This is a genomic window from Mangrovimonas sp. ST2L15, from assembly GCF_001280515.1.
Lineage (GTDB): Bacteria > Bacteroidota > Bacteroidia > Flavobacteriales > Flavobacteriaceae > Mangrovimonas > Mangrovimonas futianensis.
In genome coordinates, this window is the sequence record NZ_LBIQ01000028.1 from 173,015 (window position 1) to 230,685 (window position 57,671).

Consider the following 57,671-nt stretch of genomic DNA (forward strand, 5'->3'; position numbering starts at 1 on the left):
GATCCTGTTTCAGCTTTTGGAGGTATTTTAATCAGTAATTCTGAAATTGATCAAGAGACTGCTGAAGAAATCAATTCTCTTTTTTGCGAAGTAGTTATTGCTCCTTCTTTCTCTGAGGAAGCCCTTGACATCCTAAAAAGCAAAAAGAACCGTATATTATTAATCTTAAATGATATTGAATTACCACAAACAACCGTTAGAAGTTGTTTAAATGGTGTTCTAGTTCAAGATAGAGATAACATTACGGATTCTTTGGAAGATTTAACCGAAGTAACAAATAACAAACCTTCAAAAACAGAATTGGAAGATTTAATTTTCGCATCAAAGATTTGCAAACACACCAAATCAAACACTATTGTTTTAGCCAAAAACAAGCAGTTATGCGCTAGCGGAACTGGACAAACCAGTCGTGTTGATGCTTTAAATCAAGCCATTCACAAAGCCCAATCTTTTAATTTTGAATTAAAAGGGTCGGTTATGGCAAGCGATGCTTTTTTCCCGTTCCCTGATTGTGTTGAAATAGCAGATAACGCTGGTATTACTGCAGTCATTCAACCTGGAGGCTCTATCAAAGATCAATTAAGTATCGATTATTGTAATGAAAACAATGTCGCGATGGTATTTACTGGAACCCGTCATTTTAAACATTAATTTTATTACATTTACAAGATTTGATTTTTAAACCTCAAAAACTACAATAAGCGAATGGGATTTTTTGACTTCCTAACTGAGGAAATTGCTATAGATTTAGGTACTGCTAACACACTGATTATCCATAATGACAAGGTAGTTGTCGATAGCCCATCTATTGTTGCTCGAGATAGGGTTTCTGGAAAAATTATTGCTGCCGGAAAAGAGGCCAGTATGATGCAAGGAAAAACCCATGAAAACATCAAAACTATCAGGCCGCTGAAGGATGGTGTTATTGCAGATTTTGAGGCTTCAGAGCAAATGATAAGTATGTTCATCAAGAACATTCCTGCTCTAAAGAAAAAATTGTTCACACCGGCACTTCGCATGGTCATTTGTATTCCTTCTGGTATTACTGAGGTGGAAATGAGAGCTGTAAAAGAAAGCGCCGAACGCGTTAATGGCAAAGAGGTTTATTTGATTCACGAACCTATGGCAGCTGCTATAGGTATAGGTGTTGACATCATGCAGCCTAAAGGAAACATGATTGTAGATATTGGAGGGGGAACAACCGAAATAGCCGTTATTGCATTAGGAGGAATCGTTTGTGATAAATCAGTAAAAATTGCTGGTGATGTTTTCACCAATGACATCATCTACTACATGCGTACCCAACATAACTTGTATGTGGGAGAGCGTACGGCAGAAAAGATTAAAATCCAAATTGGAGCCGCAACTGAAGATCTTGAACTACCGCCAGAAGAAATGAGTGTTCAAGGTAGAGATTTACTAACTGGTAAACCAAAACAGGTACAAATTTCGTATAGAGAAATAGCCAAGGCTTTAGACAAGTCTATTTTGAGGATTGAGGATGCCGTTATGGAAACACTTTCCCAAACACCTCCAGAGTTGGCTGCCGATATCTATAATACCGGAATCTACCTTGCTGGTGGAGGATCTATGCTAAGAGGACTAGACAAACGTCTTTCCCAAAAAACAGATTTACCCGTTTACATTGCGGAAGATCCGTTAAGAGCAGTAGTAAGAGGAACAGGTATCACTTTAAAAAATTTACCGAAATACAAAAGCGTCTTGATAAAATAGCATAGGGCATGCAACAAATCATAAACTTCATTCTAAGAAACAAAGTTTTTTTGTTGTATCTCACGCTGCTATTTGTTTCTTTGGTTTTTACAATTCAATCTCATTCCTATCACAAAAGCAAGTTTGTAAATTCTGCCAACTTTATTTCTGGTGGTATTTATAATTCAGCTAATAATATTGATGAATATTTTCATCTAAAGAATCAAAACATTCTGCTTCAAGAAGAAAATAATTATTTGAAATCCATCCTTTATAATTCTTCAGACTCCCTTTCTAAAGCATTTAACGATACTACAAGGTACGGAGGTAATTACAGATTCATTCCTGCAGTTGTTATTAAGAATAGTTATTCGGCCACTGACAACGTACTACTGGTGAATAGAGGTAAAAAAGATAGTCTGAAAGAGGATTTGGGTGTCATCACATCAAAAGGCATCTTAGGAATCATTGACAAAACAAGCAAAAATTATGCGACAGTTTTATCAATTTTGAACACCAACAGTCGGATAAGTGCCAAATTAAAAAATACCAATCATTTTGGTTCTTTACAATGGAATACAAAGAGCCCAAACGTAGTTCAATTAAAGGAAATCCCAAAAATAGCTCCTTTGAAAGAAGGCGATACCATTTTAACTTCTGGATTATCAGCTATTTTTCCTAAAAATATCCCCATTGGCTCCATACAATCCTATGAATTGGATGAAGCTGAGAATTTTTACAACATAGAGGTCAAACTCTTTAATGACATGACCAATATTGAACATGTTTACGTCATTGAAAATCGTGATAAAGAAGAAATTGATAGCTTGTTAAATAACCGAAATGAATAGTTCAATTTTAGGACATATCGCGAGATTTATATTGCTGGTTTTACTTCAAGTATTGGTTTTAAATCACATCAATTTTTTGGGACATATTAATCCCTATTTATATGTATTATTCATTCTACTATACCCGATAAACGGAAATAGGAGTGTTTTTCTTTTAGTAAGTTTTCTATTAGGTATTACTATAGATATGTTTTCAGATTCTGGAGGAGTTCATGCGGCTGCTTGTATAACCGCCGCTATTTTGAGACCTGTTGCCTTAAAATCATCTTTTGGAACTTCATACGACTACCAAACGGTTAAATTTAAAAGTATAGATTTTGGCTCTATGCTCGTCTATATGAGTTTGGTTGTCTTTCTGCATCATTTTATTTTATTCTTTCTGGAAGTATTTAACATTTCCAGTATAATTTTAATCCTGAAAAAAGCGTTTTTCTCTAGTATTTTTACTATTATTTTGTGCGTTGGATTCAACATCATTTTTAGGAAAAGAAATTAATGAGACAATTTTTACTGTTTTTTTTGATTGTTGCCACTGGAATCACCTTTGTTTCTAGACTATTCTATTTACAGGTGCTCAATTCATCTACTCATAATTTATATGAGGACAACGCCATTAGAAAGGTTTTTGATTACCCAAAACGCGGATTTGTATATGATAGAAACGGCGAATTATTGGTAGCTAATCAGCCTTCTTATGATGTCATGATTATTCCAAGGGAAGTAAAACCATTGGATACTTTAGAGTTTTGTTCGCTTTTAAAAATTACTAAGGAACAATTTATAAAAACTTACGATAAAGCCTACCATTATTCTCCCAGGTTGCCTTCTGTATTTGTAGCCCATCTATCAAAAGAAGATTATGCAGTTCTTCAGGAGAAAATGAGAAAGTTTGAAGGGTTTTATATTCAAAAGAGACTCCTTAGAGATTACCAAACAAGCATTGGCGCCAATGTATTGGGGTTTATTGCAGAAGTAAATCCTGGTCAGATTGAGAAAAACCCATATTATAAAATGGGGGATTTAATAGGAAAACAAGGAGTCGAACTCTCCTATGAAGAAGAATTAAGGGGAGTTAAAGGCATCAAGTTCATTCAAAAGGACCGTTTCAATAGAGATATTGGTCCTTACAAGGACGGTAAATTTGATACCCTGCCAAAACAAGGTAAAGATATCACAATTACCATAGACGCTGCTTTACAAGAATATGGAGAAATATTAATGCAAAACAAACATGGTGGAATTGTGGCCATTGAACCTTCTACTGGTGAAATCTTAACCTTAATTTCTGCCCCCACCTACAACCCCAATCTTTTGGTGGGAAGGAAGCGCTCGAGAAATTATACCCAGCTATATAATGACACCATTAATAGACCTTTAATTGATAGAAGTCTCCAAAGAATGCATGAACCAGGCTCGCCCTTTAAAACTCTGATTGCCTTAGCCGCACTTCAAGAGCATGCTATCGTTCCAGAAGGAACAGTAACCTGTACAGGAGCATATCACTATGGAGGTCGAAGACCAATGGGATGTCACTGCGGTGGTGGATCTAGAGATTTAACCAGGGGAATTGCCAAATCCTGTAATTCCTATTTTGCCAATGCCTTTAGAAAAACCATTGGAAAGTACAACGATGCTAGTCATGCGATGGATGTTTGGAGCGATCATATAAAGAGCTTTGGTTTAGGAAATTTTCTGGGATATGATCTTCCTATTGGCCAACCAGGTAATATTCCAAACGGAGCCTATTATGACAAATGGTACCCCGACTTTAAATGGGGAGCAACCACCATTATTTCAAACTCTATTGGTCAAGGTGAGGTATTGGTAACCCCAATACAATTGGCCAATATGACAGCTGCTATCGCAAATAGAGGCTTTTATTATACGCCACATATCATCAAGGATATAGAAAACCAAGAAATAGACCCCAAGTATAAGGAAATTCATCACACTACCATCGACAAAAAATATTTTGAACCCGTTATACAAGGCCTTAATGATGTTTATAACTATGGCACAGCATCCTTTTTAAAAGTTCCGGGAATTGAAATTTGTGGAAAAACTGGTACTGCCGAAAATTTTGCAAAAGTAGAGGGAGAAAGAGTGCAATTAACCGACCATGGTATTTTTATTGCTTTTGCACCAAAAGATGATCCCAAAATAGCTATTGCCGTATTTGTTGAAAATGGTTACTATGGCGCTAGATGGGCAGGAAGAATTGCCAGTCTTATGATTGAAAAATATATTAAAGGAGAAGTCACCCTAAAACAAATGGAGAAAATGGTATTGGAAAAAAGTTTGGAAGAGGAATATGCCAAACCATATGCAGGAAAACCATTTACTATTAATGATGGAGCTAAGGTTCAAGGATTACATTTAAAAGCAGATAATGATCAGACAAACTGATAGAAATTTCAAATTTGACTGGATTACAATAATCATTTTTCTGCTTTTGGTGGGATTTGGTTGGTTGAATATATTATCGGCTTCCCACAGTGGGGAAACTATTGAATATTTGGACTTTTCTAAATCTTATGGGAAGCAACTCCTATTTATATTATTAACATTTGTCTTAATCGTCATGATACTATCCATAGAAGCCAAATTTTATGAACGCTTCGCGAGTATCATTTACTTAGCTTCCATGCTTTCCTTGGCTGGTCTCTTTATTTTCGGGAAGAATGTCAATGGCGCCACTTCTTGGTATGGGATAGGCGGCATGACCTTTCAACCTAGTGAGTTTGCAAAAGCTGCAACAGCCCTCGCCGTCGCTAAATATTTAAGCGATTTACAAACAGATATCAAAACATTTAAAGGTCAACTTCAGGCATTTGCTATTTTGGTTGTTCCGGCTATTCTTATTCTTTTACAGAATGATGCGGGCAGCACCCTAGTTTATGGCTCTTTTATTTTTGTTTTTTATAGAGAAGGTTTACCACATCAATACCTCACACTCCTTATTTCTACAGTAGTCATGTCCATTTTATCATTGAAATTTGGAGGTGTCGTTGCTTCAATAATAGCTATAACTCTTATTTTAACCTATCATTTCACTAGGAAGAAGAAACCCGTTCTAATAAAATCCCTTCTAGCTATTTTAGCTTGTACCATTTTATCATTTGGAGTCCAGTTCTTTTATGAAAATGTTTTAAAAGCCCATCAAAAAGATCGCATTAGTCTTTGGTTAAGGTTAGAAAAGGATCCAGATAAAATTGCCGAAATGAGGCGCGATATCCTTTATAACCTTTACGAATCAGAAAAGGCCATTCGGTCTGGAGGATTATCGGGGCGAGGATTCCTAGAAGGCACTAGAACTACTGGAAAATTTGTACCAGAACAGCATACAGATTATATATTCAGCACTGTGGGTGAAGAATGGGGTTTTATGGGAACCGTTACAGTTGTTATACTCTTTGTTTTACTTTTATTGCGGGTCCTACATCTAGCAGAATTACAAAAATCTCAATTCAGTCGCGTTTATGGATACAGTGTGGCATCCATCATCTTTTTCCATTTTTTAATCAATATTGGCATGGTCATGGGTTTGATCCCAACTATTGGAATACCTTTGCCCTTTTTTAGCTATGGCGGTTCTAGCCTATGGGGCTTTACCATTCTACTTTTCATATTCATAAAATTAGATTCCAACCGAATCAACGAATGGTAATTTTTCACTTTTTTTAAGCACTTAAATATTAATTGATTATATTTAACTGAGGGATTTAAAAAGCATATACCAAAATATGATGTATCCTATTGAATCAATTACATATTTCCATCACTCAAATTATTTCATATCAAAACCCAAACTTTATTTCTTTTTGGAAAGGACTGTATTTCGTGACGATCAATAGATGATAGCAGTTTAAAGTTTTTTCTCTTTTCCTTAATAGCTCATTTTAACTTTTAACTTTAACAACTAACATCATGAGAAAATTTATAGCTGAATTTTTTGGAACTTTTTGGCTTGTTTTAGGAGGCTGTGGAAGTGCTGTCTTGGCTACTGGTGTTCCTGAATTAGGAATTGGTTTTGCTGGCGTCGCGCTGGCTTTTGGTTTAACTGTTTTAACAGGTGTTTATGCCTTTGGGCCCATTTCTGGCGCTCATTTTAATCCTGCTGTCTCCATTGGTCTTTGGGTTGGAGGTAGATTTAAAGGAAAATACCTACCCGGTTACATTGCCAGTCAATTATTAGGCGGATTTGCTGCAGCAACCACATTATATGTTATTGCGTCAGGAAATGATGCTTTTAGTGTTTCTGACGGGTTTGCTGCAAACGGTTATGGTGAGCATTCACCTTTAGGTTATGGCCTAAAATCGGCTTTAGTAACTGAAGTCGTAATGACATTTATGTTTTTATTGGTTATTCTTGGCGCCACTCATAAAAAGGCTCCCACTGGATTTGCTGGAATAGCCATAGGACTTACCTTAACGCTTATCCATTTAATTAGCATACCAGTAACCAATACCTCTGTTAACCCCGCAAGAAGCACAAGTCAGGCGCTATTTGTAGGAGGTTGGGCCGTTGAACAATTATGGCTTTTCTGGGTAGCACCCATTCTTGGAGCTATCATTGCTGGTTTTGTTTTTAAAATTTGGGAAAACGATACCTCAGAAGATTAACTTAATAAATTTGTTGGATGCCACTTTCTAGTGAAAAAATAAAAACACGTGTGCAAAGCTTCTTACCTTTTTTAAGTACCGAAGCAATTGATCAATTCATTGGTCTTTGTCAATATGAAATCCATAAAAGCAAAGATATTATTTTAGAAAGTGGCAGAACTGATAAATACGTGTTTTTAATTCTTAGTGGTTCTTCTCGGGCTTATAGCCTAAAAGAAAATGGCCAGGAATTAAATTGTCACATGCGTTCTGAAGGTTATCTTTTTGGAGACCCAAGAGTATTTGAAAATTGCCCACAAATTTTAATAATTGAGGCAATTGGTGAAACCCATATTCTAAAATTTGACATCGCAAAGTTAGAATCTCTCGGTTATAAAAATGCTGAACTAATGCAGCTTTATATACATTTCCTGAAAGAGATTATTTCTGCATTTTCAAATAGAATTCATGCCTTTGTTTCAATGAGTTCTGAAGAACGATATCAGGATTTGTTGGAACTGAATCCGCTTTATCTGGAATCCACTTTTGACAAGCATATCGCCAGTTTCTTAGGTGTAAAACCTTTAACACTCCATCGCATTAAAAAAAAGCTGAAAATTATCAAATGATATTTTTTTAGTGTTACACTTCCCTTAGTTTTGGTAAAGCTCTTAATATTAATCTATTACCAATTATCTATGAGAATTTTTAAATTTCAAAAAGGAAACCCATCTATTATTAGTTTCCTTTTACTACTATTTTTTATTTCTTCTTGCAACACCAACAAAACCTCTCCAACAGAAGAAACTACTGTAACCAAAGACGATGGCTTCAAGGGAAAAATAGCCCTAGACATAAGAGATTCTGAATCAGACTGGTCGGCCTACACCCCAAAATCTGCTCCTGAAGGCGCTCCTAACATTCTTTTTGTTCTTTATGACGACACAGGTCTTGGAGCTTGGTCTCCGTATGGTGGGCGTATCAATATGCCTACCTTGAACAAACTAGCCGCCAACGGCTTAACTTATACACAATGGCATACAACAGCCCTTTGTTCCCCTACTCGCTCTACTATTTTAACAGGTAGAAATCACCATTTAAATGGAATGGCATCTATTACTGAAACAGCCGATGGTTTCCCTGGATCAAATGGACGAGTTCCAGATGATTGTGCCCCATTTGCTCAAATCTTAAGAGATAATGGCTGGAGTACCTTTTGGATAGGAAAAAACCACAATGTCCCCGAGCAAGATGTGGCACCAGGAGGAAGTCGTTCTGAATGGCCAACACAAATTGGCTTCGATCGTTTTTATGGGTTCTTAGGCGGGGAAACAAACAACTGGTATCCTGATTTAGTCATGGATAACCACTTTATTGAAGCACCTGCCACTCCTGAGGAAGGCTACCATTTATCAAAAGATTTGGCAGATCAAGCCATTACCATGTTGCGTGATAAAAATGCAACCAATCCATCAAAACCATTCTATATGTGGTTTAACCCGGGCGCCAATCATGCTCCACACCACTCTCCTGCCGAATATACAGCAAAGTATAAAGGCAAATTTGATGATGGTTATGACGCCTATCGAGACTGGGTAGTTAACAGAATGAAAGAAAAAGGAATTTTACCCGAAGACACCGGAATGGCCGATTTTAACCCTATGCCAGAAAATATGGCAAATCCAGCCGATTATGTGCGTCCATGGGAGGAGCTAAACGACAATGAAAAGAAATTGTTCTCGAGAATGGCTGAAGTTTATGCTGGTTTTTCAGAATATACTGATGCTCAAGTCGGCCGTATCATTGATTATTTGGAAGAAACTGGCCAATTGGAAAACACTATAGTACTTTATGCTGCTGACAATGGTGCTTCAGGTGAAGGTAGCCCTAATGGATCTGTAAACGAAAACAAATTCTTTAATGGCTATCCTGACAGCTTGGAAGAAAATTTAAAATATATAGATGTTTTGGGAGGACCTGACACCTACAACCACTTCCCTACTGGATGGGCTGCAGCTTTTTCAGCACCATTTAAAATGTTTAAGCGTTACTCGCAATATGCTGGCGGAACTAATGACCCATTGGTCATTTCCTGGCCAAAAGGTATAAAAGCTAAAGGTGAAATTCGCCATCAATACCATCATTCAGTTGATATTGTCCCCACATTATTAGAGGTTTGTGGTATTGAAATGCCTAAAGTTTATAATGGTGTTGAGCAAACACCACTTTCGGGAGTTTCTATGGCCTATACTTTTGACGCAGATCCAAATGGTCGCACACAAAAAGAGGTGCAGTACTATTGCATGCTTGGAACCCGAGGCATTTGGAAAGATGGCTGGAAGGCTGCCGCAGTACACTCGCCCTTATCAGGAAAAAGTAACTTTGAGGATGATGTATGGGAATTATATCATGTAGCCGAAGACCGTTCCGAAAACAACAATCTAGCCGAAGAATACCCAGAAAAACTGGAGGAGCTTAAAGAAGAATGGTTCCGTCAAGCTGAAATAAATAAGGTTTTACCATTAGATGATAGAAGTGCAGCAGAAATTCTAGGTACAGAGCGTCCAACTCAAGAAGCTAAAAAAGACCGCTATATCTATTACCCAAAAACAGCTCCCGTTCCAGAAGGAGTTGCCGTAAACATCAGGGGCAGAAACTATAAAATACTGGCCAATGTAGAAATTACTAAGGCCAACCCAGAGGGTGTTATTTTTGCCCATGGTTCGCGTTTTGGAGGGCATGCTCTTTTCATTAAAGACAAGAAATTATATTACGTTTATAACTTCTTAGGCATCAAACCTGAACAGGTTTTTGTTTCCAACACCACGCTAAAACCGGGCAAGTATACCCTAGGAATGGAATTTGTCAAGGAGAGTCAAGGGGATTATGGAGAAGCCATTGGTCACACTAAACTTTATATCAATGAAACTGTTGTAGCCGAGGGACCTATGAAAACGCAACCTGCTAAGTTTACCCTTTCAGGAGATGGGCTTTGTGTGGGTTATGATAGTGGCGACAATGTGAGTGAATTATATAAATCACCGGGAGAATTTGAAGGAGGAAAAATTCAAGCAGTTGGTGTTACAGTAGAAGGAACTCCTTATCGAGATTTAGAAGCTGAAGCCAAACGCTTAATGATGACTCAATAAATAAGTGTTTCATTAGTGTTAAAAAGGTCTGACTACAAATTGGTTTGTGTCAGACCTTTTTTATTACTTCTTCAATTCCAGCTTTTCAGCAAAATAATCACAAAAATCTTTCATAGTTGCGGTCATCTTTTCGTCTTGAGTAGCTCTATGAAAGGTATCACTCATGGCGACCAAAGTTTGATGGAAAAACACTTTCATTTCATCTACTGGCATTTCTTTAGTCCACAAGTCGATTCGAAGTGTTTCTTGGGCTTCACTATCCCAAACTGAAAGCAACATAGCTTTAGCTTCCTCATTTTCAATACCGCCATCTTGGGCTGTCCAAAATAACTTTTCTGGAACTCGGTTTTCATCAAGTTCTACATTTAATTCTATGGTTGATTTTATAATAGACATTATTTTTTAGGTTTAAATTTTGCGTTATTAAATATCTCTTCTGGCTCCATGATCAACATATTTTTAAAGGAGGTCTCATTATTTTCCATATAAGACCTAACAATTTGCCATCCCAAATACGCGCCTATTCTACCGGGTGATTCTTTATCAATTTCTTCTAAGTAAAATTTAGAAAAGGGAGCAGGGTTTATAAATCTACTAGGTAATTTAGCATCTGTACTATACAGCAGTTCCCTTTCTATAAAATACCTCCAAATAGGTTCTTCATTAGCCATTGCCCAATCCAATTGATCTTGGGTATAACCCATTTTTTCAGCATCACTTTTAAAAGGAATGACCTTATCCTTAAAATAAAGTATTTTCCCATGATAAATCATCTCATCAAGAAGCGTCTTTCTTTCTGATTGGAAAATAAACTTTTCTGCATATGCTGCCGCCATATCGACTACAATTTGCTCTCTTTCAAAATTATCACGAATATATTTATGAATGCCTTCGTAAAAATGATGGCCTTCCCCTAAATAGGTATCCAAAGAAATCAACACAATAGAATCGGTCACTATGGATTTGTTTCTATAGTCCACCGAGGAAGTTACCGTAATGACTCTAGGAGTTCGAAACTCATTAAAATAATATTTTAAATGTTGGAAGAGCTTTCTAATATCTTCCTTCTCATCATCTAATTGCGGAAAAGCCTTTATCGTTTCCTTTGACAATTCTTGCTGAAGGGTATCTTGAATTTTAGCAATCCAAAAAGAATCGGGATACTTTTTGGCAAACATAAATGGATACTCCCTTTTTGTTTCACTTAAGGTCTCAACTGTGGTTTCTGAAAATATTTTATCAAATCTTTCTATCTGAAAATCTATTTGAATCTTAGCGATCCTTTTTTCTACCTCATCTTCCTTTTTACAAGAAAACACGGCAAAACCTAGAAAAAGAAATAAGAGAAATTTCTTCATAAACTTGCTAGCTGTTAATTTTTAAAAGTACTAGGTAAAACCTATTTTTGTTAGGCAAAGTTACTATTCTTTGACTTAAAACTTGGAACATGCAAACAGAAAAAGTTATAGATTATATTGTCAATTGGCTAAAGGATTATGCCACTAATGCTAAAATTAACGGTTTTGTGATAGGTATCTCTGGAGGTATTGATTCTGCAGTAACCTCCACATTATGTGCTAAAACAGGACTCGATGTATTATGCCTTGAAATGCCTATACACCAAGCATCTTCGCAAGTAACAAGAGCCATAAACCATATTAACTGGCTACAAGAACATTTTCCTAATGTGTTATTGACACAAGTTAATTTAACTCCTGTTTTTGATAGTTTGGTAGCCTCTTTACCAACCGTAAAAAATGAGGAAGATCGCTTTATGTCATTAGCCAATACAAGAGCTAGGTTAAGAATGACTACCCTTTATTATTTTGCGGCCTTAAATGGTTATTTAGTAGCAGGAACCGGAAATAAGGTTGAAGATTTTGGAGTTGGTTTCTACACCAAGTATGGAGATGGCGGCGTTGATTTAAGCCCAATTGCTGACCTTTTGAAAACTGAAGTTTATGAAATTGCGAAGGTTTTAGGTATCAATCAAGAAATTATTGAAGCGCAACCAACTGATGGATTATGGGGTGATGACCGAACTGACGAAGATCAAATTGGAGCTTCATACCCAGAGCTTGAATGGGCCATGAAAATGGACGAAAAGGGTAAAAAGGCAACTGATTTTAGTGGGCGCGAACTAGAAGTTTTTAAGATTTACAAGCGTTTCAATCAAGCCAACAAGCATAAAATGGTTCCCATACCCATATGTGAAATTCCCGATTATTTGAAGTAAAAATCTGACTTAGTATCATTTATATTTACTATCTTTACAATAAGTGGACTTTGCTTGACCCTAATTTTTACCTCAACAGCCTAATAATTTAAAAACACTAAGAAAATGATTAAACTGTTAGTTGTTGACAGCCATCCTATCATTAGAAAAGGGATTGAGCTTTTATTCATGTCCTCTCCAAATATAAAAGTTGTAGGAGGGGTTAGTAACGGTGAAGCTATCTTTGACTTTCTAAAACAGGAAAAGGCAGATGTCATATTATCTGAAATTGACCTTCCTAAATTAAATGGAATTACTGCTTTAAGGAGACTTTCTAAAGAATATCCTGAAATTAAAGTGCTTATTTTTACTGCGCAACCCGAAGAAATTTATGCCTTAAATGTCATTAAAGCAGGTGCATCTGGATATATCTCTAAATTTTCAAACATCATTACACTGAAGGAAGCCATCTTGAAGGTAGCTGATGGCGATAAATTCTTAAGTCCTACTCTTGCTCATCAATTGGCTTTTGGTAGAAAGGCAGGCAGATCATCTACTTCCCATTACAAAAAATTATCTACCAGAGAAGTGGAGGTTTTAAAACTTATTTCTTCAGGCAAGAAAAACAAAGAAGTAGCTGAAGAGTTGGAAATTAATGAAAAAACCGTGAGTACTTATAAAGCACGCTTAATGAAAAAACTACATGTAACAAACATTGTTGACCTCATTAACCGAGCTAAATTAATGGACATTTAGATAGGCTTGTTCAGCTTTCTGGATAACAAATTATCCAATTTTTTATAACCCATAACCTCTTCCAATATTTCAAGATGTTGATCTGCGATATTGGATTTGGTTGTCTCCCCCAATTCATCAATCTTTTTACTTATTAAAAAACATCTTAAATGTAAAATGGTCTCACTAACTAATTGTGAAACTGTATCGGTCTTCTTTTTGGGATAAATATCCTTTTTTGTCCAATCAGAAAGTTCGTATCGCTCATCTTCCATTAAAATAGTGGTTATTTCTGAAGCAATATGCGGCTCTACATCATTTACAAAACTCTCTACGGTAATTTCTGGGTTTTGGTTTAATTGTTCAACAACCGTATAATATAGTGTTTTAAACTGTTCATTGGTAAATTCCATTTCATCCTCCTGTAAATCAAGAAACACCTTTTCAAAAACACGAGCTTCTTGCTTTACCGGCTCCAAAACCAAATCACCCTCCTCATTTTCCTTTAAAATCAAATCTTCAAATTCTTCTACTCTCGTTCCGTAAAGTAATAGTATCTGTATGATGCGTCTTTCCAATTCATATTGCACATCAACCTTTTTTACTGGCTGCTCATTGCGAATGACATCAAAAGCTTTTTGTTCTTTTTTAAAACTTTTATTTGCCTCATTTAACTCCTTTTTACCCAGCTGAGCTAAGGTGCTGAACAGTACTTCCTCGCCAATATCCATGATTTTGGCACATTCCTGTATATAAACTTCCTGTTTGATCCTATCTGGAATTTTGGAAATACTTTGGATGATCTCTCTTATGGTCTCAGCCTTTTTTATGGGATCATTCTTAGAGTCTTTGGTGAGCAAAGTCGCCTTAAATTGGATAAAATCCTGTGCGTTTTCTTCCAGGTAAAGCGATAATTCTTCAAGGGTATTTTCTTTAGCGAAACTATCGGGGTCCTCTCCTTGCGGAAACGAACATACCCGCACATTCATTCCTTGTTCCAAAATTAAATCAATCCCTCTGATAGATGCCCTAACTCCCGCATCATCTCCATCAAACAACACCGTAATATTTTTAGTCAGTCTACTTATCAATCGTATTTGATCAGGGGTGAGTGCCGTACCTGAAGAAGACACTACGTTATGAATCCCTGTTTGATGGAATTGAATGACGTCTGTGTATCCTTCTACCAAAAAACAGTTGTCTTCTTTAGCTATACTTTGTTTGGCATGATAAATCCCGTAGAGTACTTTCCCTTTGTGATATATATCACTTTCTGGTGAATTTAAATATTTGGCAGCCTTTTTATCATTGATTAAAATTCTTCCTCCAAATCCCAACACCCTGCCACTCATGCTTAAAATGGGAAACATGACCCTGCCTTTAAATCGATCAAATTGCTTTTCGCCCTTGACAATGGTGAGCCCTACTTTTTCCATGAACTCCAATTTGTAACCCTTTTTTATAGCTTCATCGGTAAATGCGGTCCATTCATCCAAAGAATATCCAAGTCCAAATGTCTTAATGGTTTCTGTTGTGAACCCTCGCTCTTTGAAGTAACTTAAACCAATCGCCTGACCAGCATTTGTTTTATGTAATACCTTTTGGAAGTAAACATTAGCAAAATCATTGACCAAATACAAACTCTCTTTCTCGTTGGCTATCTCCTTTTGCTCTTGTGACTGCTCGGTTTCCTCAACTTCGATATTGTACTTTTTAGCTAAATATTTTATGGCTTCCGGATAGGTAAAATGCTCATGCTCCATTAAGAAAGCCACGACATTCCCTCCTTTACCACTACTAAAATCCTTCCAGATTTGTTTCACAGGTGACACCATAAAACTGGGTGACCGCTCATCGGTAAATGGACTTAGCCCTTTGAAATTAGTTCCAGACTTTTTCAAATTGACAAAATCTCCAATAACCTCTTCTACACGGGCTGTTTCAAATACTTGGTCTATGGATTCCTTTGAGATCATTATTAAACAATTGAAGAATGTAAAAATATAAAGATTAATAAAGAGAGGGTAAAATATTTTTGTTAAATTGATTGGGTTAATCAATTACTAACAAATTAAAAAATGCTTATGAAAAAGGATTTAATTCTTAAACCCTTGCTACTGGCTATTGTCCTTAGCCTAGTGATTTTTAGCTGTTCAAGCGATGATGACTCAGCAGCAGAACCAGAAGACAATTCACCTCCACCAACATTATTTGATAAATGGTGGTATGATGTAGACGATTACTCGGCCGATATCTACTTTCATTCAACAGGAGAATATGAACAAGAATTACATTTTGCCGGAAATGTATATCCAGCTACTGGCACCTGGCACTGGATCAATGAAGCCACAGGAGAAATGAAACTTGAAAACCTTCAAGGTCCTATACAAGTAAATTCAGAACTGTATATAAATATTATCTCTGTGGATGATCACTTGCTTACGCTAGAAAGGTCTCCCGATGGAGGTTCGTTTACTCCAATTGTTTATGAAGACATCGATTAAAAAAAGCCCTCTATTGAGGGCTTTTTTAATTAAACTAATCCAAATCAAATCGTAAACCGAGTGAAATATTATTTTGGTCTATCACTTGGTCATTGAATATAGGAGACAAATCGTACTTAGCATAAATTCCTATATTTCCAAAACCCATATAAGCGCTCAAACCGTAAACAAAATTATTGGTGTTATAATCCTTGTATTTGTCCTTTTTCTTCTTATCATTTTCATCATAGTATTTCACCTTTTGGATAGAGGAAATATTGAACCCTCCATATCCTCCAATTCCAAATTTAAACTTATGAAAGGTTGAATACCTGAAATAATCTTCTCTCTCAATTTTTCGAGATGGCCCAAATTCAAAATGAACAGGAAACACAATATTAGTGGTTCTAAACTTGGACTTTCGGACATTTAAAGGAAACTCTTCCAACACCACTTGTCCTTCATTATTCTCAGATAAAATCCTGTTCCCCTTAATATCTAACTTATTCCATTGAAATGAGAATCCATATTTAAGTCTCATGGCATTGCTATTCTTAAATACCCTTGTTTTCCAAGCCCATCCCAGTTCAACAAAACCGGATCCTCCCAATTTATATGGTGAATCATTTAATGATTCGCCTTCAATAATGGCATTATTGAATCCGATAGCAAATACCAAATCACTTGTAGTTCGACGGTCGTACTTCCTAGGTTTCAACCTATAATCTTCTCGCTCACCCACATAAAAAGAGCCTCGATCAAATTCATCTGAATCTTCATTCTTACCAATTTCCAAAATGAATCTATTTCCTGGGGTATATGTACCCGCCAAATTTCCATTTCTTTCCAATAAAGCGATTTGATTGTCAATGATGGCCAACCTATTCTCAATATTTAACGCTCGATTTTGGGCAGCTTCTTGTTTTAAGGCCTCTGCTTCACTCGATGTGATTTCACCCTTTTCCAACTGAGAGTTAATAGACTCTACTTCCTTTTTGAGGGCTCCCTTTTCCTCCTGAGTAATTGTTTCTTTGGTTTTGTTGAGTTGTTCAATCTTCATTTGTTTCTGCTCTAATTGAATAGAGTCCTGGGCATTCATATTGCTTGTGACAAGACACAAAACAAGTGCCACCAAAAGTTTGGTAATGATGTTCATAACTGTTCGTTTTTTAATTGATGATTAATTTTAATAATTACGTTGGGCAACTGCAGTTTTTACCGTTTTGTAACCAACTTGTAAAGCTTCAAAAACTTTATCTCTAAACGAATGATCCAAATCATCCTCAACGTCTTGAAGAAGCATCATGGCGTCAACCGTTTTTGAGTTTTCTTTATATATTTTTTGATCGTTTATTTCTTTTTGGGCTTGAGCCAACAAGGCGCTTATATCTTCTTCAGCTACTACGCCTTCTCCATGTGTTTCTTTTAGAGTTTTTAAACTATTAGCCAAATCTTGCAACTTCTCATTCTCATGATCAACCTCCTGTTCTTTGATACTATGATTTGCAATTAAAGTTGCCTCCTCTATCTTTTCCTTAAAGGATTCCTTCTCTTGATTCTTAATAATTCTGTTTGTTTCTATAACCTCTTCTTTTTCAACCGAGACTAAAGGACTATCAGACGGGCTTGATTTAGATTCCGTCTCTATTTCTTCAAAGGCCATTTGATTGCTATCAACTTTTCCCTTTTTAGTGTCTTTAAAGGGTATTTGATTTATCTGCTCCACCGCTTGAGGTTCCTCAACCAATTTTTTCTCTTCAACACCTAAAGTTTCCTGGTTAGACATTTTATAAAATAGGGTTGACAATAAAACTACTCCAACCAAACTAGCTGCTAAACCAATTATCCAAAATTGTCTTTTTTGGGATTTCTTTGTTTGGGCATCTAGCTCCAGCTCCAATTTATCCCAAACTGAGTTTGATGGCTGCATCATTCGCTCTTCCAACTGCTCTTTTAATTTCTCTTCAAACTTAAGTGGTGCCATTCTCGCTTTTATTTCGTTCTACAATTTGTTGTTGAAGCATTTTTCGTGCTTTAAACAACTGTGATTTAGAAGTCCCCTCCGAAATATTTAAAATCTCAGCAATTTCAATGTGTTTGTAACCTTCAATGGCATACATAACGAAAACCATTTTATACCCTTCGGGTAATTGATCAATCAATTGTTGTATTTCAGCAACATTTATTCTTTGAGTGATATTATCTGATTTTATTTGGGGCATTTGAGCTTCATCTGTAGCAAATTCAACTTTTTTATTCTGCCTAATAAATGAGATACACTCTCTTACCATAATACGCCTAATCCAACCCTCAAAACTTCCATGGCCTTTGAAACTCTTTAAATGGGTAAACACTTTTAAAAACCCATTCAAAAGAACTTCTTCTGCCTCTTGTACATCCTTTATATAATATCTGCAAACGCTTAACATTTTTGGACTATGCCAATCATATAGCACGCGTTGAGCATCCCGGTCATTCTTTAAGGCTTTATCTATAAGCCTCCCTTCATTTTTATATAATTGAATTACTTTCAACAGCCGATCAAATATTGACTTCTATATACATAGACGCAAATTAAACTAAAATGGTTGCCTCATATGTAAAAAATAAATAAAATTACCAATAAAAACCTCATTATCAACTCATTTAAAACAAAGAAATGTAAACCAATAAGTGCTCTTTTTTATTGCAATCAAGAATAGTTATATTTGAATTCTCATTGATCAAAAACCTATTTCATGTATAATAAATTCATCATTCTAGCTTTTTCCATTTTCATTTTAAGCACTTCTTGTAGTAGCAATGACGACCCAATAATTTCAAGCGGTAATCCTGTTGAGAATCCTGAACAGCCCATTGATCAAGAACCAACTGATAATATTGTGGTATATGAGCCAGATTTATTTGAAGACAGTTATGTCTTAGCCATTGAAAATGGTGGCACGAAATCTTATATACTTAATAAGGAAGGACATAAAATAAAGCAATGGAATTTCAACAAAAATATGGGCCAAGATTTAGAGCTATTAGAAAATGGTCAATTGTTGGGAATGTTTAAAGTTGATAATCCTATTATTTCCTTTCCGGGTTATGGCGGAATAATTAGGCTCATAAATCCAGATGGGTCCATTGATTGGGAGTTTGAATATTACAGTAACAATTATATTTCCCATCATGACCTAGATAGATTACCAAACGGTAACATCCTTTTTATCGCATGGGAAAGAATAGAAACAGATGTAGCTCAACAAAATGGTGTTGATGGTGGGGCAAATATATTAACTGAAACCCTTATTGAAGTTAATCCTGAAACTGATGAAATTGTTTGGGAATGGCATAGTTGGGATCATATTGTCCAAGAGTTTGACGATACCTTGCCAAATTATGGAATTGTATCTGAGAATCCTCATTTAATAAATATTAATTACAACGAGGCTTCAACAAGTAATTTAATGCATTTTAATGGACTTGATTATGATGAAGAAAAGGATGTTATTTATGTAACTGTCAATTATTATAGTGAAGTTTGGGTCATTGACCATAGTACAACTACAGCTGAGGCTTCAGAACATTTGGGAGGCAATTATAACCGAGGAGGAGATCTCATTTATAGATTTGGTAATCCAACCGCCTATAATAATATGGAAGGAGAAAGAATTTTTTATAATTGCCATTTTCCTAATTTGATAGAAGGAGATATTCCTGGTCATGGTAATATGTTGGTATACAATAACGGAAACAATCTTTCGCAATCTTCAGTAATGGAAATTGAAATACCAATGTTTTCTTTAAATCCTAACTTCAATAATGAACCAACAATTGTTTGGTCTTTTACAGATCCATCTCTTTACTCTCCATTTATTTCTGGAGCTGTAAGACTCAACAATGGAAACACTTTAATTTGCGAGGGAACTTATGGGTTTTGGGAAATAACTCCTAATGGCAATGTTGCTTGGAAATATGAAGGTTCTAATCAGGAATCCTTTTGGAGATGCTACAATTATTTACCTAATTCTGATGCAATTATGAATCTAGGTTTATAATTATTTTTTTCTATCAATAACATAATTAACCATGAGTTCCAGTGAATTCTTAAATTCAGAATCTGGATATTGGTTCAAGATTTCAAGGGCTTCCATCTGGAAGCCTTTCATTTTTGAAATTGCATAATCTAACCCACCTTCTGTTTTTACATAGGAAATCACTTCCTTCACTCGGCTTTTGTTTTTATTATGATTTTTAACCGAATTTATCAACCAAGCCCTTTCCTTTTTAGGAGCCTTATTTAAAACATGAATAAGGGGTAAGGTCATTTTTTGCTCCTTAATATCAATTCCAGTGGGTTTTCCTATTTGATCATCTCCATAGTCAAATAAATCATCTTTTATTTGAAACGCCATTCCGATTAACTCTCCAAATCTCCTCATCTGTTCCACCTCAGGAGAATTAGGTTTTACTGATGCAGCTCCAAGACTACAACATGCCGCTATTAAAGTTGCTGTCTTCTGACGGATGATTTCATAGTAAACCTCTTCAGTAATATCCAAGCGTCTTGCCTTTTCAATTTGAAGAAGTTCACCCTCACTCATTTCCCTTACAGCAACCGAAATGATTTTCAATAAATCAAAATCATTATTGTCAATAGATAATAACAAACCCTTTGATAGTAAAAAGTCACCAATCAATACGGCTATTTTATTTTTCCAAAGTGCATTAATGGAGAAAAAACCTCGGCGTCTGTTACTGTCGTCAACGACATCATCATGCACCAACGTGGCTGTATGAATTAATTCAATAACCGATGCACCTCTATAAGTTCTTTCACTAACTTCACCGTGGTTTATCATTTTCGCAACCAAAAACACAAACATAGGACGCATTTGTTTTCCTTTTCGGTTTACAATGTAGTGGGTGATTCTATTTAGTAGGGCCACCTTGGAAGACATTGATAGTCTGAACTTTTGCTCAAAAAGTTCCATTTCAAAGGCAATAGGCTGCTTTATTTGTTCAACGATTTTCAAGAATAGCCACTCTTTGTTAAAAGAATAGCAAACCTAATAAAAAAAATCAATCATTTGGCAATTCTCTCAAAATTCAAAATAGGTCATTAGGATTTCATGATTTAAATAACTAGATTTAAGGAAGTAACATACTAAATATCAATCATATGAAAAACTTTACTCTTCTTCTTTCTATTTTATTTTCCATCCAACTAATAGCACAAGAAACTGTTTGGTCGGATGATTTCGACGATGCAGATATTTCCGATTGGACTCTAGTTGATAGCGATGGAGACGGAGCTAATTGGATTGCTGTCCAAATTGTAGATGATGATGATGTACCTGTTGGTACTCCAGTATTAAGATCTGCATCTTGGAGCGGCAGTGCATTAACGCCTGACAATTGGGCCATTTCCCCAATGATGAATTTATCTGGTGCCTCTGGAGCAATTTCCCTTAATTATGAAGTAATGGCCATAGATGCTTCATGGGACATAGAAAATTACACAGTCTATGCAGCTACTGGAAATACTATTGATGACTTCCTTGCCTCTGACATATATTTTAACGAGTCTACCTTAGATGGTGTAAATACTTTAACACCTCGTACATTGGATTTATCAGATTTGGCCGGAGAACCTATGGTTTACATTGCATTCCGACATCATGATGTCACAGATCAATTCACTATTGAGATTGATAATGTTGTAGTTGAAGCGGAAACCTTAAGCATTGATGAATTTGACGTAAATAATGTACAAATTTCAGTCAGTAATAATTTGATTAAAGTAACTAATTTGAATAACAGTGCTCAATATCAATTATTCAGTATTACTGGGCAGAAAATGCTAACAGGAAATTTAGATGGCTCATCTCAAAGCACCATTAGCACATCAAATCTTACCCGAGGAATTTATGTCATTCAATTGTCAAGCTCAGAAAGCGGCAGTACCTTAACCAAAAAAATAGTGATTTAATAAAAAAAAGGGAACCTAGTAAGTTCCCTTTTTTTTATTGATTTTTGTTAGCTAACTGCCCGCAGGCTGCATCTATATCCTTTCCTCGAGACCGCCTTACCGTAACAGTAATATTATTTGCCTCTAACATGTTAATATACATATTCAAAGCCTCCTCACTCGCTTGCTGAAACTCACCGTCATCTATAGGATTGTATTCGATTAAATTCACCTTACTGGGGGCGAATTTACAGAAGTCTATTAAAGCTTCTACATCTTTCTTTCTATCATTTATACCTCGCCAAACAACATACTCATAGGTAATTCTATTTTTCGTTTTGGCATACCAATATTCTAAGGCCTCCCTTAAATCTTTAAGTGGGAAATTTTCATTAAAGGGCATAATTTTAGAACGCACTTCGTCAATCGCTGAGTGAAGGGATACGGCCAATTTAAACTTTACCTCTTCGTCTGCCATCTTCTTTATCATCTTGGGAACCCCTGAAGTTGAAACTACAATGCGTTTTGGCGACATACCCAAACCTTCTGGAGAAGTAATTTTATCAATAGCCTTTAGCACATTATTATAATTCATCAATGGCTCTCCCATTCCCATAAAAACAATGTTACTTAAGGGTTTGTTATGGTACAATCTACTTTCCTTATCTATGGCGACTACTTGATCAAATATTTCATCGGGGTTTAAGTTACGCATGCGTTTTAAACGGGCTGTAGCACAAAACTTGCAATCTAGACTGCATCCAACCTGACTGGACACGCAAGCTGTGGTTCTATTTTCAGTTGGAATGAGAACGGATTCAACCACCAATCCATCATGAAGTTTCACCGCATTTTTAATGGTGCCATCTGAACTTTTCTGCATGCTATCAACCTCAATATGATTGATTACAAAATGGGCATCCAATTTATCCCTGGTCTCCTTTGAGATATTGGTCATCTCATCAAACGAATGAGCCGATTTACTCCAAAGCCATTCGTAGACTTGATTTCCTCGAAAAGCTTTATCACCCTCCTTCACAAAAAAATCACGCAACTGCTCTTTAGTCAGCGCCCTAATATCCTTTTTACTATCCTTCATCATATCAAAGATAATTGAATTACAAACAAAACAAGCCTTGTAAAAACAAGGCTTGAATTATTTTTGAAAATTATTTTCTACAAAATCAACATGGCATCACCATAGCTGTAAAATTTGTATTTTTCTTTTACAGCTTCTTCATAAGCCTTTTTCATGAAATCGTGACCTGCAAAAGCAGAAACCATCATTAATAAAGTGGATTTTGGGGTATGGAAATTTGTTACCATACAATTTGCAATACTGAAATCATAAGGAGGGAAAATAAATTTATTGGTCCATCCCTCAAATTCATTTAATGTTCCACTTGAAGACACAGAACTTTCCACAGCACGCATTACAGTTGTACCAACAGCACATACACGTCTTTTTTCTGCAATTCCTTTATTTACGGTTTCAACAGCAGCTTTTTCAATTAAAATCTCTTCACTATCCATTTTGTGCTTGGACAGATCTTCAACCTCAACAGGGTTAAATGTCCCAAGACCAACATGCAAAGTAATTTCGGCCAAATTCACTCCTTTAATCTCCAAACGCTTTAGCAAATGTTTTGAAAAGTGCAACCCCGCTGTTGGTGCAGCTACCGCTCCTTCCCTTTTAGCATAAATAGTTTGGTATCTATCTTCATCCTCTGGCTCTACCTCTCTTTTGATATATTTTGGAAGTGGTGTTTCCCCCAATTCTCTTAACTTGGTTCTAAAATCTCTGTAAGACCCATCATAAAGAAAACGAAGGGTTCTACCTCTAGAAGTTGTATTATCTATAACTTCAGCTACCAACGTCTCATCATCACCAAAGTACAACTTATTACCGATACGGATTTTTCTAGCTGGGTCAACCAAAACATCCCATAGTCTTTGCTCCTCGTTAAGCTCTCTCAATAAAAACACTTCAATTCTGGCTCCCGTTTTTTCCTTATTACCATATAATCTGGCAGGGAAAACCTTGGTGTTGTTAAGAATCATCACATCATTTTCATCAAAATAATCGATTAAATCCTTAAAGTATTTATGTTCAATAGTTTGAGTTTTTCTATCCAATACCATTAAACGTGCCTCATCCCTATTTTCTGAAGGATACTCAGCCAATAATTCACTGGGTAGATTGAAGTTAAAATGTGATAATTTCATCTGTTTGTTTTAAAATTTAAATTAAGCTTAAGCTTTATCTTACGTAAAGGGTGCAAATATACAATCTCAAACAAGGGGTTGTCAAGTATTTGACCAATTATTATTTGGAAAGGGCAACACCAATGACCTCAAGATCATCCCAAAAGGCTTTATAAGACTTGGTTACCACCATGGCATCCTTAATTTTCAAAGTTGTTTTTAACGCCAAAGGAGCAAATGCCATAGCCATTCTATGGTCATGATAGGTCTCTATTTCTATATTTGAATTTAAGGAAGTAGAGCTTTCCAAATGCAAGCTTTTATCTGTAATTGAAACAATGCCTCCCAATTTTTTAATCTCGGTCTTTAAAGCTTCCAACCGATCAGTTTCCTTTATTTTTAAAGTATGTAACCCTACCAAATCACACTTAATTCCCAAACCCAAACAGGTTACGGCAATAGTCTGTGCGATATCGGGACAGGTAACCAAATCAAAATGCTTTTCATCTAAATTGATTTCAACTTTTTCAAGAACTATGGAATCTTCTAGAAAGGTAGTTTGCACGCCGAATTCCTTATAAATATTGGCTAAGATAGAATCTCCTTGAAGACTGCTCTCTTTATAACTACTCAATGTTATTTGGGTACCAATATCACTTAAAGCAACAAAACTGTAAAAATAGGATGCCGAAGACCAATCGGATTCCACCGCAATCGTTTTGGGGGTCATCTGACCCTTTGGATACACTTTAATAGTTTGATTTTCAAAATGACCCTTAACCCCAATTTGATGAAGCAGTTGAAGGGTCATTTTTATATAAGGTATAGAAGTAATCTGACCATGCAAAGTAATTTCTAAACCTTGATCCAAACTTGGAGCCACCAACATAAGAGCCGAAATATACTGGCTACTTACATTAGCTGGTAGTGATATTTTTGATTTGATTAAATGAGATCCTGTAATTTTCAAGGGAGGGCATCCTTCATTTTCCAAATAATCAATTTGAGCCCCTAAATCACGAAGTGCATCCACTAATATTTGGATGGGTCGCTCCTTCATGCGATCTGACCCAGTTAAGGTAATGGTTCTTCCTTCCTGACTTGCAAAATAAGCGGTCAAAAACCGCATCGCAGTCCCTGCATGATGGATATCTATCACATCAGATTTGCTGTTAAGAGCCTTTTGCATCACTTCCGAATCATCAGAATCTGAAAGATTTGTAATACTTAATGCTGGATAAATGGCCTTAAGCAATAGAAGCCTATTAGACTCACTCTTAGATCCGCTAATCGTGATGTTTGATGCTTTCTTAAGTTGGGATGGATTGAGGGTGATTGTCATTATTTGAATATTAGCCTCAAAGATATTGAGGTAAAACAAGAAAAACTATTTCAATTTATTATTATTATGATGTCTATCGTGATCTCGTTTGGTTTTCTTGTCCATCTTTTTATCAAATGCTGCTTGCAGGTCAATTCCCGTTTGGTTGGCCAAACATAAAACCACAAAGACCACATCGGCTAATTCCTCACCCAAATCCTTCTCCTTATCACTCTCCTTTTCACTCTGCTCCCCATAACGTCGGGCTATAATTCTGGCAACCTCCCCTACCTCTTCAGTCAGTTGCGCCATGTTTGTCAATTCATTGAAATAACGAACACCGTGTTCTTTAATCCAATCATCAACCTCTTTTTGTGCATGTTTGATATCCATGTTATACTTTTTTGAGAACAACTTTTTCATTTTCCTTATCTACCATTTCTTGAAAAAAGGTCTTGATAGATTTATAATAATTGGCAGGAATCAAGGATGAATTAATATCTGACTCCATCATTAATTGAACAGATGAATTAGCACCTTCTGTAATTTTAAACTTAAAGGTACCTAAATTATCTGGAAGCGAAAAAGCCACTGGTTCTGGGATACTCTCAACTTCATAACCTTCAGGAATTACCACATTAATCATATATTTACTTCCTGATGGGTAACCAAAGTCAATAGGAAATTCCCTTTTTTCTAATTTAAAAGGATTCTCTAAATCTCGCATAAAAAACAAAGGAGAAAAATAAATTTTATCGCCTATTACTTCGGCCTGTGACTCCTTAGTAAAGGAATAGGTTTCCATAACCGGCTTGCTAAAATCTAAATCATTTGCAACATTAAATTCTTCTATTTCCATACCTCCATAGGTATTCTCTTTAGACTGAATGAATGATTCCTGCTCTGAACCTATGTATTTCTCTCTATATTTAAGAGCATTGTGATTTGAAAATACCGTTCTAATAGAGCCATTAATAGATCCTTGTTCATCAAGAGTTACCATCGCTGAGACTGTATTTTTAGCCTTAATTGAAGGGTATAAATTTACAGTAGTTGAAGATCCATCATTCCTTATAACTCTCCCCTCCCAGTTTAAGGTTCTTGTAGGTAACACATTGGGCGTACTAAACTTGCTGGTGGCATCCAATAAAACAAAACCATTATCACTCTTCACACTGGCAATTACATAATTGTAACCGTCTATAGTTGGGAATAAAGGGATTCCATTTGATCGTGTACTTACTAATACAGGGTAAGATTCCAAGCCCGCATAACGCATCATAGAGGTTAACATCAAATTAATTTCAGCCACATTTCCACTTCTTTCTTTGTAGGCTCTTTTAACTCCATTATCCGTTAATTTTCCATAATACCCATTCCAAGACATGTGATTTCTTACATACCCAAAAATCAAGGCGATTTTTTCCAGATCATTTGTGGCAGATTCCAAAAGTTGATCTATATGGTCATCATAATAACCAGACTTATTAAGCTCACTTCCAAAAGAATCATTTTTATAAATTGTTTTAACAACATCTTCCCAGGTCGTGGAATAATTTGTCACGGTCGATTGTGGAAATTGTGTATAAGACAATTCAAACTTCACTGTAGAACGATAATTATCAATATTGCCAACGTAGGGCTCATCTCTTAAAGCTGGAATATCCTTTAAGTTAAAACTATATTTATTTGTTCTAAAGTCCACATCACTTCTGCTAGTGGTGCCCGTTCCCGAATAGGCACCATAAGAATTTCCATACTGAGCCTTTGATGCGAAGGTGATTTTCTCATTCCCGGTTTCCAAATTAGGCGAGATTGGCAAATAGCCTCTAGCATTAATTTTATAGTTGAAATATTCTGGGGATTTGAAACTGGCTTCCAAATTCATAATTGGTATGTCCGTCTGTAGAACAAAGTCATCAACATTACTCAAAAATGGAGACTCCACACGATATTTTATATCTATTACAGAACCTACAGAAATATTTGGCATGGTTATTTTTACATGATCTCTATATTTAGAAACTTCCTCTTCAAAAATACCATCATTCTTTAATTTGATTTCTTCCAACTTTCCACCAACCAAATTATAGGTGTAAGCTTTTAAACCACTATAAGATTCACTATCACTTCTTGAATCACTTTTATAAAGACTTATTATTTGAGTGGCGTGATCAAAGCCATCTGCATCGTAAATTTTTATACGCTCAAATATTTCAGTAATTAAATGAAAGCCCTTATTCTCAGTGTAATTAATATAGGACCTCCTAGATTTGTACAAATAAGCTGCATTGGCACTAGAATCTATGGGACATTTTTTTTGGCTCACTTCTTCTTTGCTCACCTTTCCAAATCGAAAATCTTGAGCAAAAGCTGAACAAGTAATTAGTAAAAAAAATAGGAGTAGGTTAGTTGTGTTTTTCATTTTTTAGGATTTATTTTTTAAGATGATTTTTGCATTGTCTTGTTTGGAAACTTCAACCAAAAAATCTCTGAATTCTTGATATTCTTCTTTTGTATAAGCCCCCTTATTTAGCTTGAAAGTTCTACGATATAAAATATTTCCCTCATCATTCTCAGATACCGAAATTCGATACCATCCATATTTTGACTTTAACTCAAAATCGTTAAACAGTCCCTCTACGACTAAATCATCTCCTAAATGAATTTCTGTTTCATCTTCATCCACAAATCCTCTTTCTACTTCAAAAGGCAGGTTTCTTTCCTTATATTTTGGTGGCACATTGGAATACCTATTAAAAAGGTTAGGATTAATTAAAATATCCTTTCCTGCTTGCATTCCATAGTTACTTAAACTCAAATCAATTTGTTCTAAAAACATAATAGAATCCTTGTCATTCTCAAATTGTGTTTTATCAATTCTCAAACTATTCAAATAACTCCAATATCTCTTTTTGTAATACAGTTCTTGATCTCTTTTTGTTGAAGTCTCAAGAAAATAATGCTCCCCATACTGAGAGCCAAATGATCTAATTAATACGTTGGCATGAACGGTTCCATCATTTGATAATTCTACTTTTGATTTTGTAGTTTGTAAATTATCTTCATCCAGATATTTCCGGGTGTGTACAATTTTGCCCCCTTCTGGTGTTACTACAAGGGCATCTCTATCATCTGTGAAATTAGCATTATAACCAAACGGAGCTGTTTGACTAGTACATTCTAACCAAATGTAATCATCCTCATGTGGGATAGTAAGAATCATATGGTTCCCTTGCACTGCTGAAAATTCTGAATCAAAATTCTGAAGTTCATCACTTCCGTATATCAATGTGTGATAAGAAGTAACACCTACCTCATTTAACAAAGCCTTGGTATAGTTGGTCAAACCTTTACAATCTCCATAACCCAGTCTATCCACATCTTCTGCATACATGGGCTTCCAACCTCCAATACCCACTTGAACACTTATATATCGTGTTTTCTTTTGAACATACTCATAAACAATTTTAGCCTTTTCCAACTCGGTGGAAGCAGTCTCTGTAAGCGACTTAATTTCAGCTTTTACAGTTTCGGGCAAAACTTGTGTATCAAAAAGCAACTTATCATTGTACCATTGGCCAAATGTTTTCCAGTCATAATTAACGCCTCTCACTCCTTCCATATCAAAATCAATCAAAGCTGCTTTTAATCTTGGAGCGTAAACATAAAAATTAGGGGAATATGCCTCTGGCTTTAAAGCTTGCAGATGGGATGCCTTAAAGTGAAAGTCAGATAATTTTTCAATACCAAATGGCTCAAAATTAGTTGTCTTAACTTTAAGTTCGACCCCCGAACTATTCTGAATTTTATACTCGGCTTCTTCAGTACTCACATAAAACCCTTCTATGGGTCTCCAACCTGGCAAAAAGGCTGTCGAACGGTATTCAACAACAGATTCAATTTTTACTGTGTACGGATAAGCAATAGGTGTATATCTCAAATACTTAACTCTATTGTCGGCATATAATGTACCATTACTTACGGCACTTTGATCTTCAAAATCCTTCTTTTTGAATTTATTGATTTCCTTTCCAAGACTGTTATAAATTCGCACTTCCAAGCTTTTAATATTGGTATTTTCATCATAGAAAAAAACGGCTCCAATATCATCATCTCCCTTTTTATTTAAAACCGTGACGATTCGAGTGTTTGTATGGACAAATCGATTGTAAGAAGTAATATCAATTAAAATATCATCCTGCCTAACAACCGCATTGGCACTTTCTGTTAGTTCTTTAGGTAATGTTAAGGATGTAAATTTTGATTGGTCTTGAGATTGAGAATAAAAGGGTAATACCAGTAATAAAACCAGTTGAAATAAATTTGGGCGCATTCCTAAAATTTTTGGAATGTAAATTTATGAAATTTTTAAGATTTTTTTCACACTTTTTCCTTCGTATCTATGATAATAGTCACAGGTCCATCATTAATTAAATCCACCTTCATATCGGCACCAAACTCACCTGTTTGAACAGAATCTCCTAATTCCTTCTCAAAAGAATCTATAAATGAATGATATAACGGAATGGCAACATCTGGTTTGGCCGCATAGATATAACTTGGTCTGTTTCCTTTTTTTGTACTGGCATGCAGTGTAAATTGACTAACAACTATGGCCTTCCCGGAAACATCCAAAATGGATTTGTTCATGACCCCTTCAGAATCAGGAAAAATTCGAAGATTTGCAATTTTTTTGGAAAGCCAATTAATATCCTCCTGAGTATCATCTTCAACAATACCTAATAGAATCATTAACCCAGTTTCTATTTGCGCTACTTTTTTATGATCAATAGTTACGCCGGCCTGAGATACTCTTTGAATAACTGCCTTCATGAACTATTCTTGATCATAATTATCGGTTCGGTAATGTTCCTCTTCTCCTTCTAAAATTTGAAGGTAACTTCGATACCTTGAGAAAGCTAATTCATCTTTATCCAAGGCTTCCTTAACGGCACATTTGGGTTCATCTACATGAATGCAGTTGTTGAACTTACAGTATTGTTTTAATTCAAAAAACTCTGGAAAATAATCGCCAACTTCTTCCTTGTCCATATCGACCACGCCAAATCCTTTGATTCCTGGTGTGTCAATAATTTGCGCATCAAAGCTTAAGTCAAACATTTCGGCAAAGGTAGTTGTATGTTGCCCTTGGGAATGCTGCATTGAAATTTCCTGAGTCTTTAAATCCAAATTGGGTTCAATGGCATTAATCAATGTGGATTTACCAACACCTGAATGACCTGCAAACATACTAACCTTTCCTTCCATCAAACCTTTTACTTGGTCAATATTCTTACCGGTCTTAGCTGAAATCCCAATACATTCATATCCAATCTGCCTATATAAATGAGCCAAATACTTAACTTCCATTAAGGTATTCTCATCATACACGTCAATTTTATTGAAGAGTAAAATAGCCTTTATAGAATAAGCTTCTGCTGTGACCAAAAACCTATCAATAAAACTCGTGAAAGTTGGTGGATTATCAATGGTAACCAACAAAAATACCTGATCAACATTAGAAGCAATGATATGTGTTTGCTTCGATAGATTAACAGATTTTCTAACAATGTAATTTTTACGGTCATGAATGTGATGAATGACACCGGTCGTTTCATCATTCTTCGTTTCCAATTCAAAATCAACTACATCACCTACAGCAATTGGGTTGGTACTTTTAATACCTTGAATACGGAACTTACCTTTAATTCGGCATCGATATTCAACACCCAAATCAGTCTTGACCGTATACCAACTACCAGTAGATTTATAAACCGTTCCTGTCATGAGTCAAATTTAGGGCAAAATATGGATTTAACAGCCCTATTATCTTGTTTTAAGCCCTTAATTTAAATGCCCCTAAGTAAGAAGGGGCATCTTTTATTTATTAATAACTTTTTCTTGATGGTTGATAGATTCTTGATGAATCGCTTTAAACATTTTCAAAATAAACTCCTCACTAAGTCCTTTGTCTTCTCCTTCCAAAACCATTTTCCCTAAAATTTCATTCCATCGCTTGGTTTGAAGCACCGCTACATTTTTTTGCTTTTTTAATTGGCCTATGCCATCAGAGACTTTCATTCGCCTTCCCAAAAGATCGATTAATTGGTTATCTAAAACATCAATTTGAGCCCTAAGGTTGTTCAATTGATTAGAGTATTCAGCTTCAGGATCTGTTTCCTTTCTCACCTTCAAATCTTTCATAATCTGAACCAGTGCTTTGGGCGTTACTTGTTGTGCAGCATCACTCCAAGCATTATCGGGATCAAAATGGGTTTCAATCATCAACCCATCAAAATTAAGATCTAAAGCTGTTTGGGATACATCAAAAATCATATCGCGTTTACCAGTGATATGAGACGGGTCATTTATCAATGGTAAGTCTGGGAACTTGGTTTGTAACTCAATCGCCAACTGCCACTCTGGGTTATTTCTATACTTCGTTTTTTCATAAGTTGAGAAACCTCTGTGAATGACACCCAGATTTTTAATATTTGAGGCATACAACCGTTCAATGGCCCCAAGCCACAATGGCAAATCTGGGTTCACTGGGTTTTTGACCAATACTATTTTATCGGTTCCCCTAAGCGCATCAGCAATATCCTGTACAATAAACGGACTAACAGTGGAGCGAGCACCTATCCAAAGCAGATCAATATCATGCTCTAAGGCTAATTCCACATGGTTTCTATTGGCAACTTCTGTAGCCGTTTTTAGACCAGTCTCTTTTTTTACCTTTTGCAACCATTTTAAGCCAAGTGCACCTACTCCCTCAAAATTACCTGGCCTGGTTCTTGGCTTCCAAATACCTGCCCGATAGTAATTAACATCTGTATCTTTTAAATCATGTGCTATTTTCAATACTTGCTCTTCAGTCTCTGCGCTACATGGTCCAGCAATTACCAATGGATGTGGTAATTCCATGGCGTCCAACCACCCTCTCAATTCTTTCTTGTTTTCCATATTCTATTTTTTTTCTAACCCGTTTAAAATGTCTTTTATGTGATTTGTATTTTCCATTTCATTGAAAATCTCGTCATAATTATCTGACTCCAGAAAATCCTTAAAACTCACCAAATTGTGTATATATTCATTTAATGTTTCAACAACATTCTCTTTATTCTGTTTAAATATAGGTGTCCACATAGCAGGCGAACTTTTTGCTAACCTTACCGTTGAAGCAAATCCACTACCTGCCAAATCAAAAATGTCTTTCTCATTTTTTTCCTTTTCAATAACAGTTTTACCCAGCATGAATGCACTTATGTGTGACAAATGCGATACATAAGCGATGTGTTTGTCATGTGCTTCAGGATTCATGTAGCGAATACGCATACCCATAATTTGAAAAATATTCAAGGCCAACTCCTGAAGTTTAAAAGCTGTTTTCTCAACCTCACAAATGATGTTTGTTTTTCCATGAAACAAGCCTTCAAGAGCAGCACTAGGACCAGAAAATTCGGTTCCTGCAATGGGATGGGTTGCCAAAAAATTTCGCCGTTTTGGATGATTTGCAACCGCTTTACAAATATCTGCTTTTGTACTCCCTGATTCCATAACCAAGGCATCATCATGAATTAGATCTAGGACCTGGGGCAGCAAATCTACCGAGGCATCAACTGGTATACTTACAATTACAAAATCAGCTTCTTGAACATCGGTCAACTGAGCCTTTTTATCAATAATACCCAGGTTTAGAGCTTCATCCAAATGATCAGGATTTTTATCAATCCCATAAATGACCATCTCCGGATTCATTCGCTTGACATCCTTTGCTATACTTCCACCAATTAGACCAACTCCAATGATATATAAGTTTTTTATCATCTTTTTTATTTTACTCTAGCTATTGCTTCTTCTATGACATCTGTAGGTGAGCATAGTGAAAACCTGACGTAACCTTCACCATTACTTCCAAATATGGTTCCCGGAGGAATGAAAATATGATTTTCCTTTAACAATAGATCTATAAATTCTTCTGATTTGACTCCTTCTGGCAATCTAGCCCAAACAAACATACCTACAGCCTTTCTATCAAAGGTACAGTTAAGCGCTTCTGCCAATTCCCACATCAATTCCCGGCGTTCCCTATAAACATCATTTAAGCTAACATACCACATCTTTGAACACTTCAATGCTTCTATAGCTCCTTTCTGAATGCCATAAAACATGCCAGAATCCATATTGCTTTTTACTTTTAAAACATGGGACAATCTTTCTGAATTCCCCATAAGCATACCCACACGCCAACCAGCCATATTGAAGGTTTTACTGATGGAATTCATTTCCAAACACACCTCTTTTGCTCCCGGAATCTCTAGGATACTTCTTGGATTCTCATTCAAAATAAAACTATACGGATTATCATTAACCAACAAGATATTGTGTCTTTTTGCAAAGGCTACCAATCTGATCAAGACAGCTTCTGAAGCTACTGCTCCAGTTGGCATATTTGGATAGTTAATCCACATAATCTTCACCTTGCTCAAATCCCGTTCTTCCAATTTTTCGATATCTGGAATCCATCCGTTTTCTTCTGTTAAGTCATAAAAAACAGGAACAGCTTCAACCAATTTAGTTACCGAAGCATAAGTAGGGTACCCTGGATTTGGAATTAACACCTCATCCCCTTCATTTAAAAAAGCCATGGATATATGCATGATCCCTTCCTTACTCCCCATAAGCGGCAATACTTCGGTAGTTGGACTCAAATACACATTGAATTGATCTCTATAAAAAGACACCATGGCCTCCCTTAATTCAGGCAATCCCTGATAACTCTGATATTTATGGGCATTGGAGTGGGACAAACTCTCAACCAAAGTAGAAATCACCTTGGTTGGCGGTGCTAAATCGGGGCTCCCTATCCCTAAATTAATAATGGGCTTACCACTTGCCATTAACACATTAACCTCCCTTAATTTTTTAGAGAAGTAGTATTCTTCTACCGTTTGAAGTCTCTTAGCTACTTCAATCATATCTTTGCATTTTTATATTCTCCCAACACTTTAAACTCTTCTGCCATGATTTCAATGAGTGCTTTTGCCTTTTTGAAATCGGTTATTTTATCAAAGGTCACATCAACAAAAAAGGCATATTTCCACGGTGTATTGATCTTTGGCAAGGATTGAATTTTGGTTAAATTCAACCTACAATCACTCATCACATTTAAAACTGCAGCTAGACTGCCTCTTTTATGCTCCAATTCAAACCGTATGGAAGCTTTATTGATGTCTGCTTCTGGTACCAAGGAATTTTGTTTTTTAACCACCACAAAACGCGTTTCATTATGCTTGATGGTTTGAATGCTTTCTGCTAAAATTTCCAAATCAAACAATTCAGCAGCTAATTTGCTGGCAATCGCAGCAACGTGTTTCAATCCCTTTTCACGAATTCTTTGAGCTACCTCAGCCGTATCCTTATCTTCAATCAACTTAATATGCGGATATTGTTTAAAGAATTCCTTACACTGAAGAAGCGCCATAGGGTGAGAATACACCTCATGAATATCTTGCAGTTGCTGCCCTGGAAGTGCCATTAACTGATGTTGCACATCTAAATAATATTCCCCCACAATATGAAGGTTATGATTATCCAACAAGGCATAATTAGGAATAATCGAACCAGCGATGGAGTTTTCAATAGCCATAATCACAGCATCTGTTATACCATCCATAAGGCTTTGAACTACCCCATCAAAAGTAAGACACTCCTCAACATGCACCTCCCTACCAAAATAATCTTCTGCAACAATATGATGAAAGGAACCTTTCACTCCTTGAATGGCTACCGATCTAATGGTCTCTACCGTATTTATCATTTCCTTAATTACTTAAATCTTTAATTGACATCAAAAAAAAAGTCTCGATTAAAATCGAGACTTTTTATAGAATTTATCTTTTTGCAAATTACACATACAAAGTCTCGTTCCTTTCGCTAAAAAAGAAATAAAACCAGTTAAAATATGTATTTGCGCTTATTGTGTTCATAATCTGTTTGCTAAAGTAAATAATAAATTCAAAAAACAAAATCTTTTTAGAAGTAATTAGCATTTCCTTATAATTAAGGTATGTAGAGATAGGTAATTATATTATTTTTGAAAGTAAAATCGACTTTTACTATGTCTATTGAAGTTTCAAATATCACAAAAATATATGGTGAACAAAAAGCCCTAAATGCAATTTCATTTAAGGTCTCCAAACCTGAAATCGTTGGCTTTTTAGGTCCTAATGGCGCAGGCAAATCAACTATGATGAAGATTCTCACCACCTATTTGGAACCTTCTGAAGGACATGCCAAAGTTAACGGCTTCGATTTAGGTAGTGAAAAACAACAAGTCCAACAAAGCGTTGGTTATCTACCTGAGCATAACCCATTGTACTTGGAACAATATGTCAAGGAATATTTAGCCTTTAATGCCGGAGTTTATGGGGTTAAAAAATCGAGAGTGGAAGAAGTTATCGAACTTACGGGATTAACACCAGAGGCCCACAAAAAAATCGGACAACTATCTAAGGGATATAGACAACGTGTGGGATTGGCAAATGCGCTACTACATGATCCTGATGTTTTAATTTTGGATGAACCTACCACGGGACTAGACCCCAATCAATTGGTAGACATCAGACATTTGATTAAAACCATCGGCGAAACTAAAACGGTATTTCTTTCCACCCATATCATGCAAGAAGTGGAGGCGATGTGTGACCGAGTTATTATAATCAACAAGGGAGAAATTGTTGCTGATAAAACCTTAAAAGAATTAAGAGGCGGACAGGAACAAGTGGTCATCGTAGAATTTGACTACCGAGTAGAGGATGCTTTTCTTTTAAAACTCCCCAAGGTAAAACAAGTAATCAACACCCATGATTTTGTTTATGAGATTACTTTTTCTACTTCTGAAGACATGCGTTCCCATGTGTTTGATTTTGCCCATGACAACCAACTTAAAATCCTGCAATTAAACCAGAAAAATGAAAGTCTGGAGAGTTTGTTCAGGGAGCTGACTAAAAAATAGACCATGAATTTTTTATTTCGTTTATTATTGTTGGCAATCTCCTTATCGAGTTTAAATCTTGCCCATTCTCAAATTGCAATTGACGCTTACAGTAAGGAAATTAAAGCCTTACAAACGGAAGAAGCTATCGATGCCTATTGGAAGCATTTAGAGAATCTAGATCAAAAAGTCCTATTGAATTCCGGTAATATTAGGCAACACGATTCGATTTCTTTGAGTCTTTTAACCCGTACAGCTTTATTGTTTGAAATTCACGGTCCCAAATCATACAAACCGAACAATACGGTTCCACTTTTAAATATTGCCCACAATTGGAACGGGGAAGCGCTATTAGCCTTTTGGCCTATTATTCTGGAATGTAAAAAAACTGGAGGCGTTATAAATGTATTTGGTGGCACCTATCCTGCCTATGAACTTGAAGCCATTTCTTTGGCCTTTTACAGGTATTCCTTATCCAATCAAGAGAATAAGTATGACGCTTTAATGAAGCAAATAAAAGTTAAAGAAGACAAACCTATAAGCAAAAAGTTAGTTGAAATTTATAACAAAGACCTCAAATTGTATCAGTTGAGGGAAAAGGAAGTAAATGGAAAATGGTTTATTCAGAGTTTCAAGGACAGCAAAGAAGCCGAGACTTTTGAATTTGTTACAATGTCAAACGGGTTATTATATGTTAAAACGGGTGAAAGAATTCAAAAATTAAATCTCATAGATACCCGGGGAAAATCTAAGCTATTTAGAATCGAAAATGAACCTTTCGGATGGGTTTATGAATTAACAAATGATGGTTATTTAAGTTTGAAAGACGAGCAGGGAACTGCTTTGATAAACTACACTAAAGTCTAATTAAATAGATAAATGAAAGCTTGGAAAGTTTGTTTAGATACCACACAAAGTAATTGCCATAAATTTTATGAATGATATTTTTCAAGCCGTTTATAAATCGTTGAAATTTCTTTCAAAGGTTTCTGGGTTTACATATCATGAAGTCAATATCATTATCTATTATATATTAACACCCTTTATTTTGGTTTACTTTTTAGGCAAAGTTGTTTCTAATAAGAAATTGGTTTATATATACCTTTTGATAATCTTTTTAATTCTATTAATCATTCCGGACTTTGAAGCGTTCTCAACCAAACTTTTTAATTATTCTGTAGACTTTTTGAACTGGTTTAAAATTTTAGGGTTGAATTATGTTCAGGCATCAGTCGTTATTTGTGTTCTTTTGCCTTTTATGCTACTGATCTTTTTAATATTAAAGAACAAAAGAAATCCAAAAACAAACTCTCATTAGTCAAAAATCAAAGCTCCAGTATAAAACTGCTCTACATCCACAACTGTAGGTTGGCTCACTGAAATCAAATCTCCAGGTCCGCGAAGTTCTCCCGTTAACTGTTGTTGGGGATTCACAACCATATCATTACTTCCCCGATGATAGACATCCACATTTTGTGCAATCAAGTTAGCCCCTTCAAACCTCCCTGCTCCTGAAAAGAAGCGAACCGACAAATTCTCAACCGAGCCAGACACATACACAAAAGACATGTTGTTGGTAATGACACTTAGCTGTTGCATGTTCGCAACTTGCAATCTAAAGTCTCCTGTTGTAAAAGTCCCGGGAGCATTGAAATCTTCAGAAATCAAGGTTAATTGATCATACTCCAAAACACCTTCTGAAGAAATGTCATATTGTGTGGAACTTCTAATTTCAGATACATTTGGCGCTTGAACATAGACTTTGGTCAAGGCGTAATCCCTAACAAAATTACATGTATTGTTATCTGTAATTTGCAATTGCTCTCCAATAACCTCAGCCGTAATATCATTCATGAGATTCTCACCACTTTCTATAGTAACTAAAAACTCCGGACCTTGTTTTATGATAAGTTCGACATCTCTATTTACCAAAATAGTTTCAAAAGCCGTAACAGGAACTTCCTTTTGAATGGTATTACCCGCCTTTTGAAAACAATCGTTCGCGTCTTCACTATTGCAAGCAAAGACCAATATTAACATGATGTAAAATATTCTCTTCATATTACAACCTAACACCAATTCCAAATTCCACAGCCTCAGCTTTAGCACCGTGAGACTTTAAAGTTAATGCGCCAAACACTCTCTTTCCAAAATAGCGCTTTAAACCAACCCTAAAGTAAGTTCGTCCTTCAAAATCATAAGGATAATAAACATAATAGCCCACTTGGGTCAAGATAGAGGTCTTATTGATAAATAGTTCGTGACCAGCAAATAAACCAACACGTTTCCAATCTTCATTTCCTGAAACACCTTCTTCTGGAAATGCCACAGACTGATAATAGATGAGCTCTTCTAAAAACTTTGCAAAAAACAAATCAGCTCCCAATTGAACAGCACTTTTATGGCTCAACCGCTTATCGGCATAACCTGAAACAACAAAAAATGGAAACTGACCACTATCAATGACATCACTTTCATTAATCCCCCCTCTTAAAACCACATTGAATTTGATGGGTTCCGTAAATTTTTCTTTGGTTAAACTATATTGATATTCTGGATCTTCTTCCTCCAAATTATAGGTGACTCCCAAATTAATCGCGATGGTATTAACACTTGTATTGGGAGCTCTTACATTAGCATTTGAATAGTGCAACAAACTCAATCCAGCTTGAATACCAAATCGATCAAATAACCGCTCTTTTCGGTAATTAAGCATCAAGTAAGTACTGCTTAGGATATGTGTCCCAAAAGCAATATTTTTTGGATTTTCATACTTGTCATACGGATTGGTATTATAGGCCAAACCTTGACCGACCCGCAACATCAAATGCCTTTTTAAAAAATAAAAATTGTAGTGGGCATATACCGAATAACTGGTGCCCAACACATCATTCTTTAAATTCTGATAGGCAAATGACACCCCATAATCGGGATAATTATAACGTTGCTCCCAATCTTGAAAGCCAAAGGTTCTTTTGTTCCAACTAAAAATAAACCCTTCGGGATGCCCTTGAATGAGGCCTAGAATATCATTGTTGTGTAGTGCGATATTCCCCTTAAAGTAATTCAATTCAAAGTTATTGGTGTACTGTTGCTCCTGAGCATAAAAAGCCATAGAAGCCAAACACAAAATCACCGTGAAAAAATATTTCATAAAGAGGATTATGCGGCAAAAATAGCAGAATATTTAAAACAATTCTGATGCAATAGCCTTAATGTTGTCACTTTTTCCCATGGAATAATAATGCAGCACGGGCACACCAGCTTCCAACAATTCTTTGGATTGATTGATACACCATTCAATACCAACCTGCCTGACGTCTTTATTATCCTTACAGTTCTCTACAGCATCTATAAGTTCTTGAGGCAAATCAATTTTAAAAACCTGTGGAAGCACCTGCAAATGACGCTTTACGGCAATAGGTTTTATCCCCGGAATAATAGGCACATCAATTCCTGCAAGTTTGGCCGCCTCCACAAATTCAAAGTATTTTTTATTATCAAAAAACATTTGTGTAACCACATAATCAGCTCCGGCTTCCACCTTTTGTTTTAGCCGTTTTAAATCTGATTGCAATGAAGGAGCTTCAATATGTTTTTCTGGATAACCTGCCACTCCGATACAAAAATCTGCCTTATCACTCGCTTCAATAACATCATGAAGGTAATGCCCTTTATTTAGATTTTGGATTTGTTCTACCAAATCAGTAGCATAGGTATGACCGCCCTTAGTGGGTTCGAAGTATTTTTGGTGACTCATAGCATCACCTCGAAGTGCCATAACATTTTCAATTCCCAGATAATGACAATCTACTAGCAAATACTCGGTTTCTTCTTTAGTGAAACCACCACACAACACATGCGGTACGGTATCCACATCATATTTATGTTGAAGCGAAGCACAAATACCTACCGTTCCAGGACGCATTCTCGTTATTTTGCGGTCTAGTAACCCATCTTTTTCTATATAGACATATTGTTCCCGGGATGTAGTGACATCAATAAAAGGAGGCTTGAACTCCATTAATGGGTCAATGTTGTTATATAATTCCTGAATGTTGCTACCCTTGGTAGGCGGAATGATTTCGAAAGAAAATAAGGTTTTGCCTTTAGCTTGTTTAATATGTTCGGTTACCTTCATAATGCGTCATAGCCAAACCCAATCTAAGTCGTTAGGTAAGCCATCAACAAGGAAACTGCAGTCATTAAAACTAACTGAACAGCAAAGCGTATTTCTAATCTGAATTTACTCATGATTTTTCCTTTTTTTGACTATACGAACTTAGCTTATAATTTGGATTTCTATTTTAATTTAATTCTATTTAATGGTTAAGTTTCTGCCAAGTTTGGATTAAGCCATTTCCTGGCTTCATCCTCATTTATCTGTCTTCTTTTGGCATAATCCTTTAACTGATCTGTTGTAATTTTCCCCAAACCAAAATACTTGGCTTCTGGATTTCCAAAATAATATCCACTTACACTGGCTGCAGGCCACATGGCTAAGCTTTCAGTAAGTTTTACACCTATGTTTTCTTCAACACGTAACAGATTCCAAATGGTATGTTTCTCCAAATGGTCTGGACATGCTGGATAACCAGGTGCTGGACGAATCCCTTTATAGGCTTCGGAAATCAATTCTTCGTTGGATAAGGTTTCTTCAGAAGCATAACCCCAAAATTTAGTTCTTACCTCTTGATGTAAATATTCGGCAAAGGCTTCTGCAAGTCTATCTGCCAAAGCTTTGATCATAATAGCATTGTAATCATCGTGATTTTTCTCAAAATCTTTGGCCAATTCCTCAGTCCCAAATCCTGCGGTTACACAAAAGGCACCCATATAATCTGATTTTCCCTCCGCTTTTGGAGCTACAAAATCTGCCAAAGCAAAATTAGGAACCCCTTCCCGTTTCTTAAGTTGTTGACGTAAAGTCAAGAATGTTTCCAATACATTTCCTTGCTCATCATACAACTCAATGTCATCATCATTGATGCTATTTGCAGAAAACAATCCGAAGACCGCTTTAGCTTTTAATAGCTTTTCATCAAACACTTTTTGAAGTAAAATTTTAGCATCAGAAAAAAGCTCAGAGGCCTGTTTACCAACCACACCATCGGTTAAAATATCAGGGTACTTTCCATGCAAATCCCAACTTCTAAAAAATGGGCTCCAATCAATGTAATCCTCTAATAAGGTGATATCAAGCGACTCTAAAACTTGAACTCCCAATTGATTAGGTTTTACAAGTTCTGAGGAACTCCAATCTATTTGAAATTTATTTTCTCTTGCGGCTTCAATTGAAATGTATTCCTTTTGTTTTCCTCGCTTTAAAAATTGCTCACGGAATTTCTCATACTCTTCCCTAATTTGATCTTTATAAACACGGCTGTCCTTTTGCAAGAGATTCCCAACCACGGTTACTGCTCGGGACGCATCATTGACATGCACGACTGTATTCGAGTAATTCGGCGCTATCTTCACTGCGGAATGTGCTCTAGAGGTGGTGGCTCCTCCTATCATCAAAGGAATATTGAAATTTTGCTTTTCCATTTCCTGAGACACATAAACCATCTCGTCTAAGGACGGAGTAATCAACCCACTTAAACCGATGACATCTACATTCTCCTTTTTAGCAATTTCAATAATTTTTTCTGGGGGTACCATAACCCCTAAATCCACTATTTCATAATTGTTACATCCCAAAACCACACTAACGATGTTCTTCCCAATATCATGGACATCCCCTTTTACAGTGGCCATAAGAATTTTTCCATTTGATCTTTGGGCATCACTTTTTTCAGCCTCAATAAAAGGTTGTAGATAAGCAACCGCCTTTTTCATCACTCTTGCCGACTTAACAACCTGTGGCAAGAACATTTTCCCACTACCGAACAAATCACCAACCACATTCATCCCTGCCATCAAATGACCTTCAATGACTTCAATAGGACGTTCCACTGATTGTCGCGCTTCTTCCACATCTTCCACAATAAAGGCATCTATTCCTTTTACCAATGCATGGGTTATTCGATCTTGCAACGGGTCATTTCTCCACTCTTGGGTTTTAACCTCACCCTCCTTTTTTTGATCCTTTACTGTCTCGGCAAAATCCAATAAACGCTCTGTCGCATCATCCCGTCTATCAAACAGTACATCCTCAACATGCTCTAAAAGGTCCTTTGGAATTTCATCATAAACTTCCAACATGGTTGGGTTAACAATACCCAAATTCATCCCATGTTGAATGGCATGGTATAAAAAAGCGGCATTGATAGCTTCACGAACAACATTATTCCCTCTAAAGGAAAAAGACACATTACTAACTCCTCCAGAAACATTTGCATATGGAAGGTTTTCTCTAATCCATTTGGTGGCATTGAAAAAATCCAAAGCATTCAACCGGTGCTCATCCATTCCTGTTGCAACGGGAAAAATATTGGGATCGAAGATGATATCCTCTGGCGGAAAATTCACCTGATTCACCAATATGTCATAGGACCTTTTGCAAATATCAATTCGGCGTTGATAGGTATCTGCCTGACCTTCTTCATCAAATGCCATTACAATGACAGCAGCACCATAGCGCTTGATCAACTTAGCATGATGGATAAAGGTGTCCTCACCTTCTTTAAGACTAATGGAATTCACCACCGATTTTCCTTGAACCACTTGTAATCCTGCCTCGATAATTTCCCATTTGGAACTATCAATCATCACTGGCACTCTTGCAATATCTGGTTCTGATGCAATTAGATTTAGGAAGGTCACCATAGCTTGTTTGCCATCCAACATACCTTCATCCATATTTACATCAATAATCTGTGCACCTCCTTCCACTTGATCTCTAGCAACATCCAAAGCTTCGGTATAATTTTCTTCTTTAATCAACCGAAGAAATTTTCGGGAGCCAGTAACATTGGTTCGCTCTCCTACATTAATAAAATTACTTTCAGGGGTCACAATGAGTGGCTCCAACCCCGAAAGTTTTAAATATTTCATTTTATTTTTAGACATAATATTCCCTTTCATTAAACAGCTGCCCCAATACTTCTAGGTTCATATTTGGCAGCAACCTCAACAATAGCCTTTATATGTTCTGGTGTTGTTCCGCAACAACCACCAATAATATTAATTAAACCATCCTTTAAATAGGATTCTATCAAAACTTGCATCTCTTTGGCTGACTGGTCATATTCCCCAAATGCATTTGGTAATCCCGCGTTAGGATGTGCTGAAACCATAAAATCCGTGGCATGAGACAATCTTTGAAGATACGGTTTTAATTGATCGGCTCCCAAAGCACAATTGAATCCGACACTTAATAAAGGCACATGGGAAATGGAGGTTAAAAATGCTTCAACCGTTTGCCCTGAGAGGGTTCTTCCTGAAGCATCTGTAATAGTTCCTGATACCATAACTGGAATATCAATCTGGCGTTCTTCCTTTACTTCTTCTATAGCAAAAAGTGCAGCCTTTGCGTTTAGGGTATCAAAAATAGTTTCTACTAAAAGGATATCAACACCCCCATCGATTAAGGCTTCTACCTGTTCTTTATAGGCTATTCGAAGTTCTTCAAAAGTGATGGCTCTAAATTCTGGTCTATTTACATCAGGAGATAAACTAGCCGTCCTATTTGTTGGCCCAATACTTCCAGCAACAAAACGAGGCTTGTCTGGATTTTCTGCTGTAAACTTATCGGCCACTTCCTTTGCAATCCTAGCTGATTCATAATTCAGATCATAAACCAAATCTTCCATATGATAATCGGCCATCCCCACCGTTGTACTTGAAAACGTATTGGTTTCAACAATATCAGCTCCCGCTTCAAAATACTTAGCGTGTACTTCGGCAATTGCATTGGGTTGGGTCAAAGACAGTAAATCGTTATTACCTTTTAAAGGATATGGAAACTCTTTAAATCGTTCTCCACGGAAATCTTCTTCAGTAAATTTATAGCGTTGCAACATGGTTCCCATGGCACCATCTAAAACCAAAATTCGATTTTGTAACGCTTGTTTGAGTTTTGACATTTTAATATATATTTAAATGTCATCAGGAAAGGAGTGGAATTTACTCGGGGTTATCTGTCTCTAAAAAATCAGAGTAGAATTTAGCACCTTCTTTAAGAATAAAGGGTTGCTAAGGCTTCAACGGGTCTAGTCCCTCTGCCTTTCGTGATAACATCATTACATTTTAGAACTGCGGCAAAATAACGCAATAAAAATGGGATAACCAATTTTTATTCAAACAAATCAGAAGACAAATACCTATCTCCAATATCACAAATAATAGCCACAATCACCCCTGAATCAATACGTTCTGCTACTTTTAAGGCAGAGGCAACCGCCCCTCCACTACTCATACCAGCAAATACGCCTTCTTCTTTAGCTAACTTTTTAGCTGTTTCCTTTGCATCATCCTCACTGACCTCTATGACTTGATCGACCTTTTCCCTTTTAAATATTTTGGGCAAATAAGCCTCTGGCCACTTTCTAATCCCTGGAATTTTTGCTCCGTCCTTGGGTTGCGCTCCTACAATTTGTATGAGCGGATTTTGTTCCTTTAAATAGGTTGACACCCCCATGATCGTCCCAGTCGTTCCCATCGCAGAAACAAAATGGGTAACTTCCCCATGAGTGTCGTTCCAAATTTCTGGACCCGTTGATTTGTAATGTGCTTTCCAGTTATCGTCATTAGCAAATTGATTTAACATGAAATACCCCTTTTCTTCATGAAGTTTCTCCGCCAAGTCACGAGACCCTTCGATTCCCTCATCTGCAGGAGTTAAAATAAGTTCCGCTCCATAAGCTCTCATTGTCTTAATCCGTTCTTCGGTAGAGTTTTCTGGCATAATTAAAACCATATTCACGCCTAACAACTTAGCAATAAATGCCAATGCAATTCCCGTATTTCCACTGGTGGCCTCTACAAGCGTATCACCAGGTTTTATGTCTCCTCTTATTAATGCTTCAGAAATCATGTTGAAAGCAGCGCGGTCCTTGACACTACCGCCTGGATTCTTCCCTTCTAATTTCAAAAACAATCGGACACCTTCCTTCTGGAGTATGTTTTGAACCTCCACCATGGGTGTATTTCCAATTAAATCGGTAATAGATTGACTATTTATCATGCCTTTTTGTACTAATTTTTATTTCAGATTGATAGGTCACCAAGGAATTTGGGGGTACTGATTGTGTAATCCATACATTCGCACCAATGGTGCTATTGGCTCCAATAACGATATCACCACCCAAGATAGTGGCATTGGCATATATAGTTACATTGTCTTCAATGGTAGGATGTCTTTTTATTTGCGCTAAATCCTTTTTCACCGATAAACCTCCTAATGTAACACCTTGGTAAATTTTCACTTGGCTTTTAATAATGGCCGTTTCGCCAATAACGATACCCGTTCCGTGGTCAATAAAAAAGGATTCTCCAATGGTAGCTCCCGGGTGGATATCAATACCCGTTTTCCCGTGGATGTACTCACTCATCATTCTAGCAACAATGGGCAAGCCCAAATGTAAGATTTCATGACTCACCCTATGAACAGCAATGGCATGAAACCCTGGATAAGCCAAATATATTTCTTGAAGCCCTACACAAGCGGGATCATTTTTTTCAGTTGCCAAAGCATCCAAGTGAATGGCACATTTGATTTGTGGCAATTTCCCTAAAAATTGCTCCCAGACGGATTCTAGATTTTCATGTTGGAATTCAGAAGCAATAACAAAAAATTGCTCTTTCAGGTTTCCTAGCTCCTTTTGAAATGACTCCTCCTCATCAAATAAAGCGTAAAATAACTCCCTAGTAAAGGTTTTTACATTTTCCTTGATTCTTAAATTTATTTGCATGGATGGCTTTTATCGGTTGAATGTATAAATTTACTATACACGATTCATAAATCTTCTTAATACTTCCATAAAAAAAAGCTCCCTTTTGAACTAAATCAACAGGGAGCCAAACCAACTAAAAAAACTTAATCAATGGCTTGAACCACTGCTTTTGGGGCTTCCTTTCTACTTCCGTCAAAACCATCCACGCCACTTACTGTTGTATATTTTAGGACATATTTTTTTCCTGGATTGATAATTTTATAAGCCGACTGACACATTAAAGTGGCCTCATGGAATCCACATAGAATCAATTTTAACTTTCCTTCATAGGTGTTGACATCTCCAATGGCAAATACGCCAGGAATGTTTGTTTGATAATCCAACGTATCTACCTTGATAGCATTTTTTTCAATCTCCAGACCCCAATTAGCTATAGGGCCTAACTTTGGTGAAAGTCCAAATAGTGGGATGAAATGATCTGCCTCCAAGACGTACTCCTCCCCTTCTTTAGTGATGGTCAATCCTTCAACATGTTCAGCACCATGAATAGCCGTTACTTCTGCAGGTGTTATTAAATTTATTTTCCCTAATAATTTTAGTTCCTTCACCTTTTCTACAGAATCCAAAGCCCCTCTAAACTCATTTCTTCTATGAAATAGGGTTACCTCTTCAGCAATATCTGCAAGGAAAATACTCCAATCTAAAGCAGAATCACCTCCGCCCGAAATGACGACTTTCTTACCTCTATATATTTCTGGATTCTTAATAAAATAATCAACCCCTTTTTCTTCATAAAAGGCTAAATTATCCATCAATGGCTTTCTAGGTTCAAAACTACCAAGCCCTCCTGCAATGGCGACAATTGGGGCGTGGTGCTTGGTCCCCTTATTGGTGGTTACAATAAAAGAGTCATCTTCCAATTTCTCAATAGTTTCAGCACGTTCACCTAAAGTGAATCCGGGTTCAAACTGCTTTCCTTGTTCCAATAAATTTTTGGTCAAGTCTCCAGCTAATATTTCTGGAAAACCGGGAATATCGTAAATAGGTTTTTTAGGATAAATCTCAGAACACTGCCCACCTGGTTGAGGCAATGCATCTATTAAATGACATTTCAATTTCAACAATCCAGCTTCAAACACGGTAAATAGTCCCGTAGGTCCTGCTCCAATAATCAGGATGTCAGTTTTAATCATAACAAGGTTTTGTTTATTCTATTAATCTTTTAGTGAATTCGTTCAAGGCACTAACTTTATAGGCAAAGTCGCCTTTTAGCGTTTGTCGGTACCTGTTTAAGTTCTGCACCAGGTCATCAATATTTTCGGGAAGTACTTCCTCAAAAAACTGTCGTAATCTTTTGGCAGTAGTGGGAGATTTCCCATTGGTTGAAATGGCTATTTTCACATGGCCTTTGGTCACAATACCTCCCAAATAAAAATCACATAATTCTGGAGTGTCTGCTACGTTAACCAATAAATTTCTTGCTTTGGTATCATCATGAATTTGTTTGTTGACCAAGAATTTATCTGTTGCGGCAATCACCATATCCACATCGGTTAAAAAAGCGTCGTCATAAGCCATATGTATCAGCTGAACATCAAACTTCTCAGCCAATTCCTTCACTTCCTTTTTAAACTGAATAGCCAACATGGTTACCTTAGCGTTCGGGCTTGATTTTAATAAAAAGGTTAATTTTTCCAATGCCACATTTCCTCCTCCTACAATCAATGTATGAAGCACATGCATTTTTAAAAATACAGGGTATAAATTATTTCTCTCTTTCATAAATCCTCGCTTATTATGCTACATTTTGATTGGCGTTTAAGTGAATTTGGTTTGCCAAAGAATTCAACTTAGATCTTTGACTCACTACTTCACCAACTACAATAATAGCAGGGTTTGACAATGATTTCTCTCTAACAATGTCTTCAATGGTTTTCACAGTTCCTACCCCAAACTTTTCTTCTGGGGTGGTTCCATTTTGAATAATAGCCACAGGAACATCCTGTTTCCCAAAAGATGAAAACACCTCCATAATCTGGGTTAATTTTCCCATACCCATTAAAATTACTACAGTAGCTGTAGATTGAGCTGCCAGTAGGATATCATTAGACATTTCGTGTGACTTGGTGGTTCCTGTAATCACCCAAAAACTTTCGGAGCTACCACGCTTGGTCAATGGGATACCCTGATAGGCAGGAACAGCCAAAGCCGAAGTAATACCGGGAACTACATAAGATTCAACCCCAAACTTTTGAACATAATCAATCTCTTCTGATCCCCTGCCAAAAATAAAAGGGTCACCACCTTTCAAACGAACCACATGGCCTTTTTGAAAAGCCCTTTGCACAATCAATTCGTTAATTTGTTCTTGCTGATACCTGTAGCAACCTTTTCGCTTCCCAACATAAATAAGTTCGGCATTTTGAGAAGCATATTTTAGCAACTGCTTATTGATTAAGGCATCATACAAAATCACATTTGCAGATTCTATGGCCTTAATACCTTTCAAGGTTATCAATTCTTCATCTCCAGGTCCTGCACCAACAACTGTTAGCTTAGGTACTACATTAACTCGCTTCATAATTCAACTGGTTTTGTCTAAAGTTTTCTATGGTATTAAAAAAACTAATGGCATCCTCTGCGTAAGATTCTGCAAATTCCTTTGTAGGCTCTTGTCTCTTAATTTGATAAACCAAATCGGCAAAACTTTCCTTAGAAAGTTCCAATGCATTATTGGCTACAAATGTTTCATCAAACAATTGGATGATATTGGCTTGGGTATTGGTTTTGATATTTTCTGAAATCAATAAAGCTTTAGCACCATTTACAAACGACGTGTACGTATTATAGATAGCATCAGACCATTTTTGGTCTTCAAAAGAATCTTTTGCCAAATCCAATTTTTCCTTGGCTTCCAACATCAATGTTTGCACTAAATCAATCACCACACCAGCACATTCCCCAACACCGACAGCTTGAATATATTGCGTAGTATTCCCCCAATCAATAAAATCTGAATCGGTTAAATTTTCAGCATCAGACAAGGGCACCAAAAAATCATAAAAATACTTCTGTCCCTGTCTGTCATAGTAACTTAAAAAGTCTTCATCAAACTGGCTGTTTGCTTCAAAATCATCTAATATTTGTCTTAATGCCTCAGGACCTCTTTTAGATGGCAACTTGATAACCTTATCTGCGAAACGTCCTTCCCCATTTCCTAAAACGCCTCCTCCCAGCAATACTTGAACTGCTGGAGCAACTCTTCGGTCTTTGGTTCTGATGGACATGCCCTGAAAACCTATGTGAGCCATATTATGTTGCCCACAGGCATTCATACATCCACTAATTTTGATTGTGACGTCTTGATTACTCACAAATTGCGGATATTCTGCTTGCAACACCCGTTCCAACTCAAGAGCTAAACCGGTACTACTCGCGATTCCCAAATTACAGGTATCGGTACCAGGACATGCAGTGATATCGAGAGTGGAATTGAATCCCAAATCTGTAAATTCCAATTTTGATAATTCCTGAAAAAAGAAGGGCAATAATTCCTCCTTCACATGGCGTAACAAAATATTTTGTCTTAAAGTAAACCTCAATTCATTAGCTGCATACGTTTTGATAAGCGCAGCTAATTTTCTGGCTTTTTCAGTAGAAAAATCACCCAGCTTCACCTTAATCCCTATGGCAAACAATCCGCTTTGTTTCTGTGGAAGGACATTTAAGCGCTTCCAAGTTTCAAATGCTTCGGCATTATAATTTCGAACAATTGGAACCTCAACATTGGTAGTCTGTATATCTGAATCAAATTCAGACGTATCTATATCATAAGTTTGTACTGACAGCGCTTGAACCTCTTCATCAACCAAAGATACAAAGGCATTCAAACCTATATCCTTGACTAAGAACTTCATCCTCGCCTTCAATCTTTTGGCTCGCTCCCCATGTCTATCAAAAATTCTTAAAACACCTTCGGTTACTGGAATTAACTTGTTCTCTGGAAGAAACTCATAAAGCACATCAGCATGCCTTGGCTGGGAGCCCAGACCTCCACCCAAAAGCACTTTGAATCCTCGTTTGTTATCTTTAACCTTAGGAATAAACCCAAGATCATGAATATAACTTAGGGCTGTATCACTGCCTGAGGAAGAAAAGGACATTTTAAATTTCCTCCCCATTTCCTGACAAACCGGATTTCTTAAAAAATACTGAAACACAGCATGGGCATATGGCGACACATCAAATGGTTCCTCAGGATCAATCCCCGCAGTAGCACTTGCAGTGACATTCCTGACGGTATTACCACATGCTTCTCTCAAGGTCACATCATCCTGTTCCAATTGCGCCCACAATTCAGGGGTGCGCTCCAAACTTACATAGTGAATTTGAATGTCCTGACGGGTCGTAATATGCAACCTTCCTGTTGAAAATTCATCTGAAACATCTGCGATTCTCAGAAGTTGATCTCCCGTCACTTTCCCATACGGCAATTTGATCCTGATCATTTGAACCCCTTGCTGACGTTGTCCATAAACTCCTCTGGCTAAACGCAAACTTCTAAAGCGCTCCTCATCAATTCGACCTTCTTTAAAAAGGCGAATTTTTTTCTCTAACTCAATAATATCCCTCTCGACAATAGGATTTTCTATTTCGGTTCTAAAACTTTGCATTATGTATTCGTTTACTTATTGAAGGTGAATCCCACATTCACGGTTCTTAAGAGCCTTTACAGGATCAAAATACCCGTGATTCTTTGGAAGCTGATTTTCTTCCAAATACTGATCTAATTCTTGATCGCTCCAGTAATAGAACGGACTAACTTTTAAGATGCCATCCTTACTCAAGCTCAAAATGTCTTTTTTATCGCGATATTCGGTTTGGCGCACGCGAATGTTGGTAAACCAAACTTCTGGTTGTAATTCGTTTAAAGCTCTTCTGAAAGGCTCCAATTTTACAGCTTCTGAAAACGCTTTGAAATTGTCATCCTCCAAATTTGGCAAACCTATAGTAGCTTCAATTTCTTCCCTACTCAAAAGTGGCTGGTATTTATGAATATTTAAGCCATAGGTATCTATTAACTTTTGGGCATGTTCATAGGTTTCTAAGTCATTATAAAGGGTATCACACCAAACGACTTTAATTTTTGGATCATGCTTTGCCATATTACTTAATAAAATGGCAGAATAAACACCAAAACTGGTTGTTACAATTTTATTATTGGTCAATCCCATAGCCCATTGAATAATCTCATTTGGTGCTTTTGACTTTAATTTTGCATTCCAGTAATCGATGTCTATATTTTCTAAAATCATGATCTTCTTTAATTTAATACTTTATTCCTATCGGATTAATAGGAATTAAAAGCAAAACTATATAAAAATATTTAATATCCAAGCATTTATTTAATCTTTAAGGATATCTGCCAAGGATTTATTGTTAAAAATTTGGAGGGTACTGTCCCTTACTTCTAACATTAAATTATGGACCGAACAGGTTGTTTCATCTGGGCAATCGTCACATTTTTCATAAAAATTGAGACTCACGCAAGGTACCATGGCTATAGGACCTTCCAAAATTCTCATAATAGGTGCCAATTTAATGTCTTTGGGATCTTTCAAAAGGTAATAACCACCTGTTTTTCCTTTTTTAGACCCCAAAAATCCATTTTTCCGAAGGGTTAAAAGAATGCTTTCCAAAAACTTCCTGGAAATATTTTCACTTTCAGATATCACACTGATTTGAACCGGATGATTGGAGCCCTGTTTAGCCAAATAAGCCAACGCCTTAAGCCCATATTTAGTTTTCTTTGAAAGCATATTTTCAAAGATAACCAATTTCTTATATCAACCTAATGCTTGATTTAAATCTGCAATAATATCATCTACATGCTCCAATCCAACTGAAATCCTAACCAACCCATCACTGATCCCTACTTCTAATCTATCGGCTTCACTTAATTTACTGTGGGTCGTACTTGCCGGATGGGTAGCAATGCTTCTGGTATCTCCTAAATTGGCTGAAAGCGAAAACATTTTTAAACGATTTAAAAAATTTCTTCCGGCTTCAATACCTCCTTTTATTTCAAAAGCGACAATGTTTCCGCCTTTCTTCATTTGCTTTTTGGCTATTTCATATTGCGGATGTGATTTCAGAAAAGGATATTTCACGAACTCAACGTGCTCATTACCTTCCAAAAACTCAGCCACCTTTATGGCGTTATCACAATGCCTATCCACCCTAACGGCTAAAGTCTCCAAACTTTTTGACAACACCCAAGCATTGAATGGTGATAAGGCAGGCCCTGTATTTCTGGCAAACAAATATATTTCCCGTATCAAATCTTTACTACCCACAACAACACCTCCCAATACACGACCTTGACCATCTATCAACTTGGTCGCAGAATGCAATACCAAATCGGCTCCAAATGCAATAGGATTTTGCAAGTAAGGAGTTGCAAAACAATTATCAATGATCAATAACAATTGATGTTTTTTAGCAATGGATGCCAATAACTCCAAATCCAAAATATCTACGGCCGGATTTGTTGGTGTCTCTGCATATAGAATTTTGGTGTTGGGCTGAATCAAACTTTCTATTTTCTCAACTTCATTGACTTTAAAATAGCTTGTTTCAATATGCCACTTTGGTAAAAACTTGGTAAACAAAGTATGGGTGGATCCAAAGACACTTCTACAGGATACCACATGATCACCTGCATTCAACAAGGCCGCAAAGGTTGAAAATACAGCACCCATACCTGTAGCAAAGGCATATCCCGCTTCAGCGCCTTCCATTTTACAGATCTTATCCACAAATTCAGAATTGTTTGGATTTGTAAAACGACTGTATATGTTTCTCTCTTTTTCTTCAGCAAAGGACGCACGCATATCTTCGGCATCTTCAAACAAATAACTACTTGTTATATGAATAGGAGTTGAATGCTCTAAATATTGAGAACGCTCCATTTGCGTTCTTATCGCATCTGTCTCAAAATGATTTTTACTGCTCATTTTCTTTTAATTTATATGTTTTGACAATCTTAAGATATCTCCAAAGACTCCTCTAGCGGTCACCTTGGCTCCAGCGCCAGCTCCTTGGATTACAATGGGTTGTTCCCCATAAGATTCTGTAAATATTTCTATTATGGCATCTGCGCCCTTAACCTGACCCAATGCACTATCTGCTGGAACAGATACCAACTTCACTTCCAAATTTCCTTTATCTAACTGCAAGTCACCAGACAAATCACCCACATACCTTAACACATGATTGGGTTTTTGATTGTCTTTGATCTTTTGAAATACATCATCCAATTCCTCTAGCCGATCTAAAAACTCACTGACTGATATGCTTCTGTAGGCTTCAGGTACCAAATTTTGAACCGATACATCTTCAAATTCATTTTCCAGGTCCAGTTCTCTAGCCAAAATCAACAATTTTCTAGCCACGTCATTTCCTGAAAAATCCTCACGAGGATCTGGTTCTGTAAATCCGTTTTGTACCGCATCTTTGACAATGGCACTAAAAGAAGCATCTTCAACTGAAAAGCGATTAAACAAATAACTCAATGTTCCCGAGAAAACCCCTCTTATCCTCGTTATGTTTTCTCCTGATTCATGTAGCAATTTAATGGTATCAATCAATGGTAAACCAGCCCCTACAGTAGTCTCATAAAGATACTGTTTATTATGTTGCTTTAATTGATTTCGCAATTCGGAATAAAAGTCATGGGAAATGGTATTGGCTATTTTGTTTGAGGACACTAAATCAAATCCTGCCTCTACCAAGGGGATATAATTTTCATGAAATTGTGGGTTAGCCGTATTATCTACAGCAATCAAATTTTCCAAGTGATTGGTTTTTGCATAAGCAACTACATCTTCAACCGAATACTTTTCAAGTCCTTGGTGTACGGATTCTTCCCAATTTTCTGTGAGTCCATATTTGCTTAAGGCTACTTTCTTGGAGTTTCCGATGGCAAAAATATTCAGATTGATTCCCTTTCTATTTTCAATGTCGGTTTTGGTTTTTAATATTTGGTCTATTAAGGTTCCTCCTACCAAACCATGCCCAAATATGGCAATGTTCACTTTTTTGGAAACTCCAAATATCTCACCGTGAATCACATTTAAGGCCTTGTGAAGCTCTTTTTTCTGAACGACCAAGCTCACATTTTTCCCGGTCACCGTATTGTTAAAAAGTAAAGGTGTAATTTGGTTTTTAATCAAGGCATTAAACGGTTTGTGGAACGAACTAAGTTCAATCCCAATGATTGAAATAACAGCCACATCATCTACAACTCCTATTCTATTCACATCTTGGGAATAAAAATCTCTTTCAAACTCCTGTTCCAAAGCTATTACGGCCTGAGCCGCTTTACTTGATTGGATAACCAACCCTATACCTCTTTCTGAAGACCCTTGGGAAACAATACTCACACTAATTCCATAGTTACTGAGCGCTTTAAAAATTCTGGCATCCACTCCTACTTTACCCAAAAGACCCCTTCCTTCCAAATTTACCAATGCTACATCTTCTAAAACTGATAGGGATGTGACATTTTTACTATTCGGTTTAGCAGAAATTAAGGTTCCTTCATCTTCTGGATTAAACGTATTCAAAATACGAAGGCTGATATTCTTTTCTACCAAAGGGATAATCGTTTTGGCATGTAGTACACTCGCTCCAAAATTGGCTAATTCATTAGCCTCATTAAAGGAAAGCTCCCTTATTTTTTGGGCATCTTCCACCAAATCAGGATTAGCCGTATAGATTCCGTTGACATGGGTAAAGTTTTGTAATTCTTCGGCATCCAAATAATTCGCTAACAAAGAAGCTGAATAATTACTTCCATTTCTACCTAATAAAGTCGTTTCTCCTTCAGCATCTGAACCTATAAAACCAGTCACTATAGGCAGCGTATTTACAGGTAATGATTTAAAAAATGAGACTACACGCTCTTTGGAAGCTTTCTCCTTGGGTTGGGCATTTAAATAATCTGAATCTGTTAAAAGCAATTTTCTGGAGTCGACCGCTAGTGCATTGAAACCTTTAGACCTTAGTGTTTCGGCTAAAAGATTTACAGATAATAATTCACCAAAGGCCAAAACATGTGCTTTAATTCTATCACTATAATCACCAAGCAATTTGACTCCTTCCAGAATATTGTGCAGCTCTTGGAATTGCTGAGATAAATCAATACCTGGTAAAGGCTCTAACTGATAATTTTTAAAACTTTCAAAATCTGCTTCAAAGTCCCCTTTTTTAGCTGCCTTTTCTAACAAGGCTTCCAATTGATCAGTCGCTTTTCCTCTGGCTGAAGCCACCACCGCTATTCTGTCTCCTTCAGACACTTTACTTTCAACAATAGAAAGAACACGAATTAAACCTTCGCCATTTGACAAGGATTTCCCGCCAAACTTCAACACCTTCAATCGCTTATTTTTGGATTCGGAATTGAAAATAGGCTCAATGATTTTTTCCAATTGGTTGAATTCTATCAAAAAGGCGTCATGACCATGAGACGAGTGTATTTCACTATAAGTTACATTGGGATGCGTTTGCGCCAATTGTCTCTGAGTTTCTCTATTTTCCTCAGCCGTAAAAAACAAATCAGAATCTACACCCACGATGGAAATGGTTGATTTAATGGTTTCAAGAACTTGAACATTATCACCTCGCCCCTTAGTGACATCGATGGTCTTCAGCAGTTGGTTCATCAACTTGTAAGCCGATAACTGAAAGCGCTCCTGAAGTTTTTCGCCATGGTGTAGCAACCAACTTTCTACGTTGAATATTTCTAATTCATCGTTAATACTTCTTTGAAATCGTTCTTTGAAAGACTGTGGTGTTCGGTAACACAACATCGCATGCATACGGGCATCATGTACAGGATTGTTTGAATTTACCAAAAACTGTTCTTGAATTTGACAATTGGCAATTAGCCAATCTGTCGATTTCCAATCGGTAGCAACAGGGATTAAATGTTGCGCCAATTTAGGAGCCAAAAAGGCCATTTCCCAAGCAATCCCCCCCCCTAGGGAGCCTCCTATCAAGGCGTAAAGATTCTTTATTTGTAACTCTTCGAGACCCAATAAAAATATTTTGGCAATATCTCGAGCTACAAAATCCTTATAATTTTCTATGACAAATCCATCATAGCCATTCCCAGGAATATTAAAGGCCAAAATGGTGTAAACTTTGGTGTCTATAACCTTACCGTCACCAATTAAATCACGCCACCAACCTGAATCTCCTGCCACATTACTGTTACCGGTGAGTGCATGGTTTACCAGAACAATGGGAGCCTGGTTAAGTGGTGGTCCAAACGTTTGGAAAGACAATTTAATATCTGTCTTTTTACCACTTTCCAAAACAACTTGTTCTAGATTAATATACTGTAAATCTTTCATTTCTTTTCACAAAAAAACATGCAAATGCGATTGCACAAATTATTAATATGTTAAAAAGAAAAGTATAAATAGGGAAGTAATCCACCTAGTTATCTGCCATACAAATGCCCAAGCATTTGAGTAGAATTTAGCACCTTCTTTGAGGTCAAAGGGTTGCTAAGGTTTCACAGGGTCTATTCCCTCCACCTTTCTTGATAACGAAACATTAAGTTATTGAACTTTGATGCTGCAAATATTCAATCAGAAAAATTTAATATCCAAATAAATTCGGCTTTTTCTAAATTATTTAACTTAGGATGTTCCAAAATGCTCGTAGTATTTCTCTCTAATAATTTCAGAAACCGGTCGATTTTGAATATTACTTTCCAACCAGGAAATAATATCCAAATACAAAAAGGCACGACGTTCATAAGGATGATTTTCATACACCTTCAGTCTTTTGTGTAGCTCAATAAAGGCCTTTTTAATATCTTGGGGATAAATATCCTGCAAACCTCTAATAAACTTGATCATCTCTTTTTGCACTTCATACATATCATCAATCTTGATGAGAAATTTATAAGTATCCCGCAATAAAGCCTCGATGTGGTAATCATACCCGCCCTCATAATGTGCAACCACATTCAAAACCCTAGCAAAACATTGCAAATCTTCTCTCATCGCTATGGATTTGGTGGTAATAATTTTATTCAAGTACCGAATACATTCCTTGTAATTTTCAGCACCAAAATGCATACTAGCAAATTTGTAGTTGAAAATCATTCGGTGATGTTCATCAATCCGGTCCGTGTATTTGACCAATTCGGCTTCAATTTTGGGGATTAGATGTAAGCCATCTTTAAAACTCCCATCAAAAAAATAATAGTTTACGCGATGTATATTGAGATATAAAAAAGTTAAAGCATCTACATTTTCATCGATGGTAAAACTTTTATTGGTAACTAACGCTTCAAATTTATCCAGATGATATTTGAATTTTTCTTTGTTGTTGATATAAAATAGGGACTCCAACAAATAGTTTTGCCCCTTAGCAAAAAACACTGGATTCAAATTGACCATACTCGGATTTTGGTCATATAACTTCACCCATTTTAAGGCATATTTAAAGCAGTTTAAGAAATCCTGCAAAAGGAAACTGTACCAAAAATACGACCTGTAAAGCCATAATTTTTCCCTAAACCCTAAGTC

At 36.5% G+C, this 57,671-nt stretch carries 51 protein-coding genes and 2 riboswitches (2 of these 53 running past the window's edge); of the genes, 16 read left to right on the plus strand and 35 right to left on the minus strand.

Annotated features, from left to right (window positions below):
• From purH to ZA07_RS03195, 9 genes are all read left to right on the plus strand, one after another.
• Positions 1–651: the 3' end of a bifunctional phosphoribosylaminoimidazolecarboxamide formyltransferase/IMP cyclohydrolase gene (gene purH, locus ZA07_RS03155; RefSeq protein ID WP_053970280.1), read on the plus strand. The gene continues 882 nt to the left of window position 1, outside the view; the window shows 651 of its 1,533 coding nt (coding positions 883–1,533); its start codon lies off the left edge, out of view; it ends in the stop codon at positions 649–651.
• A 54-nt stretch (positions 652–705) separates the two neighbouring features.
• Positions 706–1,734, plus strand: coding sequence for a rod shape-determining protein (locus tag ZA07_RS03160; protein ID WP_053970281.1), 1,029 nt, complete (start codon positions 706–708; stop codon positions 1,732–1,734).
• Positions 1,735–1,742: 8 nt separating this feature from the next.
• Positions 1,743–2,564 (plus strand): rod shape-determining protein MreC, encoded by an 822-nt coding sequence (mreC, locus tag ZA07_RS03165; RefSeq protein WP_053970282.1) that lies wholly within the window; start codon positions 1,743–1,745, stop codon positions 2,562–2,564.
• Positions 2,557–3,060 carry a hypothetical protein gene (locus ZA07_RS03170; RefSeq protein WP_053970283.1) on the plus strand — a complete coding sequence of 168 codons (504 nt, stop codon included), beginning with the start codon at positions 2,557–2,559 and terminating at the stop codon, positions 3,058–3,060. The genes mreC and ZA07_RS03170 overlap by 8 nt, the downstream gene beginning before the upstream one ends.
• Positions 3,060–4,970, plus strand: a complete 1,911-nt coding sequence (gene mrdA / locus ZA07_RS03175) for a penicillin-binding protein 2 (protein ID WP_053970284.1) — start codon at positions 3,060–3,062, stop codon at positions 4,968–4,970. Before ZA07_RS03170 ends, mrdA begins: the two co-directional genes overlap by 1 nt.
• Positions 4,954–6,231 (plus strand): rod shape-determining protein RodA, encoded by a 1,278-nt coding sequence (gene rodA / locus ZA07_RS03180; protein WP_053970285.1) that lies wholly within the window; start codon positions 4,954–4,956, stop codon positions 6,229–6,231. Before mrdA ends, rodA begins: the two co-directional genes overlap by 17 nt.
• 260 nt (positions 6,232–6,491) lie before the next feature.
• Positions 6,492–7,187, plus strand: coding sequence for an aquaporin Z (gene aqpZ / locus ZA07_RS03185; protein ID WP_053970286.1), 696 nt, complete (start codon positions 6,492–6,494; stop codon positions 7,185–7,187).
• A gap of 17 nt (positions 7,188–7,204) precedes the next feature.
• Positions 7,205–7,795: a Crp/Fnr family transcriptional regulator gene (locus ZA07_RS03190; protein ID WP_053970287.1), complete on the plus strand. Its 591-nt coding sequence runs from the start codon at positions 7,205–7,207 to the stop codon at positions 7,793–7,795.
• Between the two features lie 69 nt (positions 7,796–7,864).
• Entirely contained in the window at positions 7,865–10,315 is a 2,451-nt protein-coding gene (locus ZA07_RS03195; protein ID WP_082316500.1) for an arylsulfatase, read from the plus strand.
• Positions 10,316–10,378: 63 nt separating this feature from the next.
• Here ZA07_RS03195 and gldC read toward each other — a convergent pair whose 3' ends face one another.
• Positions 10,379–10,711, minus strand: coding sequence for a gliding motility protein GldC (gldC, locus tag ZA07_RS03200; protein WP_053970288.1), 333 nt, complete (start codon positions 10,709–10,711; stop codon positions 10,379–10,381).
• Positions 10,711–11,673 (minus strand): gliding motility lipoprotein GldB, encoded by a 963-nt coding sequence (gene gldB / locus ZA07_RS03205; protein WP_053970289.1) that lies wholly within the window; start codon positions 11,671–11,673, stop codon positions 10,711–10,713. Before gldB ends, gldC begins: the two co-directional genes overlap by 1 nt.
• An 89-nt stretch (positions 11,674–11,762) precedes the next feature.
• On the opposite strand from gldB, the gene nadE reads away from it, so the two are divergent.
• Positions 11,763–12,551 carry an NAD(+) synthase gene (nadE, locus tag ZA07_RS03210; RefSeq protein WP_053970290.1) on the plus strand — a complete coding sequence of 263 codons (789 nt, stop codon included), beginning with the start codon at positions 11,763–11,765 and terminating at the stop codon, positions 12,549–12,551.
• Positions 12,552–12,656: 105 nt separating this feature from the next.
• Positions 12,657–13,286, plus strand: a complete 630-nt coding sequence (locus ZA07_RS03215) for a response regulator transcription factor (RefSeq protein WP_053970291.1) — start codon at positions 12,657–12,659, stop codon at positions 13,284–13,286.
• On the opposite strand, the gene dnaG is transcribed toward ZA07_RS03215, so the two are convergent.
• Positions 13,283–15,241: a DNA primase gene (gene dnaG / locus ZA07_RS03220; protein ID WP_053970292.1), complete on the minus strand. Its 1,959-nt coding sequence runs from the start codon at positions 15,239–15,241 to the stop codon at positions 13,283–13,285. The two genes, ZA07_RS03215 and dnaG, sit on opposite strands and share 4 nt — an antisense overlap.
• A gap of 108 nt (positions 15,242–15,349) precedes the next feature.
• Between dnaG and ZA07_RS03225 the strand changes: the two genes are divergently transcribed.
• Positions 15,350–15,769 carry a hypothetical protein gene (locus tag ZA07_RS03225; RefSeq protein WP_157492044.1) on the plus strand — a complete coding sequence of 140 codons (420 nt, stop codon included), beginning with the start codon at positions 15,350–15,352 and terminating at the stop codon, positions 15,767–15,769.
• Positions 15,770–15,803: 34 nt separating this feature from the next.
• On the opposite strand, the gene ZA07_RS03230 is transcribed toward ZA07_RS03225, so the two are convergent.
• From ZA07_RS03230 to ZA07_RS03240, 3 genes are read right to left on the minus strand one after another with little or no spacing between them, the layout of a single operon-like run.
• Positions 15,804–16,904: a hypothetical protein gene (locus ZA07_RS03230; RefSeq protein WP_053970294.1), complete on the minus strand. Its 1,101-nt coding sequence runs from the start codon at positions 16,902–16,904 to the stop codon at positions 15,804–15,806.
• A gap of 30 nt (positions 16,905–16,934) precedes the next feature.
• Complete coding sequence (locus tag ZA07_RS03235; RefSeq protein WP_053970295.1) at positions 16,935–17,732, minus strand: hypothetical protein; 798 nt, start codon at positions 17,730–17,732, stop codon at positions 16,935–16,937.
• Positions 17,719–18,282 carry an RNA polymerase sigma factor gene (locus ZA07_RS03240; protein ID WP_053970296.1) on the minus strand — a complete coding sequence of 188 codons (564 nt, stop codon included), beginning with the start codon at positions 18,280–18,282 and terminating at the stop codon, positions 17,719–17,721. The genes ZA07_RS03235 and ZA07_RS03240 overlap by 14 nt, the downstream gene beginning before the upstream one ends.
• Positions 18,283–18,486: 204 nt before the next feature.
• On the opposite strand from ZA07_RS03240, the gene ZA07_RS03245 reads away from it, so the two are divergent.
• The gene (locus ZA07_RS03245) at positions 18,487–19,791 is read left to right on the plus strand and encodes an aryl-sulfate sulfotransferase (RefSeq protein ID WP_053970297.1); all 1,305 of its coding nucleotides are present in this window, start codon (positions 18,487–18,489) and stop codon (positions 19,789–19,791) included.
• Here ZA07_RS03245 and ZA07_RS03250 read toward each other — a convergent pair whose 3' ends face one another.
• The gene (locus tag ZA07_RS03250; protein ID WP_053970298.1) at positions 19,792–20,769 is read right to left on the minus strand and encodes a polyprenyl synthetase family protein; all 978 of its coding nucleotides are present in this window, start codon (positions 20,767–20,769) and stop codon (positions 19,792–19,794) included.
• Between the two features lie 146 nt (positions 20,770–20,915).
• On the opposite strand from ZA07_RS03250, the gene ZA07_RS03255 reads away from it, so the two are divergent.
• On the plus strand, positions 20,916–21,725 hold the full coding sequence (locus tag ZA07_RS03255) for a choice-of-anchor J domain-containing protein (RefSeq protein WP_053970299.1): 810 nt from the start codon (positions 20,916–20,918) through the stop codon (positions 21,723–21,725).
• Between the two features lie 34 nt (positions 21,726–21,759).
• On the opposite strand, the gene rlmN is transcribed toward ZA07_RS03255, so the two are convergent.
• From rlmN to ZA07_RS03315, 12 genes are all read right to left on the minus strand, one after another.
• Positions 21,760–22,803, minus strand: a complete 1,044-nt coding sequence (gene rlmN, locus ZA07_RS03260; RefSeq protein ID WP_053970396.1) for a 23S rRNA (adenine(2503)-C(2))-methyltransferase RlmN — start codon at positions 22,801–22,803, stop codon at positions 21,760–21,762.
• Positions 22,804–22,880: 77 nt separating this feature from the next.
• Positions 22,881–23,930, minus strand: coding sequence for a tRNA preQ1(34) S-adenosylmethionine ribosyltransferase-isomerase QueA (gene queA / locus ZA07_RS03265; protein ID WP_053970300.1), 1,050 nt, complete (start codon positions 23,928–23,930; stop codon positions 22,881–22,883).
• A gap of 100 nt (positions 23,931–24,030) precedes the next feature.
• A complete protein-coding gene (locus tag ZA07_RS03270; RefSeq protein ID WP_053970301.1) occupies positions 24,031–25,251 on the minus strand; it encodes a 3-phosphoshikimate 1-carboxyvinyltransferase in 1,221 nt (406 codons plus the stop codon).
• A gap of 45 nt (positions 25,252–25,296) precedes the next feature.
• Entirely contained in the window at positions 25,297–25,623 is a 327-nt protein-coding gene (locus ZA07_RS03275) for a nucleotide pyrophosphohydrolase (protein WP_053970397.1), read from the minus strand.
• A 1-nt stretch (position 25,624) separates the two neighbouring features.
• Positions 25,625–27,655: a transglutaminase-like domain-containing protein gene (locus ZA07_RS03280; protein WP_053970302.1), complete on the minus strand. Its 2,031-nt coding sequence runs from the start codon at positions 27,653–27,655 to the stop codon at positions 25,625–25,627.
• Between the two features lie 3 nt (positions 27,656–27,658).
• Positions 27,659–29,566: a DUF3857 domain-containing protein gene (locus ZA07_RS03285; RefSeq protein ID WP_082316501.1), complete on the minus strand. Its 1,908-nt coding sequence runs from the start codon at positions 29,564–29,566 to the stop codon at positions 27,659–27,661.
• A gap of 47 nt (positions 29,567–29,613) precedes the next feature.
• Positions 29,614–30,066 carry a D-aminoacyl-tRNA deacylase gene (gene dtd, locus ZA07_RS03290; protein ID WP_053970303.1) on the minus strand — a complete coding sequence of 151 codons (453 nt, stop codon included), beginning with the start codon at positions 30,064–30,066 and terminating at the stop codon, positions 29,614–29,616.
• A gap of 3 nt (positions 30,067–30,069) precedes the next feature.
• Complete coding sequence (rsgA, locus tag ZA07_RS03295) at positions 30,070–31,020, minus strand: ribosome small subunit-dependent GTPase A (RefSeq protein ID WP_053970304.1); 951 nt, start codon at positions 31,018–31,020, stop codon at positions 30,070–30,072.
• A gap of 93 nt (positions 31,021–31,113) precedes the next feature.
• Positions 31,114–32,196 (minus strand): bifunctional 3-deoxy-7-phosphoheptulonate synthase/chorismate mutase type II, encoded by a 1,083-nt coding sequence (locus ZA07_RS03300; protein WP_053970305.1) that lies wholly within the window; start codon positions 32,194–32,196, stop codon positions 31,114–31,116.
• 3 nt (positions 32,197–32,199) lie between these two features.
• A complete protein-coding gene (locus tag ZA07_RS03305) occupies positions 32,200–33,057 on the minus strand; it encodes a prephenate dehydrogenase (RefSeq protein WP_053970399.1) in 858 nt (285 codons plus the stop codon).
• Positions 33,058–33,065: 8 nt separating this feature from the next.
• A complete protein-coding gene (locus ZA07_RS03310) occupies positions 33,066–34,211 on the minus strand; it encodes a pyridoxal phosphate-dependent aminotransferase (protein WP_053970306.1) in 1,146 nt (381 codons plus the stop codon).
• Positions 34,208–35,053, minus strand: a complete 846-nt coding sequence (locus ZA07_RS03315) for a prephenate dehydratase (protein ID WP_053970307.1) — start codon at positions 35,051–35,053, stop codon at positions 34,208–34,210. The genes ZA07_RS03310 and ZA07_RS03315 overlap by 4 nt, the downstream gene beginning before the upstream one ends.
• A gap of 300 nt (positions 35,054–35,353) precedes the next feature.
• Between ZA07_RS03315 and gldA the strand changes: the two genes are divergently transcribed.
• Together gldA and ZA07_RS03325 are read left to right on the plus strand one after the other, a co-directional pair.
• A complete protein-coding gene (gene gldA, locus ZA07_RS03320; RefSeq protein WP_053970308.1) occupies positions 35,354–36,250 on the plus strand; it encodes a gliding motility-associated ABC transporter ATP-binding subunit GldA in 897 nt (298 codons plus the stop codon).
• A gap of 3 nt (positions 36,251–36,253) precedes the next feature.
• Positions 36,254–37,096 (plus strand): hypothetical protein, encoded by an 843-nt coding sequence (locus ZA07_RS03325; protein ID WP_053970309.1) that lies wholly within the window; start codon positions 36,254–36,256, stop codon positions 37,094–37,096.
• Positions 37,097–37,543: 447 nt separating this feature from the next.
• On the opposite strand, the gene ZA07_RS03335 is transcribed toward ZA07_RS03325, so the two are convergent.
• The 16 genes from ZA07_RS03335 to ZA07_RS03410 form a co-directional block, all read right to left on the minus strand.
• On the minus strand, positions 37,544–38,290 hold the full coding sequence (locus ZA07_RS03335; protein WP_053970311.1) for a head GIN domain-containing protein: 747 nt from the start codon (positions 38,288–38,290) through the stop codon (positions 37,544–37,546).
• A 1-nt stretch (position 38,291) separates the two neighbouring features.
• Complete coding sequence (locus tag ZA07_RS03340; protein WP_053970312.1) at positions 38,292–39,383, minus strand: acyloxyacyl hydrolase; 1,092 nt, start codon at positions 39,381–39,383, stop codon at positions 38,292–38,294.
• Positions 39,384–39,416: 33 nt separating this feature from the next.
• A complete protein-coding gene (gene metF, locus ZA07_RS03345) occupies positions 39,417–40,370 on the minus strand; it encodes a methylenetetrahydrofolate reductase [NAD(P)H] (protein ID WP_053970313.1) in 954 nt (317 codons plus the stop codon).
• A gap of 188 nt (positions 40,371–40,558) precedes the next feature.
• A complete protein-coding gene (gene metH, locus ZA07_RS03350) occupies positions 40,559–43,225 on the minus strand; it encodes a methionine synthase (RefSeq protein WP_231628620.1) in 2,667 nt (888 codons plus the stop codon).
• A 29-nt stretch (positions 43,226–43,254) separates the two neighbouring features.
• Positions 43,255–44,256 carry a homocysteine S-methyltransferase family protein gene (locus ZA07_RS03355; RefSeq protein ID WP_053970315.1) on the minus strand — a complete coding sequence of 334 codons (1,002 nt, stop codon included), beginning with the start codon at positions 44,254–44,256 and terminating at the stop codon, positions 43,255–43,257.
• 47 nt (positions 44,257–44,303) lie between these two features.
• A riboswitch (SAM riboswitch) is annotated at positions 44,304–44,410 on the minus strand.
• 55 nt (positions 44,411–44,465) lie between these two features.
• A complete protein-coding gene (gene cysM, locus ZA07_RS03360) occupies positions 44,466–45,356 on the minus strand; it encodes a cysteine synthase CysM (protein WP_053970316.1) in 891 nt (296 codons plus the stop codon).
• Positions 45,346–46,083: a serine O-acetyltransferase EpsC gene (gene epsC, locus ZA07_RS03365; RefSeq protein WP_053970317.1), complete on the minus strand. Its 738-nt coding sequence runs from the start codon at positions 46,081–46,083 to the stop codon at positions 45,346–45,348. The genes cysM and epsC overlap by 11 nt, the downstream gene beginning before the upstream one ends.
• Before the next feature lie 125 nt (positions 46,084–46,208).
• On the minus strand, positions 46,209–47,258 hold the full coding sequence (locus ZA07_RS03370; protein ID WP_053970318.1) for an NAD(P)/FAD-dependent oxidoreductase: 1,050 nt from the start codon (positions 47,256–47,258) through the stop codon (positions 46,209–46,211).
• Positions 47,259–47,271: 13 nt separating this feature from the next.
• Positions 47,272–47,847, minus strand: coding sequence for a bifunctional precorrin-2 dehydrogenase/sirohydrochlorin ferrochelatase (locus ZA07_RS03375; protein WP_053970319.1), 576 nt, complete (start codon positions 47,845–47,847; stop codon positions 47,272–47,274).
• A gap of 13 nt (positions 47,848–47,860) precedes the next feature.
• Positions 47,861–48,646 (minus strand): uroporphyrinogen-III C-methyltransferase, encoded by a 786-nt coding sequence (gene cobA / locus ZA07_RS03380; RefSeq protein WP_053970320.1) that lies wholly within the window; start codon positions 48,644–48,646, stop codon positions 47,861–47,863.
• Positions 48,633–50,738, minus strand: a complete 2,106-nt coding sequence (locus ZA07_RS03385) for a HEPN domain-containing protein (protein ID WP_053970321.1) — start codon at positions 50,736–50,738, stop codon at positions 48,633–48,635. The genes cobA and ZA07_RS03385 overlap by 14 nt, the downstream gene beginning before the upstream one ends.
• Positions 50,739–50,753: 15 nt before the next feature.
• Positions 50,754–51,380, minus strand: coding sequence for a phosphoadenosine phosphosulfate reductase family protein (locus ZA07_RS03390; protein ID WP_053970322.1), 627 nt, complete (start codon positions 51,378–51,380; stop codon positions 50,754–50,756).
• Between the two features lie 90 nt (positions 51,381–51,470).
• Positions 51,471–51,884: an Rrf2 family transcriptional regulator gene (locus tag ZA07_RS03395; protein WP_053970323.1), complete on the minus strand. Its 414-nt coding sequence runs from the start codon at positions 51,882–51,884 to the stop codon at positions 51,471–51,473.
• Positions 51,885–51,911: 27 nt separating this feature from the next.
• Positions 51,912–53,081: a PLP-dependent aspartate aminotransferase family protein gene (locus ZA07_RS03400; protein WP_053970324.1), complete on the minus strand. Its 1,170-nt coding sequence runs from the start codon at positions 53,079–53,081 to the stop codon at positions 51,912–51,914.
• Positions 53,082–53,087: 6 nt separating this feature from the next.
• Entirely contained in the window at positions 53,088–56,483 is a 3,396-nt protein-coding gene (gene thrA / locus ZA07_RS03405) for a bifunctional aspartate kinase/homoserine dehydrogenase I (protein ID WP_053970325.1), read from the minus strand.
• 86 nt (positions 56,484–56,569) lie between these two features.
• Positions 56,570–56,684: riboswitch (SAM riboswitch) on the minus strand.
• Between the two features lie 90 nt (positions 56,685–56,774).
• Positions 56,775–57,671, minus strand: the 3' portion of a protein-coding gene (locus ZA07_RS03410; RefSeq protein WP_053970326.1) for a hypothetical protein. The gene runs 654 nt beyond the window's last position; 897 of the gene's 1,551 nt are visible here — the last part of the coding sequence; the start codon falls outside the window, past its right edge — the gene reads right to left on this strand; its stop codon occupies positions 56,775–56,777.

What these genes read in the sequence shown, in the direction of transcription:
- ZA07_RS03160 (WP_053970281.1), top strand. Translation starts at nt 706, where the DNA reads ATGGGATTTTTTGACTTCCTAACTGAGGAAATTGCTATAGATTTAGGT.
- mreC (WP_053970282.1), top strand. Translation starts at nt 1,743, where the DNA reads ATGCAACAAATCATAAACTTCATTCTAAGAAACAAAGTTTTTTTGTTG.
- ZA07_RS03170 (WP_053970283.1), top strand. Translation starts at nt 2,557, where the DNA reads ATGAATAGTTCAATTTTAGGACATATCGCGAGATTTATATTGCTGGTT.
- mrdA (WP_053970284.1), top strand. Translation starts at nt 3,060, where the DNA reads ATGAGACAATTTTTACTGTTTTTTTTGATTGTTGCCACTGGAATCACC.
- rodA (WP_053970285.1), top strand. Translation starts at nt 4,954, where the DNA reads ATGATCAGACAAACTGATAGAAATTTCAAATTTGACTGGATTACAATA.
- aqpZ (WP_053970286.1), top strand. Translation starts at nt 6,492, where the DNA reads ATGAGAAAATTTATAGCTGAATTTTTTGGAACTTTTTGGCTTGTTTTA.
- ZA07_RS03190 (WP_053970287.1), top strand. Translation starts at nt 7,205, where the DNA reads ATGCCACTTTCTAGTGAAAAAATAAAAACACGTGTGCAAAGCTTCTTA.
- ZA07_RS03195 (WP_082316500.1), top strand. Translation starts at nt 7,865, where the DNA reads ATGAGAATTTTTAAATTTCAAAAAGGAAACCCATCTATTATTAGTTTC.
- gldC (WP_053970288.1), bottom strand. Translation starts at nt 10,711, where the DNA reads ATGTCTATTATAAAATCAACCATAGAATTAAATGTAGAACTTGATGAA.
- gldB (WP_053970289.1), bottom strand. Translation starts at nt 11,673, where the DNA reads ATGAAGAAATTTCTCTTATTTCTTTTTCTAGGTTTTGCCGTGTTTTCT.
- nadE (WP_053970290.1), top strand. Translation starts at nt 11,763, where the DNA reads ATGCAAACAGAAAAAGTTATAGATTATATTGTCAATTGGCTAAAGGAT.
- ZA07_RS03215 (WP_053970291.1), top strand. Translation starts at nt 12,657, where the DNA reads ATGATTAAACTGTTAGTTGTTGACAGCCATCCTATCATTAGAAAAGGG.
- dnaG (WP_053970292.1), bottom strand. Translation starts at nt 15,241, where the DNA reads ATGATCTCAAAGGAATCCATAGACCAAGTATTTGAAACAGCCCGTGTA.
- ZA07_RS03225 (WP_157492044.1), top strand. Translation starts at nt 15,350, where the DNA reads ATGAAAAAGGATTTAATTCTTAAACCCTTGCTACTGGCTATTGTCCTT.
- ZA07_RS03230 (WP_053970294.1), bottom strand. Translation starts at nt 16,904, where the DNA reads ATGAACATCATTACCAAACTTTTGGTGGCACTTGTTTTGTGTCTTGTC.
- ZA07_RS03235 (WP_053970295.1), bottom strand. Translation starts at nt 17,732, where the DNA reads ATGGCACCACTTAAGTTTGAAGAGAAATTAAAAGAGCAGTTGGAAGAG.
- ZA07_RS03245 (WP_053970297.1), top strand. Translation starts at nt 18,487, where the DNA reads ATGTATAATAAATTCATCATTCTAGCTTTTTCCATTTTCATTTTAAGC.
- ZA07_RS03255 (WP_053970299.1), top strand. Translation starts at nt 20,916, where the DNA reads ATGAAAAACTTTACTCTTCTTCTTTCTATTTTATTTTCCATCCAACTA.
- rlmN (WP_053970396.1), bottom strand. Translation starts at nt 22,803, where the DNA reads ATGAAGGATAGTAAAAAGGATATTAGGGCGCTGACTAAAGAGCAGTTG.
- queA (WP_053970300.1), bottom strand. Translation starts at nt 23,930, where the DNA reads ATGAAATTATCACATTTTAACTTCAATCTACCCAGTGAATTATTGGCT.
- ZA07_RS03270 (WP_053970301.1), bottom strand. Translation starts at nt 25,251, where the DNA reads ATGACAATCACCCTCAATCCATCCCAACTTAAGAAAGCATCAAACATC.
- ZA07_RS03275 (WP_053970397.1), bottom strand. Translation starts at nt 25,623, where the DNA reads ATGGATATCAAACATGCACAAAAAGAGGTTGATGATTGGATTAAAGAA.
- ZA07_RS03280 (WP_053970302.1), bottom strand. Translation starts at nt 27,655, where the DNA reads ATGAAAAACACAACTAACCTACTCCTATTTTTTTTACTAATTACTTGT.
- ZA07_RS03285 (WP_082316501.1), bottom strand. Translation starts at nt 29,566, where the DNA reads ATGCGCCCAAATTTATTTCAACTGGTTTTATTACTGGTATTACCCTTT.
- dtd (WP_053970303.1), bottom strand. Translation starts at nt 30,066, where the DNA reads ATGAAGGCAGTTATTCAAAGAGTATCTCAGGCCGGCGTAACTATTGAT.
- rsgA (WP_053970304.1), bottom strand. Translation starts at nt 31,020, where the DNA reads ATGACAGGAACGGTTTATAAATCTACTGGTAGTTGGTATACGGTCAAG.
- ZA07_RS03300 (WP_053970305.1), bottom strand. Translation starts at nt 32,196, where the DNA reads ATGGAAAACAAGAAAGAATTGAGAGGGTGGTTGGACGCCATGGAATTA.
- ZA07_RS03310 (WP_053970306.1), bottom strand. Translation starts at nt 34,211, where the DNA reads ATGATTGAAGTAGCTAAGAGACTTCAAACGGTAGAAGAATACTACTTC.
- ZA07_RS03315 (WP_053970307.1), bottom strand. Translation starts at nt 35,053, where the DNA reads ATGATAAATACGGTAGAGACCATTAGATCGGTAGCCATTCAAGGAGTG.
- gldA (WP_053970308.1), top strand. Translation starts at nt 35,354, where the DNA reads ATGTCTATTGAAGTTTCAAATATCACAAAAATATATGGTGAACAAAAA.
- ZA07_RS03325 (WP_053970309.1), top strand. Translation starts at nt 36,254, where the DNA reads ATGAATTTTTTATTTCGTTTATTATTGTTGGCAATCTCCTTATCGAGT.
- ZA07_RS03335 (WP_053970311.1), bottom strand. Translation starts at nt 38,290, where the DNA reads ATGAAGAGAATATTTTACATCATGTTAATATTGGTCTTTGCTTGCAAT.
- ZA07_RS03340 (WP_053970312.1), bottom strand. Translation starts at nt 39,383, where the DNA reads ATGAAATATTTTTTCACGGTGATTTTGTGTTTGGCTTCTATGGCTTTT.
- metF (WP_053970313.1), bottom strand. Translation starts at nt 40,370, where the DNA reads ATGAAGGTAACCGAACATATTAAACAAGCTAAAGGCAAAACCTTATTT.
- metH (WP_231628620.1), bottom strand. Translation starts at nt 43,225, where the DNA reads ATGAAATATTTAAAACTTTCGGGGTTGGAGCCACTCATTGTGACCCCT.
- ZA07_RS03355 (WP_053970315.1), bottom strand. Translation starts at nt 44,256, where the DNA reads ATGTCAAAACTCAAACAAGCGTTACAAAATCGAATTTTGGTTTTAGAT.
- cysM (WP_053970316.1), bottom strand. Translation starts at nt 45,356, where the DNA reads ATGATAAATAGTCAATCTATTACCGATTTAATTGGAAATACACCCATG.
- epsC (WP_053970317.1), bottom strand. Translation starts at nt 46,083, where the DNA reads ATGCAAATAAATTTAAGAATCAAGGAAAATGTAAAAACCTTTACTAGG.
- ZA07_RS03370 (WP_053970318.1), bottom strand. Translation starts at nt 47,258, where the DNA reads ATGATTAAAACTGACATCCTGATTATTGGAGCAGGACCTACGGGACTA.
- ZA07_RS03375 (WP_053970319.1), bottom strand. Translation starts at nt 47,847, where the DNA reads ATGAAAGAGAGAAATAATTTATACCCTGTATTTTTAAAAATGCATGTG.
- cobA (WP_053970320.1), bottom strand. Translation starts at nt 48,646, where the DNA reads ATGAAGCGAGTTAATGTAGTACCTAAGCTAACAGTTGTTGGTGCAGGA.
- ZA07_RS03385 (WP_053970321.1), bottom strand. Translation starts at nt 50,738, where the DNA reads ATGCAAAGTTTTAGAACCGAAATAGAAAATCCTATTGTCGAGAGGGAT.
- ZA07_RS03390 (WP_053970322.1), bottom strand. Translation starts at nt 51,380, where the DNA reads ATGATTTTAGAAAATATAGACATCGATTACTGGAATGCAAAATTAAAG.
- ZA07_RS03395 (WP_053970323.1), bottom strand. Translation starts at nt 51,884, where the DNA reads ATGCTTTCAAAGAAAACTAAATATGGGCTTAAGGCGTTGGCTTATTTG.
- ZA07_RS03400 (WP_053970324.1), bottom strand. Translation starts at nt 53,081, where the DNA reads ATGAGCAGTAAAAATCATTTTGAGACAGATGCGATAAGAACGCAAATG.
- thrA (WP_053970325.1), bottom strand. Translation starts at nt 56,483, where the DNA reads ATGAAAGATTTACAGTATATTAATCTAGAACAAGTTGTTTTGGAAAGT.